At 63.5% G+C, this 55892-nt stretch carries 59 protein-coding genes and 2 pseudogenes (1 of these 61 running past the window's edge); 25 read left to right on the top strand and 36 right to left on the bottom strand.

What is annotated here, in order from left to right:
- Positions 1-1513, top strand: the 3' portion of a protein-coding gene (locus A6745_RS22960; protein WP_041240063.1) for a relaxase/mobilization nuclease domain-containing protein. It extends 473 nt beyond the left edge of the window; the window shows 1513 of its 1986 coding nt (coding positions 474-1986); its start codon lies off the left edge, out of view; it ends in the stop codon at positions 1511-1513.
- A 37-nt stretch (positions 1514-1550) separates the two neighbouring features.
- Here A6745_RS22960 and A6745_RS22955 read toward each other — a convergent pair whose 3' ends face one another.
- The 11 genes and pseudogenes from A6745_RS22955 to A6745_RS22910 all read right to left on the bottom strand — a co-directional run bounded on the left by A6745_RS22955 (position 1551) and on the right by A6745_RS22910 (position 10335).
- Complete coding sequence (locus A6745_RS22955; RefSeq protein ID WP_029310270.1) at positions 1551-2024, bottom strand: cytochrome c; 474 nt, start codon at positions 2022-2024, stop codon at positions 1551-1553.
- 48 nt (positions 2025-2072) lie between these two features.
- The gene (locus A6745_RS22950) at positions 2073-3182 is read right to left on the bottom strand and encodes a lipid A deacylase LpxR family protein (protein WP_231886079.1); all 1110 of its coding nucleotides are present in this window, start codon (positions 3180-3182) and stop codon (positions 2073-2075) included.
- A gap of 199 nt (positions 3183-3381) precedes the next feature.
- The gene (istB, locus tag A6745_RS22945) at positions 3382-4188 is read right to left on the bottom strand and encodes an IS21-like element ISRme20 family helper ATPase IstB (RefSeq protein ID WP_011516034.1); all 807 of its coding nucleotides are present in this window, start codon (positions 4186-4188) and stop codon (positions 3382-3384) included.
- Positions 4188-5219 (bottom strand): IS21-like element ISRme20 family transposase, encoded by a 1032-nt coding sequence (istA, locus tag A6745_RS22940; protein WP_042976508.1) that lies wholly within the window; start codon positions 5217-5219, stop codon positions 4188-4190. Before istA ends, istB begins: the two co-directional genes overlap by 1 nt.
- 146 nt (positions 5220-5365) lie before the next feature.
- A complete protein-coding gene (locus A6745_RS22935) occupies positions 5366-6232 on the bottom strand; it encodes an LOG family protein (RefSeq protein ID WP_011516036.1) in 867 nt (288 codons plus the stop codon).
- Positions 6232-7641: an MBL fold metallo-hydrolase RNA specificity domain-containing protein gene (locus tag A6745_RS22930; RefSeq protein ID WP_011516037.1), complete on the bottom strand. Its 1410-nt coding sequence runs from the start codon at positions 7639-7641 to the stop codon at positions 6232-6234. The genes A6745_RS22935 and A6745_RS22930 overlap by 1 nt, the downstream gene beginning before the upstream one ends.
- A 7-nt stretch (positions 7642-7648) precedes the next feature.
- Positions 7649-7852: a YgaP family membrane protein gene (locus tag A6745_RS22925; protein WP_010792188.1), complete on the bottom strand. Its 204-nt coding sequence runs from the start codon at positions 7850-7852 to the stop codon at positions 7649-7651.
- Positions 7853-7871: 19 nt separating this feature from the next.
- Positions 7872-9410, bottom strand: a complete 1539-nt coding sequence (locus A6745_RS22920) for an efflux transporter outer membrane subunit (protein WP_011516038.1) — start codon at positions 9408-9410, stop codon at positions 7872-7874.
- Positions 9407-9766 (bottom strand): annotated as a pseudogene (locus A6745_RS22915) (ABC transporter permease); the annotation flags it as partial. The pseudogene A6745_RS22915 and the gene A6745_RS22920, both read right to left, overlap by 4 nt.
- 99 nt (positions 9767-9865) lie before the next feature.
- Positions 9866-10033, bottom strand: a complete 168-nt coding sequence (locus A6745_RS28820) for a hypothetical protein (protein ID WP_021161685.1) — start codon at positions 10031-10033, stop codon at positions 9866-9868.
- A 50-nt stretch (positions 10034-10083) separates the two neighbouring features.
- Positions 10084-10335 (bottom strand): ATP-binding cassette domain-containing protein, encoded by a 252-nt coding sequence (locus tag A6745_RS22910; RefSeq protein ID WP_011516046.1) that lies wholly within the window; start codon positions 10333-10335, stop codon positions 10084-10086.
- Between the two features lie 24 nt (positions 10336-10359).
- On the opposite strand from A6745_RS22910, the gene A6745_RS29455 reads away from it, so the two are divergent.
- Positions 10360-11121 carry an IS5 family transposase gene (locus tag A6745_RS29455; RefSeq protein ID WP_066132413.1) on the top strand — a complete coding sequence of 254 codons (762 nt, stop codon included), beginning with the start codon at positions 10360-10362 and terminating at the stop codon, positions 11119-11121.
- Between the two features lie 93 nt (positions 11122-11214).
- Here the strand turns inward: A6745_RS29455 and A6745_RS22900 are convergent, their stop codons facing one another.
- The 18 genes and pseudogenes from A6745_RS22900 to A6745_RS22815 all read right to left on the bottom strand — a co-directional run bounded on the left by A6745_RS22900 (position 11215) and on the right by A6745_RS22815 (position 26760).
- Complete coding sequence (locus A6745_RS22900; RefSeq protein ID WP_011516070.1) at positions 11215-13059, bottom strand: sigma-54-dependent Fis family transcriptional regulator; 1845 nt, start codon at positions 13057-13059, stop codon at positions 11215-11217.
- Positions 13060-13231: 172 nt separating this feature from the next.
- Entirely contained in the window at positions 13232-14062 is an 831-nt protein-coding gene (locus A6745_RS22895; RefSeq protein ID WP_011516071.1) for an alpha/beta fold hydrolase, read from the bottom strand.
- A gap of 271 nt (positions 14063-14333) precedes the next feature.
- Positions 14334-14807, bottom strand: a pseudogene (locus A6745_RS22890) (toluene monooxygenase); the annotation flags it as partial.
- A 59-nt stretch (positions 14808-14866) separates the two neighbouring features.
- The gene (locus tag A6745_RS22885; protein ID WP_011516083.1) at positions 14867-15058 is read right to left on the bottom strand and encodes a 2-hydroxymuconate tautomerase; all 192 of its coding nucleotides are present in this window, start codon (positions 15056-15058) and stop codon (positions 14867-14869) included.
- An 11-nt stretch (positions 15059-15069) separates the two neighbouring features.
- Positions 15070-15858: a 2-oxo-3-hexenedioate decarboxylase gene (gene dmpH / locus A6745_RS22880; protein ID WP_011516084.1), complete on the bottom strand. Its 789-nt coding sequence runs from the start codon at positions 15856-15858 to the stop codon at positions 15070-15072.
- Complete coding sequence (dmpG, locus tag A6745_RS22875; RefSeq protein WP_011516085.1) at positions 15855-16901, bottom strand: 4-hydroxy-2-oxovalerate aldolase; 1047 nt, start codon at positions 16899-16901, stop codon at positions 15855-15857. Before dmpG ends, dmpH begins: the two co-directional genes overlap by 4 nt.
- Before the next feature lie 19 nt (positions 16902-16920).
- Entirely contained in the window at positions 16921-17832 is a 912-nt protein-coding gene (locus tag A6745_RS22870; protein WP_011516086.1) for an acetaldehyde dehydrogenase (acetylating), read from the bottom strand.
- Positions 17833-17910: 78 nt separating this feature from the next.
- Entirely contained in the window at positions 17911-18693 is a 783-nt protein-coding gene (dmpE, locus tag A6745_RS22865) for a 2-oxopent-4-enoate hydratase (protein ID WP_029310117.1), read from the bottom strand.
- Between the two features lie 2 nt (positions 18694-18695).
- Positions 18696-20207, bottom strand: coding sequence for a 2-hydroxymuconic semialdehyde dehydrogenase (locus A6745_RS22860; protein ID WP_066132407.1), 1512 nt, complete (start codon positions 20205-20207; stop codon positions 18696-18698).
- Between the two features lie 66 nt (positions 20208-20273).
- Entirely contained in the window at positions 20274-20723 is a 450-nt protein-coding gene (locus tag A6745_RS22855) for a GlcG/HbpS family heme-binding protein (protein WP_011516089.1), read from the bottom strand.
- A 21-nt stretch (positions 20724-20744) separates the two neighbouring features.
- Positions 20745-21689 carry a catechol 2,3-dioxygenase gene (locus A6745_RS22850; protein ID WP_011516090.1) on the bottom strand — a complete coding sequence of 315 codons (945 nt, stop codon included), beginning with the start codon at positions 21687-21689 and terminating at the stop codon, positions 20745-20747.
- A 17-nt stretch (positions 21690-21706) separates the two neighbouring features.
- Complete coding sequence (locus A6745_RS22845; protein ID WP_011516091.1) at positions 21707-22063, bottom strand: 2Fe-2S iron-sulfur cluster-binding protein; 357 nt, start codon at positions 22061-22063, stop codon at positions 21707-21709.
- Between the two features lie 2 nt (positions 22064-22065).
- Positions 22066-23130 (bottom strand): NADH:ubiquinone reductase (Na(+)-transporting) subunit F, encoded by a 1065-nt coding sequence (locus A6745_RS22840; protein ID WP_011516092.1) that lies wholly within the window; start codon positions 23128-23130, stop codon positions 22066-22068.
- Between the two features lie 78 nt (positions 23131-23208).
- Positions 23209-23565, bottom strand: a complete 357-nt coding sequence (locus tag A6745_RS22835) for a phenol hydroxylase subunit P4 (RefSeq protein WP_011516093.1) — start codon at positions 23563-23565, stop codon at positions 23209-23211.
- Positions 23562-25121: an aromatic/alkene/methane monooxygenase hydroxylase/oxygenase subunit alpha gene (locus tag A6745_RS22830; protein ID WP_011516094.1), complete on the bottom strand. Its 1560-nt coding sequence runs from the start codon at positions 25119-25121 to the stop codon at positions 23562-23564. The genes A6745_RS22835 and A6745_RS22830 overlap by 4 nt, the downstream gene beginning before the upstream one ends.
- A gap of 22 nt (positions 25122-25143) precedes the next feature.
- Positions 25144-25413 carry an MmoB/DmpM family protein gene (locus A6745_RS22825; protein WP_011516095.1) on the bottom strand — a complete coding sequence of 90 codons (270 nt, stop codon included), beginning with the start codon at positions 25411-25413 and terminating at the stop codon, positions 25144-25146.
- Between the two features lie 39 nt (positions 25414-25452).
- Positions 25453-26448, bottom strand: coding sequence for an aromatic/alkene monooxygenase hydroxylase subunit beta (locus A6745_RS22820; RefSeq protein ID WP_011516096.1), 996 nt, complete (start codon positions 26446-26448; stop codon positions 25453-25455).
- Positions 26449-26535: 87 nt separating this feature from the next.
- Positions 26536-26760: a phenol hydroxylase subunit gene (locus A6745_RS22815; RefSeq protein ID WP_011516097.1), complete on the bottom strand. Its 225-nt coding sequence runs from the start codon at positions 26758-26760 to the stop codon at positions 26536-26538.
- A gap of 534 nt (positions 26761-27294) precedes the next feature.
- On the opposite strand from A6745_RS22815, the gene A6745_RS22810 reads away from it, so the two are divergent.
- From A6745_RS22810 to A6745_RS22715, 20 genes are all read left to right on the top strand, one after another.
- A complete protein-coding gene (locus tag A6745_RS22810) occupies positions 27295-27636 on the top strand; it encodes a hypothetical protein (RefSeq protein ID WP_035822233.1) in 342 nt (113 codons plus the stop codon).
- 10 nt (positions 27637-27646) lie between these two features.
- Positions 27647-28393 (top strand): acetoacetyl-CoA reductase, encoded by a 747-nt coding sequence (phbB, locus tag A6745_RS22805; RefSeq protein ID WP_011516098.1) that lies wholly within the window; start codon positions 27647-27649, stop codon positions 28391-28393.
- Between the two features lie 59 nt (positions 28394-28452).
- Positions 28453-28917, top strand: a complete 465-nt coding sequence (locus A6745_RS22800; protein ID WP_011516099.1) for a universal stress protein — start codon at positions 28453-28455, stop codon at positions 28915-28917.
- Between the two features lie 212 nt (positions 28918-29129).
- The gene (locus tag A6745_RS22795) at positions 29130-29882 is read left to right on the top strand and encodes an SDR family NAD(P)-dependent oxidoreductase (protein ID WP_021159342.1); all 753 of its coding nucleotides are present in this window, start codon (positions 29130-29132) and stop codon (positions 29880-29882) included.
- Between the two features lie 14 nt (positions 29883-29896).
- Positions 29897-30841 carry a LysR family transcriptional regulator gene (locus A6745_RS22790; protein ID WP_021159343.1) on the top strand — a complete coding sequence of 315 codons (945 nt, stop codon included), beginning with the start codon at positions 29897-29899 and terminating at the stop codon, positions 30839-30841.
- Positions 30838-31116 (top strand): EexN family lipoprotein, encoded by a 279-nt coding sequence (locus A6745_RS22785; protein ID WP_011516102.1) that lies wholly within the window; start codon positions 30838-30840, stop codon positions 31114-31116. Before A6745_RS22790 ends, A6745_RS22785 begins: the two co-directional genes overlap by 4 nt.
- A 236-nt stretch (positions 31117-31352) precedes the next feature.
- Positions 31353-33356, top strand: coding sequence for a conjugal transfer protein TraG (locus A6745_RS22780; protein WP_021159345.1), 2004 nt, complete (start codon positions 31353-31355; stop codon positions 33354-33356).
- Entirely contained in the window at positions 33353-33817 is a 465-nt protein-coding gene (locus A6745_RS22775; RefSeq protein WP_021159346.1) for a ribbon-helix-helix protein, CopG family, read from the top strand. Before A6745_RS22780 ends, A6745_RS22775 begins: the two co-directional genes overlap by 4 nt.
- Positions 33814-34866, top strand: coding sequence for a P-type conjugative transfer ATPase TrbB (trbB, locus tag A6745_RS22770; protein WP_066132405.1), 1053 nt, complete (start codon positions 33814-33816; stop codon positions 34864-34866). Before A6745_RS22775 ends, trbB begins: the two co-directional genes overlap by 4 nt.
- Positions 34863-35246, top strand: a complete 384-nt coding sequence (locus A6745_RS22765) for a TrbC/VirB2 family protein (RefSeq protein ID WP_011516107.1) — start codon at positions 34863-34865, stop codon at positions 35244-35246. Before trbB ends, A6745_RS22765 begins: the two co-directional genes overlap by 4 nt.
- Positions 35243-35515, top strand: coding sequence for a VirB3 family type IV secretion system protein (locus A6745_RS22760; protein WP_003138984.1), 273 nt, complete (start codon positions 35243-35245; stop codon positions 35513-35515). The genes A6745_RS22765 and A6745_RS22760 overlap by 4 nt, the downstream gene beginning before the upstream one ends.
- A gap of 12 nt (positions 35516-35527) precedes the next feature.
- On the top strand, positions 35528-37987 hold the full coding sequence (trbE, locus tag A6745_RS22755) for a conjugal transfer protein TrbE (RefSeq protein ID WP_011516108.1): 2460 nt from the start codon (positions 35528-35530) through the stop codon (positions 37985-37987).
- Entirely contained in the window at positions 37984-38721 is a 738-nt protein-coding gene (trbJ, locus tag A6745_RS22750) for a P-type conjugative transfer protein TrbJ (protein WP_011516109.1), read from the top strand. Before trbE ends, trbJ begins: the two co-directional genes overlap by 4 nt.
- A gap of 12 nt (positions 38722-38733) precedes the next feature.
- On the top strand, positions 38734-39054 hold the full coding sequence (locus tag A6745_RS22745; protein WP_011516110.1) for a hypothetical protein: 321 nt from the start codon (positions 38734-38736) through the stop codon (positions 39052-39054).
- Positions 39051-40430: a P-type conjugative transfer protein TrbL gene (trbL, locus tag A6745_RS22740; RefSeq protein WP_011516111.1), complete on the top strand. Its 1380-nt coding sequence runs from the start codon at positions 39051-39053 to the stop codon at positions 40428-40430. The genes A6745_RS22745 and trbL overlap by 4 nt, the downstream gene beginning before the upstream one ends.
- A gap of 24 nt (positions 40431-40454) precedes the next feature.
- A complete protein-coding gene (trbF, locus tag A6745_RS22735) occupies positions 40455-41159 on the top strand; it encodes a conjugal transfer protein TrbF (RefSeq protein ID WP_011516112.1) in 705 nt (234 codons plus the stop codon).
- The gene (gene trbG, locus A6745_RS22730; RefSeq protein ID WP_011516113.1) at positions 41156-42148 is read left to right on the top strand and encodes a P-type conjugative transfer protein TrbG; all 993 of its coding nucleotides are present in this window, start codon (positions 41156-41158) and stop codon (positions 42146-42148) included. The genes trbF and trbG overlap by 4 nt, the downstream gene beginning before the upstream one ends.
- 2 nt (positions 42149-42150) lie before the next feature.
- Positions 42151-43422, top strand: a complete 1272-nt coding sequence (locus tag A6745_RS22725; protein ID WP_011516114.1) for a TrbI/VirB10 family protein — start codon at positions 42151-42153, stop codon at positions 43420-43422.
- Complete coding sequence (locus A6745_RS22720) at positions 43419-43664, top strand: DUF2274 domain-containing protein (protein ID WP_011516115.1); 246 nt, start codon at positions 43419-43421, stop codon at positions 43662-43664. Before A6745_RS22725 ends, A6745_RS22720 begins: the two co-directional genes overlap by 4 nt.
- A gap of 437 nt (positions 43665-44101) precedes the next feature.
- Positions 44102-44434, top strand: coding sequence for a DUF2325 domain-containing protein (locus tag A6745_RS22715; RefSeq protein WP_066133169.1), 333 nt, complete (start codon positions 44102-44104; stop codon positions 44432-44434).
- Positions 44435-44616: 182 nt separating this feature from the next.
- Here the strand turns inward: A6745_RS22715 and A6745_RS22710 are convergent, their stop codons facing one another.
- A complete protein-coding gene (locus tag A6745_RS22710; RefSeq protein WP_407922750.1) occupies positions 44617-45249 on the bottom strand; it encodes a C40 family peptidase in 633 nt (210 codons plus the stop codon).
- Positions 45250-45580: 331 nt separating this feature from the next.
- Between A6745_RS22710 and A6745_RS22705 the strand changes: the two genes are divergently transcribed.
- The 3 genes from A6745_RS22705 (at position 45581) to A6745_RS22695 (ending at position 49262) form a co-directional block, all read left to right on the top strand.
- Positions 45581-47488 carry a propionate--CoA ligase gene (locus A6745_RS22705; RefSeq protein WP_407922752.1) on the top strand — a complete coding sequence of 636 codons (1908 nt, stop codon included), beginning with the start codon at positions 45581-45583 and terminating at the stop codon, positions 47486-47488.
- The gene (locus tag A6745_RS22700; protein ID WP_066132396.1) at positions 47485-47892 is read left to right on the top strand and encodes a GlcG/HbpS family heme-binding protein; all 408 of its coding nucleotides are present in this window, start codon (positions 47485-47487) and stop codon (positions 47890-47892) included. The genes A6745_RS22705 and A6745_RS22700 overlap by 4 nt, the downstream gene beginning before the upstream one ends.
- Positions 47893-47993: 101 nt before the next feature.
- The gene (locus tag A6745_RS22695; RefSeq protein ID WP_082853269.1) at positions 47994-49262 is read left to right on the top strand and encodes an MFS transporter; all 1269 of its coding nucleotides are present in this window, start codon (positions 47994-47996) and stop codon (positions 49260-49262) included.
- Positions 49263-49284: 22 nt separating this feature from the next.
- Here the strand turns inward: A6745_RS22695 and A6745_RS22690 are convergent, their stop codons facing one another.
- The 6 genes from A6745_RS22690 to A6745_RS22665 all read right to left on the bottom strand — a co-directional run.
- Positions 49285-50673 carry a M20 family metallopeptidase gene (locus A6745_RS22690; RefSeq protein WP_066132391.1) on the bottom strand — a complete coding sequence of 463 codons (1389 nt, stop codon included), beginning with the start codon at positions 50671-50673 and terminating at the stop codon, positions 49285-49287.
- A complete protein-coding gene (locus A6745_RS22685) occupies positions 50670-51635 on the bottom strand; it encodes an ABC transporter ATP-binding protein (protein WP_066133166.1) in 966 nt (321 codons plus the stop codon). Before A6745_RS22685 ends, A6745_RS22690 begins: the two co-directional genes overlap by 4 nt.
- A 113-nt stretch (positions 51636-51748) precedes the next feature.
- A complete protein-coding gene (locus tag A6745_RS22680; RefSeq protein ID WP_066132389.1) occupies positions 51749-52744 on the bottom strand; it encodes an ABC transporter ATP-binding protein in 996 nt (331 codons plus the stop codon).
- Between the two features lie 2 nt (positions 52745-52746).
- On the bottom strand, positions 52747-53658 hold the full coding sequence (locus A6745_RS22675) for an ABC transporter permease (protein WP_082853243.1): 912 nt from the start codon (positions 53656-53658) through the stop codon (positions 52747-52749).
- A gap of 2 nt (positions 53659-53660) precedes the next feature.
- Positions 53661-54578 (bottom strand): ABC transporter permease, encoded by a 918-nt coding sequence (locus A6745_RS22670; protein WP_066132388.1) that lies wholly within the window; start codon positions 54576-54578, stop codon positions 53661-53663.
- 17 nt (positions 54579-54595) lie between these two features.
- Positions 54596-55892, bottom strand: a 1297-nt coding sequence (locus A6745_RS22665; RefSeq protein ID WP_066132385.1) for an ABC transporter substrate-binding protein, incomplete at its 5' end; no start/stop codon positions are given.

Genomic DNA, 55892 nt, shown 5'->3' with positions numbered 1-55892 from the left:
AGACCTGCGCACCTACACGCGGCATCTCATGGGCCGCATGGAGGCCGACTTGGGCACGGGCCTCGATTGGGTGGCCGTGAACCACTGGAACACCGACAACCCGCACACGCACATCGTCGTGCGCGGGCGCGACGACACCGGCAAAGACCTCATCATCGCGGGCGACTACATCACCGATGGTTTCCGCCATCGCGCCGCCGAACTGGCAACCGAATGGCTGGGGCCGCGCACCGAGCTGGAGATCAAGCAGACCTTGCAGCGCGAGGTGGAACAGGAGCGGTGGACGAGCCTCGACCGCACCCTCCAACGCGAGGCCGGCGAGGACGGCCGGGTGCAGACCGAACGCTTCAACGAACCGATGCTGCAACGCCAGCGCCTGCCGCTGATCGGCCGCCTGCAACGCTTGCAGCGCCTGGGCCTGGCCGACGAGCTGCGGCCGGGCACCTGGGTCGTCCATGCCGACGCGGAGAAGACCCTGCGCGCCCTGGGCGAGCGTGGCGACATCATCCGCACCATGCAGCGAGCCATGCGCGGCCAGCCGCGCGAGCTGGCGGTGTTCGAGCCGGGCGACGACGACCGCACCATTCTCGGCCGCGTGGCCGCGAAGGGGCTGGCCGACGAGCTGCGCGACCGGGGCTACCTGGTCATCGACGGCGTGGACGGCAAGGCCCACTACGTCGCGCTCAACGCCCGCGACGAGCTGGCGAACTATCCGACCGGCGCCGTGGTGGAGGTCAAGGGTTCGGCCGACGTGCGCGCGGCCGACAAGAACATCGCTGCACTGGCGAGCGATGGCCTGTATCGCACCGATCATCACCTGGCGATTGAGCAAGGCCGGGCCACGCATGGGCGCGATCCGCAGGAAATCGTCGCGGCTCACGTTCGCCGCCTTGAAGCCCTGCGCCGGGCCGGCATCGTGGAGCGCGTGGCCGAAGGTTTGTGGAAGGTGCCGGGCGACCTGCCCGAGCAGGGCCGCCGCTACGACGCGCAGCGCCTGGGCGGCGTGGCGGTGGAACTGAAATCGCACCTGCCTATCGAGCGGCAGGCCCGCGTGATGGGGGCCACCTGGCTCGACCACCAACTGATCGGCGGCGGCTCGGGCCTTGGCAACCTGGGCTTTGGCAGCGAGGCCAAACAAGCGATGCAGCAGCGCGCCGACTTCCTGGCCGAACAGGGGCTGGCCGAGCGCCGTGGGCAGCGCGTAATCCTGGCCCGGAACCTGTTGGGCACGCTGCGCAATCGGGAATTGGCGCAGGCCGCCAAGGACATTGCGGCCGAAACCGGCTTGGAGCACCGGCCCGTGTCCGACGGCCAACGCGTGGCTGGCATCTACAGGCGTTCCGTCATGCTCGCTAGCGGGCGCTACGCGATGCTCGATGACGGCATGGGGTTCAGCCTGGTGCCGTGGAAGCCGGTGATCGAGCAGCGGTTGGGACAGCAACTCGCTGCGACCATTCACAAAGGATCGGCTTCCTGGGAACTCGGAATTCGTCGAGGTATATCGATTGGATAGAAGTTAGTCTTCCGTCAACAGGTGTAGCCATCCCTTGCTAGCGGCTTCCATAGAACTTTTCCACGAACGAGCGACGGTAACTCTGGTGGCAGGCTAGGCAGCTTTGCTGGGTTTTGGAGAAAGCCGCGATGACTGCTTGGCCGTCATTCCGCTGTGCAGCCTCGCCCATGGCGGTCGCGGCGTCATGGACCTGTCCATCAAGACCCCGAAACTTTCCAGCGTCTGCCCCAAGCCAGGCAAGGATGCGCATCTTTTCCGACATGGGCGGCTCGGCATGCTTGGCGATTCGTGGTGCTAGCTCGGCGACCAGTGGCCAGTCTTCTTTGGAGATCGCGCCCGTGACGGCTTGCATGTCGCGACCGAGTCTTTCCATTATGGTACGAAGCGCCATTGGCTTTGCCGCCTCTACGGACTGCGCACCGAGTGCCGTGGCGAAGGTTGCCAAGAGCACGGACAGCGAGACGGTGAAGAACGATCTGGGTTTCAGGGGCTGGTTCACGAATTTCTCCATTGATGTTGTGACGAATGCTTTGGGTCTAACGAATGGTTGCAGGTGTCCTCAAAATTCCAGACTCAGCGCGATCGATCCGAATGCGTGATGGCCCGCCTGCTGGTCGAACTCGCGGGTTCTCCAAACGCGCATCACGGCGAGCCGCACGCCACGTCCAGCAACGATCCATTGGCTACTGATGCCGAGAGCTGCTTGCGCGACCCAAGGCCGCCGGCTGACATGATGGCTATGCCGGAACATGTTTCCGTCGAGTGAGAAGTCCCAGGCGACGGCTTTACCCTCCAGGCTCAGGAAGACATGTGCCCCAGGTTTGGGCGCCAGGACCGATTGCGGCGTTGTCGTGCGCAGATCGGCAACACCAGAGGGCGGGCGGTTCTCCGCGCCAGGGCGGATCGGATAGCTGCCGAAGTCGTTCGGTATGTTCCAGCCCGCGCGAAACTCCACGCCGGTACTGGCGGCGGTTTCGATGTTTCCGACCCGCAAGGCATAGCTGCCGATCACGTCGCTGCCCCATCCAGGACGGACGGCACCCTCCGTGTACGGCTTGAACTTGCGCTCCATGGCCATCTGAAATGCCGGCTCGTTGCGCAACTGGTTGTTCCAGCCGCGAAAGCGCTCAATGCCGCGTGCGCGATGCACCAGATCCTGAGATTGCTCGGCCAGCGACCAGGGGCCGATCACGCCCAGGGTCAACTCACGCACGTCAAGCATTTCGTAGCTGGCAGCTTGTGGGTGGATGCGGCGATTCCACGCCAAACCCAGGTAGAGCAAACCAGCGTACGGTCGGTCATCTGGAATCACATCGGTGCGCGTCTTGTTCTCGGGCGTGTACATGGCTTGGCCAAAGCGCACAACGAGGTTTTGCGACGACGAGTGGGCGCCGGCTTCGTGCCAGAAGCCTGGATCAGCCCAGCCGATGAAGCGGGCGTACAAACCAATCGGCTGGGGCAGGCACTCCGGACGGAGCCCGCCTTGCAGATCGCGTGAGACTGCTGTTAGCGCGACACCGTTGGTGTAGTTGCGATCGGAGCCGGTGAACAAATCGTTCTCCAGACGCAGGGTGCCGCCCCGCCAGCGCAGGGATTGCTCTGGCGAGCAGGAGGAAGGATTTGTAGAGAGCGAGACTTCGGAACCGAAAGTAGAGATCGGGCTGAACAATGCACCCGCAATCAACAAGGTGACGCACTGTCAACAGCAACTTAGAAGTGACCCACTTGGGCCGTTGTGCAGCACATTAGATTTGACCCACCTGGGTCACCAAGTTGATGCCCAGCATGTTGCGTGACCCTGGGTCAGCGTCAGTTGCTGGCCATCGGTTTCGCCTGACCCAGGGTCAAACGATGTTGCTGATCATCACTTACGCGTGCATCTCCAGTTGCTGTTCAGCACTTTCGGATGCACGGGATCGGATCACGCCGGCTTTTCGCTTGTCCTTCAGTCGGTAGCTTTCGCCTTTGATCTGTAGAACATGGCTGTGATGCAGGAGGCGGTCGAGCAACGCGGCCGTGAGCGTCTGATCTCCGGCGAACGTCTGGTCCCATTGCCCGAACGGCAAGTTGCTCGTTACGATCACGGAACCCTTTTCATACCGCTTGGCGATCACCTGGAAGAACAGATTGGCATCGTCCCGGCCGAGCGGCAGATAGCCGACCTCATCAATGATCAACAGCCGTGGGTTCATGATGTTGCGCTTCAGGAAGTCGGCCAATCGATCCTGCCGGGAAGCGGCGGCCAAGGCAATGACGAGATCCGCCGCAGAGATGAAGCGCGTCTTGATCCCCATCTGCGTTGCGATGTAACCGAGTGCGATCGCCAGATGCGTTTTGCCAAGGCCGCTCGGCCCGAGCAACACGATGTTCTCGGCGCGCTCGACGAAGGCCATCGACGACAGCTCCAGCACCGATTTCTTGGCAACGCCGTGAGCAAACGTAAAGTCGAACTCCTCCAGCGTCTTCAGCACAGGGAAGCCGGCCGTGCGCAGCAACATGGATTTGGTCCGCGTGTGCTTCGCGTCCATCGCAGATTTCAACAGCGCCTCGAAGAAGTCGGCAAACGTGAGTTGGTTCGCTGCCGCGCGAGCTGCCAACATGCTGTACTGCTCGCCCATCGTGTCGATCCGCAGTTGTCGACAGGCTTCGAGGATACGTTCGTGCTGGATGTCCATCAACGTGCCTCCGTCAGCAGGGCTTGATACACTGACAGCTGATGCTGCAGCGGCGTATCATCGAACCGCGACGGCGGTGGCATCGTCGGCACGGAAGCTGACGGCAGGTTCGCGCGCCACGGCTCCGGCAACTGCTGCAGCTTCGGTTGCTCAAGCAGGAGACGCTCGAGCGGCGACTGTCCAGTCGTGCCGTGGATGCGCACATTGGCGACATCTCTCAGCCAGCGCACGACCTCGGCGTTCGCCGTGGTCGCGTCAAGCGAGAGGCGATCCTGAGCGAGCCGGCTTGCCAGCGGATTGTAGAAGCTGCGGCGCAGGTATCCGTTGAAGCGCTCAACCTTCCCCTTGGTCTTCGCTCGGTAGGGCTTGCACAGGCGCGGCACGAAGCCGTGGTGCTTCGCAAAGTCGAGGAAGGCCGGTTGATAGCGATGCAGTCCGGGACCATAGGCGTCTCGGCCAATCACCACCGTCTTGACGTTGTCGTACAGGACCTCGCGAGGAACCCCACCGAAGAAGTCGAACGCGCGCTCATGGCATCCCAGCAGCGTCGGCAATCGTTCGTCGGTCACGAACTCGACGTAACTCGCCCGACTGTAACCGAGCGTCGCAACGAATGCCGACAGCGGCAGCTTGCCACGTCGCAACACGATCCAGTCGACCTGCATCTGCTGCCCCGGATCGGTTTCGAAACGTACCAGTGGCTCCGGCGCCTTGATCGACTTCAGCGACCGCAGATAGACCCGCAGCCGCGTCAGGCCTCCGTCATAACCCATCGCGCGAATCTCGATCAGCAGCGCGGTCGCCGGCAGCCAGGCCGGATGCGCTGCGCGAACCCGGTCATGCAGATAGGTTTTGAACGGATCGAGCTTCTGCGTGCGCCCCGATCGCGGCGCACGATCCTGCTCAGCACAACTGCGTAAGTATTTGCGCACGGTGTTCCTCGACAGCCCCAGTTCCCGCGAGATCTCCCGGATTCCTAATCCTTGGCGGGCCAACACACGTATTTCCACGATTACCTCCCTTGTAAGCACTGGCCCTCCAAAAAGGGCCCATCCTACCCGGGTGGGTCAAATCCAATGTGCTGCCGCTGGGTCATTTTCAACGTGCTGCTGACAGCACTGCATCGGCTGCTGCACTTTGGTGCCGCGCAGGCTCCAGCGATACCCGTCGATGCCAATCATGTTGCCCCATCGCCTGCTGCCCTGGTGACGTAAAAGCGTTCGAGGGCACTGACGATTTCCTCTGCTTTGTCTACGCAGGTGAACAAGTCGAGATCGGATGGAGAGACATAGCCTTCGTCGAGCAGAAGATCGAAATCAACTACGCGATGCCAGAATGCACGGCCGACCAGCACTACCGGAATACGCTGCATCTTTCCGGTCTGGATCAAGGTGAGCACCTCGAACAGCTCATCGAGCGTTCGATAGCCACCCGGGAATGCCACCAAGCCCTTGGCGTGCAACAAGAAGTGCATCTTGCGCAGCGCGAAATAGTGGAATCGGAACGCCAAATCCGGGCACATGTAGGGGTTGGGTGCCTGTTCGTGGGGCAGCGTGATGTTGAGGCCAATCGAACGTGCGCCAACCTCGAAAGCACCGCGGTTGGCGGCCTCCATGATGCCGGGCCCACCCCCGGTGACGACGACGAAATCACGGCGGTTTTGCTGCTGGAAACGCGCCGAAATAAGGCCCGAGAAACGCCTCGCTTGCTCGTAGTGACGTGCCTGTTCGACCCGGCGATTGGCTCGCGCAAGCTCTTGCCTCAGCCCGACATTCTCCGGAGTGACGAGCGCCTGACGCTCCAGCGCGCCAAGGCGGGCTTCTGCCGTCTCGGCATCGCTCACGCGTGCGCTGCCGAAGACCACTACCGTCGAGTGAATGCCTTGCTCGTGCAGGATGCGCTCAGGTTTGAGCAGTTCGAGTTGTAGTCGCAGCGGCCGCAGTTCGTCCTGGCCAAGCAGCTCGATGTCTTCGTACGCAAGACGGTATGTTGGTGACTCGCGGATGGCGCGCAGGCGTTCAGCGAGATCTTCTGCAGGTTTCATCACTCGTGCGCCAGAAAGTCCGGCCAGCGCAGCGCATGGCCATACTCGGGCACCGTGACCTGCCAGCCGAGTTGCTGCTGCAAGAGTTCAGCGAAGGCTTGCGCGGCCGACGATTCCCCATGCACCACGAAGGTTTGCGCCGGTGCTTGAATGAAAGCACGGGCCCAATCCAGCAGCGCCTTTTGGTCGGCATGCGCCGAGAGGCCGTCCACGCTGTGGATCGCCGCACGTACCGGGATGTCCTCACCGAAGATGCGTACACGTTCGGCCCCCTCGATCAGGCGCCGGCCAAGCGTCCCCTGCGCCTGGAAACCGGGAAACAAGATGCTGCATTCGCGGCGTGGCAAGTTGTGGCGCAGGTGGTGCCGGATACGCCCCGCATCGCACATGCCGCTGGCAGAAATAATGATGGCCCCGGAGCGAATCCGGTTCAGCGCCATGGACTCCTCAGCGCTCGCGGTGAAATCCAGATACGGGAGGTTCTCGCCGCGCGCATGCCATCCGGCCAACCGCTTCGCCTGTTCGTCGAACAATTCGAGATGCTCACGCGTGATGCGTGTGGCCTCGGTGGCCATCGGCGAATCGACAAACACCATTGGACGCTGCAGACGCCCTTCGCAGGTGAGACGATGTAGGTGGTAGAGCACCTCCTGGGTTCGGCCGACCGCAAAGGCCGGAACGATGACATTGCCGCCGCGCTCGAACAGGGTTTTCTCGACGATGCCGATCATGTCCGCTTCGGTCGCCGAAAAATCCTTGTGCCGGCGGTCGCCGTAGGTGGACTCGATGACGAGGATGTCCGCGTCCTCGATGGGTGTCGGGTCGCGCAGGATGGGGCGTCCCGGCTGGCCCAAATCGCCGCTGAACACGATCTTCGTGGGGTAACCGTACTCGGTAATCCACACTTCCACGATGGCCGAGCCGAGGATGTGGCCGGCATCACGAAAGCGGGCGCGCACCCCGACGCGGGGTGCGAACTCCCGGTCGTATTCGATGCCGCGTACCTGCTGCAGGCATTCGTGTGTATCCTGCAGGGTATACAGGGGTGGCGGCACGGTCTTCTCTTTGAACCGCTTGGCAACCCGCTTGGCATCGCTTTCCTGGATGTGAGCGCTATCGGGCAGCATCACCCCGAGCAGATCAACCGTCGCTGGCGTGGCGTAGATGGGCCCCTTGAACCCGGCGCGCGTCAGTTTGGGCAATAGCCCGCTATGGTCGATGTGGGCGTGGGTCAGCAGGACGAAGTCAATGGACGCCGGGTCGAACGCAAACGGCTCGTAGTTGCGTGCTGCTGCTACACGCCCACCTTGAACCATGCCGCAATCGACCAGGAAGCGGACATTAGCCGCTTCGACCAGGAAGCACGATCCGGTGACTTCTCGGGCTGCGCCCAAAAAACTGAGTTTCATAGGGCGTTCACTCGGGTTTTCGCATCGGGCAAGTGCTGAGGCCGAGCAGGCGATAGCCAGGACAGCGGCCTGCCAGGCCGGTGAGGAGCGGCATGATTCCAATGAGTCCCAGCCAACGCCAAGATGAGTCCAGCCACAATGGGAGACTGAGCAAAATCAGTCCGATGACGATGCGCACAATGCGGTCGAGATTTCCAACGTTGATTTGCATGACGGTCTCCTGTGTTGAATCAGCGGCTTGAAAACGCGACGGGGGCGGCAGTGCCCCGCAGCAGATGGGTTGCGCTGGATGCCGCCGTGGATACGTCCCAGCCGCCACCAAGGGCCTTGTACAGCGCCACCAATTGCACGGCGGCGTTGGTATGCGCGCGTGCCGCTGCGGTTTCGGCCTCGTGCAGGCTTCGCTGGGCGGCCAGCAGTTCGACCAGTGCAATGTCGCCCGCCGCGTAGCGCGCCTTGGCGTGGCCGTAGCTTGTGCGCGCGGCATCCAGTGCCATGCCACGGCGTTCCAGTGTGTCCAGCCCGCCGTGGTAGTCGCCCAGCGCGCGTTCGGCGTCGCCCAGCGCCGCCAGCACGGCCTGCTCGTAGGCCAGCGCGGCCTGCCGCTGCCCCGCCTCGCGCGCCCGAATCTCGGCGCGCACGCGGCCGCCGTCGAACAGGCGCCAGGAAATCAGCGGCAGGATGGAAAAACGCGAACTGGATGCATCGAACCAATCGCCCGTACTGAGCGCTTGGAACCCGCCGCCGACACCAATGGAGAGTTTGGGGAACAACTCGGCCGTGGCCACGCCGATGTCGGCAGAACTCGCCGCCAGGCGACGTTCCGCAGCCAGTACGTCAGGGCGCCGGCGCAGCATGTCGGCACGCTCGCCCACCGGCAGCGCCCGCAGCGTGCTCGGCGTCAAGGGGCCATCCAGCAGTGCCAGCTCCCGCTCCGGCGGTGCGCCCAGCAGCACGCCCAGGCTGAGTACCGCGGCGCGCTGGCGCGCCTGGATATCCGGGATGAGCGCGTTGACTGCTGTCCATTGGGCGTACGCCGCCTCCACGTCGGCGGTCGACGCGTCGCCCAGCGCATGCCGAAGGCGCACCAATTCCCAAGTCTGCTGCAGCGTATCCAGCGTGGCCTGTTGTGCGTGCAACTCGTAGCGGGCGCCGACGGCGGTGAACCAGGTGCGCGCGACCTCGGCCACGATGCGCATGCGTATGCCCTGTGCCTCGGCTTCGGTCGCCTGCAGGCGGGCGTTGGCGCCTTCCAGGGCGCGCCGCTTGGCCCCGAACAAGTCGGCCTCCCAGGCCGCGTCGAAGCCCGCGTCGTAGATGGTCTGCGTGGCGTCAAGGCCGGGGATCGAGCCTACGGGCAAGGGGCCGTTCTCGCTTTGACGGCGCCGGTTGACGCTCGCGCCAGCGGCGGCGGTGGGCAATGCCTCGCCGGCCACACGATCGCGCAGGGCGCGTGCCTCATCGATGCGTGCCGCAGCCTGGCGCAGATCCAGGTTCTGTGCCAGCGCCGTGGCCATCAGGCGATCGAGGATGGGATCGTCCAGTGCAGACCACCATTGGCTCAAGTCTGCGGACTGGGATTCGCTTGCCAACGGCAAGCTCCAGCCGCTGCCGACGTCGACCGGCGGCGGCTCGCGGTAGTCGGGGCCCACGCTTGCGCAGGCAGTCAGCAGCACGCAGGACAGGGCCAGCGCGAGCGGACGCGCGCGCCCAGGGGTCAGGCCGGTGACGGTTGCGCGAAGAAAGGGAGTGCGGGGCTTGGATTTCATTGCAGGCGTCCTCGGACGAATACGGTGGCCATCGTCAGCGTGGCCAGGGCGATGACCGCCAGCGGCCACAGGCTGGCGAGAATGTCACCGGGCGGCATGGCCTTGAGAAAGCTGCCTTCGACGATGATGAGGAAGTGGGTCAGCGGAATGGCCTGGGCCAGCCATTGCAGGACGACGGGCATGTTTTCCACAGGCGTCGCAAAGCCGGACATCAGCACCGCCGGCACGCCGATGGCGAACGCCCCCAGGATGGCCTGCTGCTGCGTCATGCTGACCGCGGAAATCATCAGACCGATGCCGACCACCGACAGGATGAACAGCACCAGACTGGCGAGCAGGAGCGCAAACGAGCCCGTAGCTTTCCTTGGTCACCAGTGCCATCAAGCGCCGCAGATCAAAACGGCGCAAGTCGGTCTGCAGGGGGCCACTCCCGTCTTTGTGCATTGTGGCGCCGTTCATATGGTGGCCTCCATCTCGCGGTCCGCCGACTCCACCAGGTGAATGAAGGCGTCCTCCATCGTCGGGTCGGGCCGTTCTGGGCTGATCGCCGAACGCTTGAGCGCGGTACCCTCGGCCTCGATCGCCTCCAAGTGGCCCGCCCACTGCGCTACCGCTTCCGACATCCTCGACTCCGTTTTCAATCATCACCCAGTCAACTGTGCACGACTTCCCTCTAGGCAAATAGGATGCGGTTAATGGAGCTCATACTGAGCGCGTCGGGCGTATCCAGCGCAATCAGTTGCGCACGCGACAGCATGGCCACGCGATCGCAGTATTCGGCCTCGTCCATGAAGTGGGTGGTGACCATGATGGTCACGCCCTTGCGGGCCAGTCCGTTGATGTGGGTCCAGAATTCGCGCCGGGTGATGGGATCTACCCCTGAAGTGGGTTCATCCAGAAACAGAGACCGTGTCCGGTGAATCAAGGGGCTATCTCAAACTTGCTGTTTATGCTGTATCGCATGTACCGGATGGGTTTGCGGGAATTCGCGGGCTTCATGCACGACTATTGGCGCGGGCGTGGCGTCGAGCTGCCCGTACCCAGCTTTGGCCATCTGTCGGACCTGTTTGCTTCGCTGGACATCACGGTGCGCAGGAAGTGCGTGCGCGCGGCTGAGCGCCTCAATGAAGGCGAGCCGGTGACGGTGATAGTGGACAGCACGGGCTTGCGCTTTTCTCATGCCGGCGCATGGTACGAAAAGAAATACGGCAAGAAAGCTGAGCGTACGCCATGGCGCATGATGCATCTGGCCATGGATGCTGAAGGCGACGTACTGGCAGTGGAAATCACCGATACCGGCACTGGAGACAGTAGCGGCCTCGATTTGCTGTTGCCGCAAGTCGGTAAGATCGATCGACTCATTGCCGATACGGCGTATTACCAGATCGAGCGCAATGAACAACTGCTCGCCAGCGGCGTCGTGCCGGTGATTCCTCCCAAGGCCGATGCGGTCGATGACGCGAAGCAAAATCGTTGGCACGATCAACTTGTGCGTTATCTGAAAGAGAAGGGACAGTATGCATTCCAGAACAAATATGGCTATGGCCTGCGCGCTCGCGTTGAGGCGCAATTTTCGCGCATTAAGCGCTGCATCGGCGACACGCTGCTGACGCGTCGCATCGCGTCACAAACTCAGGAAGGCCGCGCTATCGCCAACCTGATCAATCAATGGAATGCATTTGGTCAGGCGAGGTGCGTTAAAAAAGCCTAATTGCGTCTGCACCACCAGCGCCCCTAACCTCCCGAACAAAGCCGAAGCAGATCTTCGATTCGGTTGATCCCAAACGCTGGTGCTTTGCGCTCTCTACTTCTCCGTCGAGATTGGCATTGAATTGTTCAACTTCTTGACACGGTAGTCGAGTTGCGCGCGTGTCAATCCGAGAAGACGTGCGGCTTCTGATATGTTCCCGTTCGCGGCTTTGAGTGCCGCGCGTACGAGCGCATCTTCGACCTCGCAAAGTGTCGCTTTGTTCATCTGTACAGCAAGCGCTGCCCAATCCTCGAGCCCCTCCGGGGCTTCTCCGCTCTTGCGGATCGTCTCGGGGGGAGCGCTCGTCGATATGGAATCGAGGGCAAGCGACCCAAGGTCGCTTAAACCAAAAGCACCCTTACATTCCACGGTGTCACCGCTACTAAACAAGTGGCATACATCGAGCGTACCGCCTTCCTCGGCGAGGATAACGCCACGTTCGAGCACATTTTCCATCTCGCGGATATTCCCGGGCCACGAGTAATCCAGCAATAGATGAAGCGCACGATTGGATAAGCCCTTGAGGGACCGACCATGCCTTTTTGAAAATTTCTTTATGAAAAATTCCAGCAAAACCGGGATATCATCCTTTCTTTCACGCAAAGGTGGAATAACAATTGGAAATACATTCAGCCGGTAGAAAAGATCCTCACGAAAACGCCCGCTTTTTATCGCCTGTTTGAGGTTGTCATTAGTCGCAGTAATTACCCGAACATTTACCTTAACCGTCTTTGAACTCCCGAGGTGCTCCATCTCCCCCGTTTGCAAAACTCTCAATAGCTTCGCTTGAGCGGTTAGACTGAGATTACCAATCTCATCCAAAAAAATGGTCCCTTCGTTTGCGCTTTCGAAACGCCCAACGCGGGCATCGGATGCGCCGGTGAATGCCCCTCGCTCCACACCAAAAAGCTCCGATTCAATCAGCGAATCGGGAAGAGCTGCACAATTTAATTCAACGAATGGTTTCCCTACACGCGAACTTCTGTTGTGCAGTTCCCGAGCAAACAGGCTTTTGCCCACGCCGCTCTCGCCCATCAGTAAAACGGTCGCACTAGTGGGAGCCACTCTGAATATTTTGTGCATCACTGCGTTGAATCCAGCAGACGCCCCTATTGGTCCTTCTTTGACAGGCACTTCGTCAGGCTTGCAAGGCACACACTCATGATCTGTAGAGTCAGTCGGGGCTGGCCCTGAACTTTTCAACGCGACAAAGCGACGTTTCTCCAGAGATTGTGGCAGCATATACCGAAGATCCGCATCGGGGGCGTCCCACTCGTCCACGGGCTTTCCAATGATTCGACATAATGTATTGCCCATCGCGCGGCATTCGACTTCCCGGTATAGAATACGCCGGCCCATGAAAGCGCTCGTGTAGCCGCACGCGTAGCCAATCTGCATCCAGCAGGCTGGTTCGGAGCCGATGCCGTACACGGATATGTGAGCCTCATCCTCGGACGAGTCTTTCCACAGAAATTCCCCGTAATACTGACCGGTGGTGCTGTCGATATCCACTCTGACAGGTTCTACCAGGACGATGCCTTCCAGGGCGTGAAGTTGAGGACCTACCGCGAAGGCATCAAATGCGCTGTCTTGCCCGCGAACCTTTCGTGCGAGCGCGGCATCCCGAGAACCCGATAGATATCCCATGCGGGTCAGCAATCCGCGCGCAGCATCGCTACCTAAAGCTTCGATGAGTTCCTGTCGCAGTGAAGCAAACGCGTCCGTATGGATCAAGACCATTCGACGATCGTCGAGCCAGATGCGACCGTCCGCAGGATTGAAACGAAGCCGTTCCGCCAGATCCCGAATGTCCGGAAAATGCAGATCAGCCACTACATCTGGCACGAAAAGCGGTATTCCTCTGTCTATTTCTCCCGCTTTCCCTTTCTCCTCCTTCATGTTCCCTCCTCAGGAAATCGCCAGTCAGGGCTCTTTCTTAAAAGTTCATCGTCTCGCACGCTCTCACCGGGTGCGTAAACCTGCCTGGAACGAAAACCTAATTGGGGGACCGTTCGTTGCCACATGCCGTTGGCGTCACTTGAACGCCCCCCAAAGGCCTCCGCGCGGAGGCTTAAAGCGCCTCTTCCGAGAAGAAGTCACCGACCAACCGGTTAAATCGCTCTCCATGTTCAATCTGCGTCCAATGGCCACAGCGGCCGAACACGTGCAGCTGCGCCCGTGGAATCAGTCTGAGCAGTGTATAGGAATTGGACAGCGGGATGACCTGGTCTTCGCGCCCATGGATGATGAGTGTCTCGTGCGGAAGCGAGCCGACGTCCTCCTCCCGGCTCGCCATAGCGTCCACCCAACGCTGGCGCGGTGCCGGAAACATACTTGAAAACGCTTCCTGAAAGTTCGGCCGGATGCTTGCCTCATAACGCAGGCGAGCGAGGTCGTCATTTACGAGATTGCGGTCGAACGCAAAAACATCGAGCAACTCTCGCATGTTGTCGATTGACGGAACGTAGCCCCAAACCTTGTCCAACCCCTCCGTTATCGGGAAGGAGATACCCACGCTGCCCATGAGGACCAATCGGCGCACTCTTTCGGGCGCCCGGATGGCCAGCGCCAAGGCCAGAGCCCCTCCGAAAGAGTTGCCCACCACGTGAGCCTTGTCAATGCCAAGCGCATCCAGCAACCCGAGCGCATGCCCGACCCAGGTATCCATGTCATACCGGATACCCACCGGCCGCTCGGTATATCCAAAGCCCACCATGTCCGGTGCGATGACGCGAAACTGCTTCGCGAGTTCAGGGATTGTGAGGCGCCAGTTCGCCCATGCGGTTACTCCAGGGCCCGATCCATGAATCAAAAGAACAGGCACTCCCTGACCACGATCGTGATAATTGGTTTTTATACCATTTGCGGTGACTGTATTCGCAATTTCTAAAGAATCCGACATTTGCAACTCCATATATCCAGTATCCGGCAACGAGCAATAACTTGATTTCCCTTAACAACCTCGTATGATTTTTCTTGGTTGAATCATCATCGATCTTTCTCAATGCTTCGCCGCAAAGCATGCTTGGGCGGCTTCCATTGGCATCAACCCTGCATTGAAGTAGCCATGCAAACGCTTGACGACTTCTTTGTCGGGTACATAGGGCCACCGGATAAAACCTAGTTCGACGGCCGCCTCAAACCAGGCGTTCGTCCACGCCTGCAGGTGCTGCAGCCCAGTCGAACTGACGGTCTTTCGAGACGTGCTCATGAGGAAAGTAGAGCTGGATCTGACCGTGACGAATTTCGTCCATACTTCCCAGGGTCGCCATATTGCGCATGCCCGGTGCCTTGGAGAAGCGCATCATACGTGCTTCGGCGCTCGAGGCGGAATATTCGGCGAGGGCAATGGCACCATAATGCTGCTTCATCACCGTAAGCCAACCCGGATCAGATCTTTCATAGATCTGGCTGCGCTCGAGCGCAGCCTTCACGGAGTACGCGCCAGCGTCCTTCTCGCGTTGGACTTTGACATATTCCGGGTAAGTCTGCTTGTATGGTTCGTCGTAGGTCTCCCACTTTTCCATGGGAATGCCGTGATCTCCACTGAGCTCGGGCGGAAAAAGCTCGCTCTCCGTGACGTACTTCGGCGACCAGTTAGTCGTCCTGGCAAGGTCGTACCAGTCCATCCGATTTAACAAAGCCATTTTCAGTCTCCATAATTTCTAAGGCCAACTGGCCCTCAACACACCAAACACACAACGTCCTAACGCCCTCGTTTCCTGGCGCTTTGACCCGCGATTCCAAAGTGTTCTTTCGGCATTTCGGTAATGAGCACGCGGATGGACTCCACCGGCGCATCAATCGCGCGATGGATCGCCTCGGTGACCTCGGCGATCAGCCGCTCCTTCTTTTCCGCATCGCGGCCTTCGATGATGTACAGCTGCGCAATCGGCATGGCTATCTCCTTTAAACGAAGCGCAAACCGGTGCTGCCCATCCCCTGCACCCGCAGGGCGATGGCATCCCCCGCTCGCACGGCAATGGCCTCCGTGATCCCCCCTGACAGAATCAAACTGCCCGCCGGAATCTCCTCGCCACGCGCGCCCAGATGATTGGCCAGCATCGCAATCGCCGCGGCCGGGTGGCCCAGCACCGCGGCGCCCGCCCCGAACGCAACCGGCTCACCGTTTTTCTCCAGCACGATGCCGACGATGCGCAGATCCACCTCAGACACTGGCAGTGCGCGCCCACCCACAACAAAGCGTGCGGCCGACGTGTTGTCCGCTACCACACTTTTGAGATCGAACTTGAAATCGCGGTAGCGCGAGTCAATGACTTCGATGCCCGGCATCACGAAGTCAGTCGCCGCCAGCACCGCTCCGATATGACAGCCCGGGCCTTTCAACGGCGCTTTAGTAACAAAGGCGATTTCCGGCTCGACTTTGGGATGGATCAGCGCCTCGGTCTTGCACGTGCCGCCATCGGGGATCGCGTAATAGTCGGCCATGAAGCCGAAGACAGGGCTCTCAACCCCCATCTGCTTCATTTTGGCGTGCGAGGTCAGCCCCGCTTTGAGCCCAACGATCTTCCCGCCGCGGGCCAGCTTGCGGCGGCGAATCTCGTCCTGGATCGCGTAAGCGTCATCCCAATCCATCTCGGGATGCTCATCGGTGATCTTGAGCGTGTCTTGCGCGTGGAGCTCGCAGTTCTCGAGGTGCTCTGCAAGGCGCGCAATGGTGGTGCGATCCAGTTTCATGCCGCCACCTTCTGCGCCTTTGACGCACGCGCTTTGGCCAGCGTGATGGCCGTGTCTTCAATCATATCTTCCTGGCCACCGACCATGCCCCGGCGCCCAAGCTCGACCAAGATCTCGCGCGCCGGTACGCCATACTTTCGCTCGGCGCGCTTGGCAAACAGCAGGAACGACCCGTAGACCCCGGCGTAACCCAGGGTGAGCGAGTCGCGGTCGATCCGGATGGGGAAGTCCATGATCGGCACAACCAGGTCTTCGGCCACGTCCTGAATGGCCCACACATCCACTCCGGTCTGAATCCCCATTCGGTCGCATACGGCGACCAGGACCTCCATCGGCGTGTTGCCCGCACCCGCACCGAGACCAGCCGAGGCGGCGTCGATGCGGGTGGCGCCACACTCAACGGCCGCAATGGAGTTGGCGATCCCCATCGCCAGGTTGTGGTGGCCGTGAAAGCCCAGTTCCGTCTCCGGCTTGAGCGCCTCACGCACCGCGCCAAGGCGGGCCCTGACATCATCGGGCAGCATGTAGCCAGCCGAATCGGTAATGTAAACACAGTTGGCGCCGTACGACTCCATCAGCTTTGCCTGCCCGACCAGCCCTTCAGGACTGTTCATATGCGCCATCATCAGGAAGCCCACCGTGTCCATCTCAAGCTTGCGCGCCAGGGCAATGTGCTGCTCCGACACGTCAGCCTCGGTGCAGTGCGTAGCCACCCGGATGGTGTGCACGCCAAGCTCCTTGGCCATCTTCAGATGGTCGACTGTGCCGATGCCCGGCAACAGTAAAGCCGAGACCTTGGCCTGCTTCATGAGCGGGATCACGGCCCCCAGATATTCTTCATCGCTGTGGGCCGGAAAGCCATAGTTGACCGACGAGCCGCCCAGGCCATCGCCGTGCGTGACTTCAATCAGGGGGACCCCGGCTGCGTCCAGGCCGCAGGCGATGCTTTTCATTTGCTCCAGCGTCATCATATGGCGCTTCGGATGCATGCCGTCACGCAACGTCATGTCGTGGACGGTGATTTTTTTTCCTTGCAGGTTCATCTCTGTTCTCCTTGACGGCTCAAGCGACAACCGGTTCGAGCGTGAGATTGCCGGCAATCATCTCTTCGGCAAACATCTCGGCGGTCCGGGCCGCGGCAGCGGTCATGATGTCCAGGTTGCCGGCGTACGTGGGCAGATAGTCCCCCAGGCCCGCCACCTCCATGAAGACCGTCACACGCTTGCCGTCAAACACCGGGCCGTTGACCAGCCGGTAACCGGGCACGTACTTCTGGACCTCTTCGATCATGGCGTGGATGGACTCGGCAATCCTTTGCTGATCCGGCTCGGTTTCGGTCAGGCAATGAATCGTGTCGCGCATCATCAGCGGAGGCTCCGCCGGGTTGATGATGATGATGGCTTTGCCCTTCCTCGCGCCCCCCACCTTTTCCACCGCGCCGGCCGTGGTCCGCGTGAATTCGTCAATGTTTTTGCGCGTGCCGGGCCCCACCGATCGGCTCGATACGGTCGCGACGATTTCTCCGTAAGCGACCGGCTGCACGCGCGAGACCGCAGCGACCATCGGAATGGTGGCCTGCCCGCCACAGGTGACCATGTTTACATTCATCTCGCGTTTGCCCAGGTGCTCTTTCAAATTGACCGGCGGTACGCAGTACGGGCCAATTGCCGCCGGCGTCAGATCGATCATCATCACGCCCAGCGCGTTAAGCTTGCGCGCGTTTTCCGCGTGAACATATGCACTGGTGGCATCAAACGCGATCTGCACACCATCGGCCAGCACATGCGGCAGCAGCCCGTCGACACCTTCCGCCGTGGTTTTGATGCCGAGCTCACGGGCTCGGTTCAGCCCCTCCGATTCCGGGTCGATGCCCACCATCCACACCGGCTCCAGCACCGAGCTGCGCTTGAGCTTGGCCAGCAGATCGGTGCCGATATTGCCTGGTCCGATCAGCGCACATTTGATCTTTTTCATGACCTTGTCCTTCCTATAAAAATGACTTTTACGCACGGCATCCGACAACGGCCGGGCGTGGTGCCTGGCCAGGCGCGTTCAGTGAAACCGGACCGAACAACCGCCCAGACCACCAATACTGACGCGGAAGCTGTCGCCCGCCTTGGCCGGGAACATCGCCGCCAGCGCGCCGGACAAGATCACCTCGCCCGCCTTGAGTGCAATGCCCAGACGCCCCAGCGTGTTGGCAAGCCAGGCCACGGCGTTGACCGGTGAGCCCAGTGCCGCCGCGCCGCAGCCCGTGGCGATAATCTCGCCATTACGCTCCATCACCATGCCGCACAGCGTCAGGTCGAGCTTGCGTGGATCGACCGCGTGATCACCCAGCACGAATACGCCACAGGAGGCGTTGTCCGCCACGGTGTCCTGAATCTTGATCTTCCAGTCGCGGATGCGCGAATCGACAATTTCAAAGCACGGCATCACGCATTCGGTCGCCGCCAGCACGTCCACGTTGGTCACCCCCGGCCCCATCAGGTCTTTCTTGAGGATGAACGCGATCTCGCCTTCGGCCTTGGGCTGAATCAGCGTGCCGATCTCGATCGACTGCCCTTCGTTGTAGATCATGCCGTCGAGCATGTAGCCGAAATCCGGCTGATACACGCCAAGCATGTTCATCACGGCCGCCGACGTGACGCCGATCTTCTTGCCGATGATGGTTTCACCAGCCTGCACACGACGCTCGATCATGCGCTGCTGAATGTGATAGGCGTCCTCGATCGTCATATCGGGGTGGCGCTCGGTCAGCGGATCGAGCACGGTTCGCGTGGTCAGTGCCTGATACAGGGCGTCGCCAAGCTGGGTGATTTGAGTTTTGTCCATGATCACAGTTTGATGCAAACGTTTTTGAGTTCCGTGTAGAACTCCAGCGAGTGGACTCCGCCCTCGCGCCCGATACCCGACTGCTTGGCCCCGCCGAACGGCGTGCGCAAATCGCGCAGGAACCAGGAGTTCACCCACGCAATGCCGACCTCGATGGCCCCCGCCACGCGGTGCGCACGCGACAGATTGGTGGTCCAGATCGCCGTGGCCAGGCCGTAGTCGTTATCGTTGGCACGGCGGATCACCTCTTCTTCGCTGTCGAATGGCATGACCAGCGCGCAAGGGCCGAAGATCTCCTCGCGGGCAATTACCGAGTCGTCGCCCAAGCCCGTCCAGATGGTGGGCTGTACCCACGCGCCGCCTTTGAGCGCGTCCGGCATATCGGGTACACCGCCGCCCGCCACCACCGTCGCGCCCGCTTCAACCGCCTTCTTGTAATACGACAGCACCTTGTCACGATGCTCTTGCGAAATCAACGGGCCCATGCCGGTGGCCGGATCTTCCGGGCGGCCGAGCTGCATGCCTTCAGCGCCTTTTTTGAGCGCGGAGACAAAACGATCAAAGATGGGGCGCTCGACATATACCCGCTCGGTACCCAGGCAGACCTGGCCACAGTTGGCGAAGCACGAGCGCAGCGTGCCTTCAATGGCGGCGTCGAAGTCGCAGTCGGCAAACACGATGGCAGCGTTCTTGCCGCCCATCTCCAGACTCACGGGGCGCGCACCGTCAGCCGCGGCCTTCATGATGGCCGCACCCGTGCGGGTTTCACCGGTGAAGGTGATGGCGTTGATGCCGCGGTGGGTGGTGAGGAATTCGCCGGTGGAGTTGGGGCCGAAGCCGTGCACGACGTTGTAGACCCCTCGCGGCACGCCCGCCGCGTTCATCACCTCGCCCAGCAATGCAGCGGTCTGCGGCGTCTCTTCGGAGGGCTTGACCACAACGGTGTTGCCACAGGCCAGCGCTGGGCCGACTTTCCAGGTCATCAGCAGCAGTGGCAGGTTCCATGGACAGATCACCCCGACCACCCCGACCGGTCGACGCATGGCGTAGTTGATCGCCCCGACACCATCCGGTGTAGGCATTTCAAAAAACTCAGTGGGCACGTTCTTCACCACGTCGGCGAAGATCTTGAAATTGGCCGCCCCACGCGGAATGTCCACATGCCGCGCCAGGCTCATAGGCTTGCCCGTGTCCTCTACCTCAGCGGCCAGGAAGTCGTCAAAACGACGGTTGATGCCGTCGGCCACCGCGTACAGCACTTCCACGCGCTGGGCCAAGCTCATGCGCCCCCACGCTCCCTTGAGCGCGGCCTGCGCCGCAGCCACCGCCGCGTCGACTTCGGCACGGCCGGCTTCGGCCACCTTGGCAATGACCGCGTTGTTCAACGGCGAGCGCTTCTCGAACCAACGCTGACCCGGCACATATTCGCCGTTGATGAAGTTGTGGATTTCTTTAGCACGAGCGCCGGACTGGTTTCCAGTGCTCGCGGTCGCTTGGGGATCGGTAATCAGCATGATGTTTCAGTAAACTTCCTTGTTAGGCAAATGTGGTCGCGGCGGCAGTCGACTTTCCGGAAAGATTCAGGTTTGAGTTAGACCTAGCAGGCTCAATCCGGCTTGCGCACAGTGCTCGTCCTGCTCTTCGGTACCGCCAGACACGCCAATACCCCCGATGCGATGGCCACTTTCAACAATCGGCAAACCACCGCCGAAGGCGATGAAGCGGGGCCTTCGCACGATGCCTTGGCGGACCGCTTCGGAATGACTCAGCAAGGCCTCACTCCACCGACTGGTCGGTAAGCCGAAACTGGCTGCCGTGTATGCCTTGTCGATGGCGATCTCGATGGAGTGCAACGGCGCTCCAGGCATGCGCAGAAACGCGGCAAGATTCCCCGCCACATCGACCACCGCGATGTTCACGCATACGCCGAGGCGCTGCGCGTGCAGCGCAGCTGCCTCGACGACGCGGTTAGCCGCAGGCCAGTTGATCAGCCGCGCCTCGACGCTATGAAGTGAGTCAGCCTGAGTCATGTGCTATCTCCTGCGTGGCAGTCAGGTGTAAACCTCGGTGAATGACTGGACCAACTCACCGGTGTGATAGAAGATGCCGCTGCCGAGATGCTCTTCCGTCCAGGTCGTCACAGGCCGATCAGGTTGAGCGAGGTAGCCCAGGCCGGCAAAGGTCTCGTTGCGATTCCCACTTGGATCGAAGAAATAGATCGTCTCCCCGCGGGTAATCCCATGGCGAGTCGGCGCCACGTCGATCTTGACCTTGTTCTTGGCCATGACGTCAGCCGATTTCAGTACGTCATGCCACGAGTCGAGGAAGAAGGCAATGTGGTGCAAGCCATTGCGAGGCCCACCTACGAAAGCGATGTCGTGCGGCGTGGACGTGCGGAACATCCACGTTGCAGCCTGAATGCTACTATCCGGACCTACCATAACTTGCTCAGCCAGATAAAAGTCCAGGCATTCCTTCATGAACCGGGTATTTTCCGCCACCCGATTCACGCCCGTCTCCGGATTGAGTTCACACATCAATAGGCAGTGATCCAGCCAATGGGCGCCTGCCCCCTTGACGTCATCGGGCCACGGGTCAGGATTGGTCGTTCCGACTCCGGTGCCCACATATTCCTTCGTCGCAAACAGACGCATCTCATGTCCGCTCGGCAGGTTGAACTGCAGCATACGACCGGTCGAAGGAAGGGTACCTTCGGGGAGCATTTGTGTCTTGAAGCCATAGGCTTCGATACGCTTTTGCAGCGCGTCTAGGTCGGCGTCGTGCTCAACCTTGTAGGCGACATGGTTGAGCCCTGCTTGATCGGACGGCGTCAGAATAACGGAGTACTTGTCCCATTCGTCCCAGCACTTGAGGTACACGTTTCCATGTTCGTCCTCCATCGTCCTTTTCATTCCCAGGACGTTTTCGTAGTGCTTGATTGCCAACGCCATGTCCATCACTTTCAGACTGGCATGGCCGATTCGCATCACACCCATGGTCTATCTCCTTCGGCTTATTTCGTTGAATCTTGGGCTACCTGAAAGCTCAACCCTTTGAAAAAGGGCTTTTGCATCTTGCCGACCACCTCCAGTTCTACATCATCAGTGGGCGCCACCCGGCACGCCAGCACCACACCTTGCGCTTCTTCCGCCTCGGAAATGTGCGCACGGCTCATTGCTCCTGTTTTGCGCACGCTGCCTCTGCACACTGCGACCTTACACACCCCGCACCCGCCGCTAAGGCAACCAACTGGTATGCCGCGACGCCCAAGGCGTGCCATGCCGGCAAGCAGAGACTCACCGAGAGCGCAGCTGAAACGCTCGCCGGTCTGCTTGACGGTCACGTAGACCTTCCCGTCCTGAGTAGTCACGATCACACCCTCTTGAAAAGCGGACTGCGTACTTGTTGGGCGTCGGCTGCGGAAATGAACTTCTCAAAATAGATGTCGCGTTCGAACAACCGGCCCTGGATCAGGGTCGTGACGCAGGCGTCGATCATCGCCGGCGGCCCGCACAAATAGGCTTGGTGGCCGGAAAAGTTGTTCTGGAAATGAGCCTTGGCGACCTCGTGAACGAAACCCTGCGCCAAGGGATGCGTCGCACCTTCTGCTTTTTCCGATAGCGCCGGCACGTAGCTGAAGTTCGAATACCGCTGGCTGAGCTCGCGGAACTCGTCGTCGTAATACAGTTCTGCCTCATTGCGCTGGCCATAGACCAGAGTGATAGGCTTGCTCCATCCGCTTTGCAACAAGTCGAGAATCATCGACCGAGGGCTCGACAGGCCTGAACCACCTGCCATGAAAACCATGGGCTGGTCGGCTGACCTGCGCACGAAAAACCGGCCATAGGGACCCGTCACGTGCAGAATGTTCCCCACCGCCAGTTGTTCATGGATGTAACCCGTGCCCTGTCCTCCCGGAACCCGGCGAATATTGAGCTCGATCTCTCCCGTTGCTGCGACGTCCGCAGGTGAATTGGCGATGGAAAACGCCCGTGTCTGGCGCAACTCGGGAATTTCAAGTTGCACGTACTGACCCGCCTGAAAATGAATCGGTTGATCGAGTCTCAGGAAGACGGCTTTGATCGTCGGTGTGAGTTGCTCGATGCGTGTCACCTCGGCATTGAAATCCTCGACCGGGATGACTTCGGCGTCCGGGTCTTCCTCGATGTCGGCCTCGATGGTCGTGTCATCGAGCAAGGTGGCACAGCAGGCCAACGCCTTGCGCTCCTCGCGCTCGAAGTCCATCAGCGCGAAGAGATTCGCATCGCCGAGATCGACTTCTCCGTCACACACCTGCACCTTGCAGGTTCCACATAGCCCGTGACCACACGCGTGCGGAATGTAAATGCCTTGGCGCAAGGCCGCGTCGAGTATAGTTTGCCCTTCCTCCACCTCAATGGTGGCACCCAGGGGCTGAATGTTGAGTTGGTAGGTCATTGTTCAAATCGCCGGAGGCCAATCACACCGCGGCCTGTAACTTCGGCTGCAGTGTGATTGCGCTGCCATGACGCAATCTCAATTGCAGGAACCGCTCAGACCGTTCAAGCCAGGCGTGCGAAAGCGGATCACGTCTTTGTGCGTCAGACCGTTTTCAGCCAGCGACTTCGCTGGGTCGGGATGCCACGGCTGGCCGGACTTAAACCACTGCACCTGGCTCCAGTCGATTTTTGAGAAATCGGGGTGATAGCCATAAGTGCCGGGCAACACCTGGGTGCACAGCGCACCGAACAACGTGTCCGACGGCAGGGGCAAGGCAACAGGTGCCGCAAACAACAGATGGTCTTCCCAGCCGATAAACAGCAACGGCGCCGGAAAGTTTTCGCGCGCGTCTCGTGCCGGGAACTTGTAGGGTTTGAGGGCAACAACGCTCATTTGGCTTCTCCTTGCAAGACCTCTCCACGCCAGGCAGCAAAGTTCTTTTGGTCTTCCGACCCCTCGAAATCGAAGTTGTCCCGGCCTACATTCAGGTTGTAGTAGTCGAGCAAGGCCATCAAGGGATCGAAACCTTCCTTGGTCGGATCGGCATCCGGCTTGAAACAGTTTCCTTGATACACTTGCTGCGGCGGAAGCCATGACTGCACGAACTTCTCGGGTTCGTTGTCAAAAATCTCCTTGCAGTGGTCGCTGCAGAAGTGATACTTGTCGCCGAGGTAGTCCGACTCGCGATAGCAGATCTTGGTTGCGTCGCCAGGCTCGGTGAATATCATCGGAATCTGGCAGGTAGTGCAGAGCATCGGCAGCGTCTTGTTGTAGAAACGGTTGCCCTTGGCGGCCTGCTCGCGCCAGTAGTCCCAACGCGGACGGTAATACTTGTCGAACGTCTCGGGGTACTTCTCCGACAGCCACCCCATTTCTTCTTCTGTGGGAACCCAGGTGTGGATGGGGGCCGCGGCGTTATAGTTATAGAACACGGCGAAGGTCTGATGGCTGATGTGGTCCTTGCCTTCGCAAGCCTGGTCCCAGCCCTTGGGCTTGCGGATGCCGTAACGCGCCAGATCCTTGAACAGCGCGCCGCCGTTCTGCTCGACGTACATCTCCCAGCTCTCGCGCCAGCTCATCACCCGGTTGGGCAGCATGTAGTCCTGCATCATGGCCACGATGCTCAACAGCCGATAGCCGCGCCAGAACCACTTGTCGATCCAGCGCTGCACGATGGGCACGTTGTCCGGATCCTGTTCCAGCATGAACTTGATGCATTCGATGCCGAGTGTCATGTGGCGCGATTCGTCACTTTGCGCCGAAAAACCGAAGGTGACCGTCGACATGTCCCCGTTGTAAGCAGCACCCGACATGAAGGGGACAAACAGCAGGTTGGTCAACACATATTCGAACGAAAAGCTCACCGCGGTAAGAAACTCGAACGGTCCACCGGTGGCCGCGTCTTCAAAAAATGACTTGGGCACCGACAAATACCAGACCCGGTCGTACCAATGGATGGAGTTGTGCAGGCCGTTAAAATACTTGTTGTAGTGCGAGAGAGCATGCATTTCGGTCTGGAAGTGACGCAGCTCGTCGATGGACTGCATCTGGCAAGCAACACGCGCCCCTTCACCCGTAAAATGCCGACCAACGTGGGCAAAACCTCGGTGTGCCATATACTCCAGCGGTGTCACACCCTGGATAAACACCTTGAGTGCGTTGACATAGCGCGCGTCGGAAATGCTCAACTGCCCGTTGTTCTGCGCGAAAGCGTCGATGACGGCGTAAAGCTTTTTTTCCTTCTCGCCCTGATATTTCCAGTAGGCGTCCATGGTCAGGCGGAAGGGGTCTTCCCATTTATCCCAATCGTGGATCTTTATGCTTTCGTACTTGTCGTACGGAAACACTTTTTCCATCGGCTGGTAGCTGGTCTGCCAGCCAAGACCGCGGGTCATCGCTGCGTAGCGATCCTTTAAACCGAGTTTCTTCTTCTGCACAGAAGTGTCCATTTCAATTTCCTCTTTGCCGTGTTCAGTGTTTCCAGCTCAGCGTGAACTGTTCGTCATCCTCGTCGATATATCCGGACAAGGTGATTAGGTTGATGTGGATTTGCTGGAGATCGAACTTCATGCCGATCCTGTCTTCGATGCTTCGACGGTTTATTGTGAGATGCCCGGGCGCATCGATCTTCACCATGCCAGGCGACTCTGTGGCGACCGCATTAGGGTTATCAGCGAGAATCGCCTCCACCACCGATCGAGACTCCTCGTTAGCCTGAAACGCGATAAATACGTTAGACATGAACATTCCTCTATGACGGTCAGGAATATAAATTAGCGGTTACAGAACAATCCCGGCCTTCGCAACGCGGGCACGAAGTCGCTGCCTTACTTCTTCCAAGGCGTCGTGGCCGTTTTCCGCCAAAGCCATTTCAGCGACAGGCAACAACGCTGACGCCGCCTGATCTTCCCAGGTACGCAACCAGTGAATGAGCAGCGCTTTGTTATCCTCCGATTCCGTCGCCATGGTCTTCACTACCGCATCGACCCAGCGACTGGATTCGTCATGCCACGCGGGCATGAAAGTGGTTAGCATTGCCACTGCGCTACCACCGTTGAGTGCGATGTAATCGTCGACGAAAGCGCCGTAGATCATGGGATAAAGAAGACCGTCGAGCGCCAGATTTTGGGCGACGAACAGTTCCACCGGGTCTTGCAGCACCAGAGTGTTTTCCACATAACGACGCAACGGTTGCCAATCGGGACTCGTCATCCAGGCTTGCTTGGCTTCGTCAAGAAGATCGGGCCCGGACATTACCAGCGCCAGTCGTGTGAGATACTGCGCTACACCCAGATTGTCCATTGCGTGGAACATAGCCGGCGCAGTGAAGGTCGTGCCATAACCCAAGGCACAGATCTGGGAGTTGTTCATGTTCGCGCCCCAGGCCGCGTGGCGCAAAGGCACGAGAACGGAAAGCGCCTGTTGTCGAACCTCATCGGAAACGAGATCGATCATGCCGCGCGACTCGACAAACTCGAAGTTGGATTCCATCGCGTCTTGCTGCCGCGCTCGGGTCATCGTCCACGACGCGTAGTAGAACTGACGCGGGTCTTTCAGCGCATACCAGTCCTTCATTTGGATCGCGGTGCGCGACGTGTCGAACAGTTCATGCTCGGGATCCCACGTGGGCCGGTAATGAAAATTCGCTGCCGGTTGAGCACCTACAGTGCCTTCCTGATAGCGCGAAGCGGCTTTATCGGCTCCGATGTATTGAGCCACGTGCGTGTAGGTGTGACGCAGTGGTTTGATTTCCCGCGTCTTCAAATCGATGGTCATTAACTGCTCCTGTGGTTGTGAACCGGGATGGGATGCGATCAGACTAGGCGCGCTTCATCAGGCTGCTCGGCGCTGCTCACAAGAAAATCAATGCCGCACAATCTCGCCGAAGGCATCCAATCGCGTCACCTTCTGCGCGAGGCAAAATTCTTCGAACGCAGCAATAGGCAGCATGAGCTCGACACAGAGCTCGGGGGTGCCGACTGAAAATTCGAACTGGACGAATCCCTGTGTGTTGATGGCGGTAACGCTGACAAACCTGAGGTTCGGATCGAACCTGGGTTCCGCCTCAAGGGCTGCTTGCTTGTGCATCGCCTGTGTCTCCGATTCTGTGTTTTGATATCTCAAAGCAAGTCGCGTGCCATCGGCAGAAATGAGCCTTTATTGCTGCTTTGCAGCAATGCATTTACAGGTGAGCTGCTGCGGGATCGTCATCTGTCGCAATTCGGCCCAAGCATCCTGCGTTAAACGGCCAGATGCTTCCTGCGTTTGGGCGCCGCCTTCTGCCAGGCACAAACCGAAGGACGCAGGTCAGCACAACCGTCACACAGAATCGATACAACACAGGGTATCTACGGAGGTGCCAGCGAACGAGGTCAAGCTCATTGTGCAATCGCACATCGAAAAATCTCTGGGGTGCTGTCATAAAATTCGCGAACTAGGAAAGGGGCGCAGGTCGCTTAGATCAGAAATTTCTGAAATGCACACCCCAGCAAGGCTCTGTCAATTTGATGGCGAGGCAGCGGTAGAATGAAGTGGTGAAGAAAACGAAATCGCTTTATCACGGTCACCGTTTCCCTGCCGTCGTCATCAAATTGACAGAGCCCCTGTCGGTTCTGTTAAGCCATGCAACAGCTCAGCGCTGGCGGCGTGCTGGAGACCACCTCGCGCATCCAGGGCCTCCAACAGGCAGCCGACTGGCAGGCGCTCGCGACCTTGCCGTCCGAGGTGTTCTGGCGCCTGTGCCAAGGCCGCATGGGCGATGCCCAAGCGGTCGGGCAAGTAGCAGCCCAAAGCCAGGCGGCCTTTGCCAATGGTCTGCGCCAAGCGCTCACGACTTGGCAGGAATCTGTCTCCGAGGCATTCGGCGCCAGTGGCGACGCAGCCTCTTTCACGCAGCTTTGCCAGCGCTTGGCGCAGCCCTGGACCGCCCCAAGCGCCGTACCCCAGGGCAAGACCAAGAAATGAGGGGACGGCAATGAATACGACGCAACGGACGGCGCTCGTGACGGGAGGCAACCGGGGGTTGGGCGCTGCGATCGCCCGTGCCCTGCACGATGCCGGCCACCGCGTGATCGTCACGCATACCCCCGGCAACACCACGATTGGCCAGTGGCAGCAAGCGCAAGCGACACAGGGCTACTCATTTGCCGCCTACGGGGTGGATGTATCGGACTACGAATCAACGCAGGAACTGGCGCGGCGCATCCACGCCGACGGTCATCGGATCGACATCCTGGTGAACAACGCCGGCATCACCCGCGATGCAACGCTGCGCAAGCTCGACAAGGCCGGTTGGGATGCCGTACTGCGCACCAACCTGGACTCCATGTTCAACGTCACCAAGCCGTTCATCGACCCGATGGCCGAGCGCGGCTGGGGCCGCATCGTCAACATCTCTTCGATCAACGGCAGCAAGGGCCAGTTCGGGCAGACCAATTATTCGGCGGCCAAGGCCGGGGTACATGGATTCACCAAGGCGCTCGCACAGGAGGTGGCGCGCAAGGGCGTGACGGTCAACACCGTCTCGCCGGGCTATCTGGCCACCGAGATGGTGATGGCGGTGCGAGAGGACATGCGCCAGAAGATCATCGATGCGATTCCGGTTGGCCGTCTCGGCCAGCCGGCCGAGATTGCAGCTCTTGTCGCCTTCATCGCCAGCGAAGCCGCCGCCTTCATGACCGGCAGCAACGTGGCGATGAACGGCGGTCAGCACATGTCTTGAGCCCACTGCGCGAGCGGCTGACTTCCGACGCGGCAATCCGCAGCTCTTGGAGGAGTTCCATGTATTCACGATTTCTGGTGCCGCTTGATGGCAGTCCCACATCCCTTCTGGCCCTCGATCATGCGGCGGACATGGCACGCCTGAACGGCGCCACCGTGGTCCTGCTGCATGTCATCGAGCCGACCCGGCACAGCACGGGTTTCGAGCGCCCCAAGGTCTACATCGAGGACGTCCGCCCTCACTTCCTGGCAGCCGGGCATGCCTTGTTGGACGAGGCCGCAAACCGGCTGCGTCAGGACGGAATTGCAACAGAGACAGTACTGCTTGAAAGCACTGCAGAGCGGGTATCAGAGCAAATTGCCCGGCAGGCCAAGGAGAACGATTGCGACCTGGTCATCCTGGGCACCCATGGACGCCGTGGGGTGGACCGGCTGCTGCTGGGAAGCGATGCGGAACAGGTGGCGCGTATCGCACCTGTTCCCGTGATGCTGGTGCGCCAGTCGCGCAGAAAAGAGATCACATGAATCAACAGCCCGTGGAGGCGCTCGCGCAGGTGCTCAAAGCGGTGTCGAGCGCCTCGTCGCCCATTTCAAAACCATGGCGCCGGTACGCACTGCGGCGGCGCATCTTTGCGACGCGCTCTGGCGTGCTGTGCCATCGCACTCGTGCTAGTTGAGCGCGGAGAGTCACCGTCCGAACTATGAATCAATCAAATCCCGAAGGAGGACGATTCACTATGAAATACATCTTCAAAGGTGACAGCGCGCTGGTCAGTGGCGCCGGCTCGGGTATCGGCGAGGCAACGGCACACCTGCTCGCCATAAATGGTGTGCAGGTGGTTGCCTCCGACATCGACTTCGAGGCCGCCCGACGTGTGACACAGGCCATCATCGCCGCCGGCGGCCGCGCCGTGGCACACGAGGGCAATGCGGCCAAACCCGAGGACGCCGGTGCGGCGGTGCAGTGCGCACTCAAGCATTTCGGTTCTCTGCACCTGGCTTTCAACAACGCTGGCATTGCCGGAGAACTCAAGCCTGCAGGCGAACTGGCGGCCGAGGAATGGCAACGTGTCATCGATACCAACCTCTCGGGTGTGCAGCATGCCATGCGCGCGCAGATCCCGGCCATCCTGGCCGCCGGCGGCGGCGCCATCGTCAACATGTCGTCGGTCCTGGGATTAGTCGGCAGCGCGGACGCACCGGCCTACGTCGCGGCCAAGCACGGGGTGACAGGTCTCACGCGCTCGGCGGCGTTGGCCTATTCGGCACAGGGCGTCCGCATCAACTCGCTCCATCCGGGCTATATCGAAACTCCGCTGCTCAAGGCGCTCGACGAGGCCACACTGGCAGCGCTGAAGGGGCTGCACGCCATCGGGCGCCTGGGCCGGCCCGAGGAGATCGCCCACGCAGCTTGCTTCCTGCTGTCCGAAGGTGCCAGCTTCATGTGCGGCAGCGCCATGGTGGTAGATGGCGGTTATACGGCGGCTTGAATAGGAAGGGCACAGTGGAGTTGCGCCACCTTCGATGCTTCATCGCTGTCGCGGAAGAACTCCACTTCGCGCGCGCCGCCGAGCGGCTACATATCGAGCAGTCGCCATTGTCGCGGGCCATCAAGGAATTGGAGGAGGACTTGGGTGTGCAATTATTCGAACGCACCACCCGCAGTACCCGCCTCACCCGCGCGGGCCAGCTCTTCCTGGAACACGTGCCACGCATCTTTACTGCCTTGCAGCAGGCGCGTGACAGCGTGAAAGCGGTCGCCAATGGTTTCCACGGGCAATTGCGTGTGGCCTTGTCGGATGGCATCACGCCTTCGCGCTTACCGGCCTTGCTGGCGCTATGCCGACAAGAGGAGCCCGAGGTCGAAATTCGCTTCTTCGAGGTGCCGCTGTCGCAGCAGATCAAAGGGCTGCATGATGACCTGTACGACGTGGGATTTGCCCAATCCGATGAAGTGGGCGACGGCATCGTCGCTTTGCCCGCCTGGAGCGATGCGTTGATGGTGGCGGTGCCCGCCCGGCATCCGCTGCTGATCCACAAGCGCATCCCCTTGGATGAGTTACTGCGCTACCCATTGGTACTGTGCGATCCGCAAGTCTGTGAAGGCCTCGCGAAGCATGTTGAGCGGGTGCTTCGCCGAGTGGACATGGAGCCGCTGGTCGCGGAGCGAGTTGCCACAAGCGATTTGATGATGGCGTTGGTGTCAGCGGGCTTCGCACTTGGGTTGGCGGGTGCAGCTCACATTGCCGCCAGTCGTGAATCAGGTGTGGTGGCACGACCTTTGGCGTCACGCGTGCCACCGCTGACGACCTATTTGCTTCGTCTTGACAGTGATCCGTCCGATGAACTGGCGCGGTTCATTGAGCGCGTAAAGGCCATCGATCTGCCAGAAACTCCCAGACCCGCACGAGGCCGCAATCCCGATCACCCGGAGGAACTGATGCCATGAAGAAGATCATTCCGTTCTTGCTGGTGGCTGCCTTGACCGCCTGCGGTCAGTCCGAGACACCTCTGAACGCCACCAATTCAAAGGCAAGGATTCCGACAGTAGAAGAACTGGCGGCTAACCCAGAGCACCTCAAAGAACTGCGTCTGCAATGCAAGACCGACCGCCCCAAGTTGGGCGATACGATATGCGATCGGGTCGCCGAAGCCACGCGCAAACGGTTCTATGGCGACCGTGATACTCCGTACACGCCACCGAAACAATCGCCCAAGTTCTGATCGTCGGTGACGCGCCGCATCGGCTTCATATTCTTGTCCGACACGCCGCGATGCGCCTTCGCTTGCGGCGCTTTTCTTCGGCTCGCCGTCACACTAATTCTTTCTTTTTGCTCGACCATTCTGCTGAAAACGGTCTTTGACCGGCACTGACCCGGCACCGATCCTGACGCATGCGGCACGTTCCTGTGCCGCGATTTCCATGAGGAATCAGCGCAGGAGAAATCGGAGGCCAGGTCATGCAAGGGACGAACGTGCTGTTCGGTCAGATCGCCGTGGTGTTCGGCATCGTGATCGCCGGCGTGTGGGGCGCCACACAATGGACAGCAGCGGCCCTTGGCTATCAAGTACGCCTTGGCTCTCCCTGGTTCGATCTTCTTGGCACGCCGATCTACCACCCGTGGAAGCTGTTTGAGTGGTGGTTCTTCTTCGGCGCCTATGCGCCGGAAGTATTCGACACCGGCGGCGCCATCGCCGGCGCCAGTGGCATGGTCGCCGTGGGCGTTGCCATCGCCATGTCGGTCTGGCGCTCGCGCCAAGCTCGCCTCGTCACCACCTACGGCTCGGCGCGTTGGGCTAACGCGCAGGACATTCGCATGGCGGGCCTCACGCATCCAGCCGGCGTCTTCCTCGGCCAGCACGACCGCCAGTACCTGCGGCATGAAGGCCCGGAACACGTCCTGACCTTCGCGCCTACGCGCTCGGGCAAGGGCGTCGGCCTCGTGGTGCCGACGCTGCTGTCCTGGCCTGCATCCGCCGTCATCCACGACATCAAAGGCGAGAACTGGCAGATCACTGCGGGCTGGCGCTCGCGCTTCTCGCATTGCCTGCTGTTCAACCCGACCGATGCGAAGTCGGCGGCCTACAACCCGCTGCTGGAGGTGCGGCGCGGCGCGCATGAGGTGCGCGATGTGCAGAACATCGCGGACATTCTGGTTGATCCCGAAGGTGCGCTGGAGAAGCGCAACCATTGGGAGAAGACCAGCCACGCGCTGCTGGTCGGGGCCATCTTGCATGTCCTCTACGCGGGCGAAGACAAGACGCTGCGCGGCGTCGCCAACTTCCTCTCCGATCCGGCCAGCCCGTTCGAGCTGACCTTGCATCGGATGATGACCACGCCGCACCTCGGCGATGGGCCGCATCCGGTCGTCGCATCGGCGGCGCGCGAAGTGCTCAACAAGTCGGACAACGAGCGTTCCGGCGTGTTGAGCACTGCCATGTCGTTCCTCGGCCTGTACCGCGATCCCACGGTGGCCGAAGTCACCTCGCGTTGCGACTGGCGCATCGCCGATCTGATCGCGGCCGAGCATCCGGTATCGCTATATCTGGTGGTGCCGCCTTCGGACATTTCGCGGACAAAGCCGCTCATCCGCCTGATCCTCAACCAGATCGGCCGGCGCCTCACCGAGTCGCTCGATGGCTCCGACGGCATCGCACGCCGCCACAAGCTGCTGCTGATGCTCGATGAGTTCCCAGCGCTGGGGCGTCTGGACTTCTTCGAGACGGCCCTAGCCTTCATGGCGGGCTATGGCATCCGCAGCTTCCTCATCGCGCAGTCGCTCAACCAGATCGACAAAGCCTACGGCCAGAACCATTCGATTCTGGACAACTGCCATGTGCGCGTGACGTTTGCGACGAATGACGAGCGCACCGCCAAGCGCATTTCCGAGACGTTGGGCACTGCGACCGAACTGCGCGCCCAGCGCAATTACGCAGGCCACCGGCTGGCTCCGTGGCTGGGCCACCTCATGGTGTCGCGTCAGGAAACCGCGCGCCCGCTGCTGACGCCCGGCGAAGTCATGCAGCTTCCGCCTGACGTGGCGGTGGTGATGGTGTCGAGCGTGGCGCCGATCAAGGCGAAGAAGCTGCGCTACTACGCGGACGCCAATTTCAAGCGGCGCGTGCTGCCGCCTCCTGTGCTGGCGGACGGCCGATACGCCGACGCGCCGCCGGTGCGCCCGGACGACTGGAGCGGCCTGGCGATTCCTGCTGTACCCGCCGCGCCTGCGGCCGATGCCGCCGAAGGCTTCGGCGCTTCGACCGACGACGGTGGCCCACGCCGTCAACCCGAACTCTCCGAAACCGTCGCCTACGCCCCCGAGCTGGCCGCGAGCACCGCCGACCTCGACCTGCTCGATGACGACGACGACCTGCCGCTTCCCCTTCCTCGCCAGCTTAATCCGGCCATGCAGCGCACGGCCCGGCTGGCTTCCCTCGACCCCAACGACGGAATCGAGCTATGAGCCACTACCGCCTGAATCTCTTTATCCAGCCGGAGCACGCCAAGCGCCTGGACGAGCTGGCCGCCAAGAAAGGCGTGTCCAAGTCGTCCATCGTCGCGGCGGCGCTCGCATCGTGGCTGTCGCCCGATGCCGCCGACCAGCGCGAGGCGGCCATCGCCAAGCGGCTTGATCGCCTGTCGCGTCAGGCCGAGCGCATGGAGCGCGACCAGAACATCGCCATCGAGACGCTGGCACTGTTCATCCGCTACTACCTGACCGTCAGCACGCCGGTGCCGGAGGCCCATCAGGAGGCGGCGCGCGCCCAGGGCAAGGCGCGCTTCGAGCAGTTCACCGAGCAGCTTGGCCGCAACCTGCTGCGGGGCCGCAGCCTGGTGCGCGACGTGGTGGAGGAACTGCATGCCGACCCGATGCAGATGGAGGACGCGGCGGCAGCCGCGCAAGCGCAGGAGCGTGCGTCATGAGCGCCGTTCCGCAGTCCATGAGTGCCACGTCGCTCGACCGCCGCATCCAGATGCTGCGCACGGCAATGGGGCCGCTGATCGCCGCTGCGCTCGAAGACCCCGACGTGGTGGAAATCATGCTCAACCCGGATCGCACCCTTTGGGTGGATCGCCTGTCGTCGGGCCGCGCGCCGATGGGCGTTGAGATGCCCGAGGCTGATGGCGAGCGAATCATCCGCCTGGTCGCGGCCCATGTCGGCGCGGAAGTCCATCGCGGCCAGCCGCTCTTGTCGGCGGAGCTGCCCGAGACGGGCGAACGCTTCGAGGGCATCTTGCCGCCTGCTGCACCGGGGCCGGCCTTCGCGCTGCGCAAGCGCGCCATCGGCGTGATTCCGCTGGAGCGGTACGTCATCGACGGGATGATGACCAGCGCCCAAGCGGGCTTTCTCGTTCGCGCCGTGCGCGAGCGTCAGAACGTGCTGATCGCCGGCGCTACCAGCAGCGGCAAGACGACCTTGGCCAATGCACTGCTGGCCGAGATCGCCGCCACCGGCGACCGCGTACTGGTGCTCGAAGACACGGTGGAACTGCAATGCGCGGCGCGCGACCACGTTCCACTGCGCACGCGCGCAGGCGTGGTGTCCATGACGGAACTGGTGCGCTCGTCCATGCGCCTGCGGCCGGATCGCGTCGTCGTCGGCGAGGTGCGCGGCGCCGAGGCGCTGGATCTCATCAAGGTGTGGGGCACGGGCCACCCCGGCGGCATCGCCACGATCCATGCCGGCTCCGCGCTGGGCGCGCTGCTGCGCCTGGAACAACTGATTCTCGAAGTGGCCGTGAATCCGCCCCGTGCGCTGATCGCCGAGGCGGTCAACGTGGTGATCCACATCGTCGGGCGCGGGCGCAAGCGCCGCATCGAGAGCATCGCCCGCGTCGTCGGCTTCGACGGCGTGGGCTACCAACTGGCGGACGCGCTGGAAACGTCGTTTCCCGAGCTACTGCCGATCCCCGATGCCGCATCCGCTGCGGCGACTTCCCCGTCCCCTGACCAACCTGGAGAACTGCCATGACGCAGATGACCATTTCTGCTTTCCGTGTTTCCGTAAATCCGGCTTTGCGCCTTGCACGGCTGCGTAGCCTGGCCCGCCCTGCTGGGCAAGGGCTGCTGCTGGCCGCGCTGCTGCTGTTCCTGGCCGGCACCGCGCAGGCCGCCGGTTCCTCGATGCCGTGGGAAGGCCCGCTGCAATCCATCCTCGAATCCATCCAGGGGCCGGTGGCGCGCATCGTCGCGGTCATCATCATCATCGCAACCGGCCTCGCGCTGGCCTTCGGCGACACGTCGGGTGGTTTCCGCAAGCTGATCCAGATCGTGTTCGGCCTGTCCATCGCGTTCGCGGCTTCGAGCTTCTTCCTGTCGTTCTTCAGCTTCTCCGGCGGGGCCGTCGTATGAGCGGCCCGGATACCTTCGCGGCTGGGTTCGAGGTGCCGCTGCATCGCTCGCTGACCGAGCCGATCCTGCTGGGCGGTGCGCCGCGCACCGTGGCAATCGCCAACGGCACGCTGGCCGCCGCCGTCGGGCTAGGCCTGCAACTGTGGATTCCTGGCGTCGTGCTCTGGATCGTCGGCCATTCGCTGGCGGTATGGGGCGCGCGCGTCGATCCGCAGTTCATGGCCGTGTTCGCCCGGCACATCAAGCACCGCCCGCTGCTGGACGTGTGAGGGGACGCCGCCATGCTGAACCTTGCCGAATACCGCCAGCGACCCGCATTGCTCGCCGACTGGCTGCCGTGGGCTGGATTGGTTGCGCCGGGCGTCGTCTTGAACAAGGACGGCAGTTTCCAGCGCACGGCCCGGTTTCGCGGGCCTGACCTCGACAGCGCGACGCAAGGCGAGTTGATCGCCACGTCGGCACGCCTGAACAACGCCCTGCGCCGCATGGGTTCGGGCTGGGCGCTGTTCATTGAAGCAGAGCGCCGACCCGCCGCCGACTATCCGCACTCGGAGTTTCCCGAGCCACTGTCGTGGCTGGTGGACGAGGAACGCCGCGCCACCTTCGAGGACTCGGGCAACCACTTCGAGAGCGGCTATCACCTGACGCTGGTGTACCTGCCGCCCGAGGAATCGCGCGCCCGTGCCGCCAAGATGCTCTACGAGAACACGCCGACGAATGGCGTGGACTGGCGCGAGCGCCTGCAAGCCTTCGTCGCGGAGACGGATCGCGTCTTTGACCTGCTCGATGGCGTGATGCCGGAAATCACCTGGCTCGATGACAGCCAGACGCTGACCTACCTACACGCCACCATCTCGACGCGGCGCTATCGCGTCGGCGTGCCCGAAGTGCCGTTCCACATCGACGCGCTGCTGACCGATTCCGCGCTGGTCGGTGGCCTGGCACCGATGCTGGGCGACCAGCACCTGCGCGTGGTGTCGGTGCGGGGCTTCCCGACCTCGACCTGGCCGGGGATTCTGGACGACCTCAACCGCCTCGGCTTTGCCTACCGCTGGAGCACGCGCTTCCTGTGCCTCGACAAAGCCGAGGCGGAACGGGAGTTGGGGCGCCTGCGCCGCCAGTGGTTCGCCAAGCGCAAGAACGTCATCGCGCTGCTGCGCGAAACGATCTTCCAGCAAGAAAGCCCGCTGGTGGATACCGACGCCAGCAACAAGGCGGCGGATGCAGACGCGGCCTTGCAGGAGCTGGGCAGCGATCAAGTCGCCTTCGGCTACCTCACCGCGACGGTGACGGTGCTCGATGCCGACCCGGCCGTGGCCGACGAGAAGCTGCGCATGGTTGAGCGCGTCATTCAGGGACGCGGCTTCATCACCATCCCGGAAACGCTCAACGCCGTGGATGCGTGGCTGTCGTCCATTCCGGGCAACGCCTACGCCAACGTGCGGCAGCCCATCGTCTCGACGCTGAACCTGGCTCACATGATGCCGGTGTCGGCGGTATGGGCCGGGCCGGAAAAGGACGAGCACCTGGACGGCCCGCCGCTGATCGTCACGCGCACCGATGGCGCCACGCCTTTTCGCTTGGTCACTCACATCGGCGACGTGGGCCACACGCTGGTCGCGGGGCCGACCGGCATGGGCAAGTCGGTTTTGCTCGCCACGCTGGCAATGCAGTTCCGCCGCTATCGCGGCTCGCGCATCTTCGCGTTCGACATGGGCCGCTCGATGCGCGCCACGGTTCTCGGGCTGGGCGGCGAGCACTACGACCTCGGGACGGACGGCGAAATCGCCTTCCAGCCCTTGGCACACATCGACCGCGAGGGCTACCGCACCTGGGCGGCCGAATGGATCGAAGGCCGCTTGCTGCATGAAGGCGTGGCGGTCGGTCCCGACGAGAAAGCGGCTATCTGGTCGGCGCTGGGAAGCCTCGCCGGTGCGCCGTTGGAGCAGCGCACGATGACGGGGCTTTCCGTGCTGCTGCAATCGAACACGCTGCGTCAGGCGCTGTCGCCCTATGTGCTCGGCGGTGCCCACGGCAAGCTGCTGGACGCCGACCATGACCGGCTAGGCATGGCCGACGTGCAGTGCTTCGAGATGGAGGAACTGATGCACAACAAGGCCGCCGTCATGGCCGTGCTGCATTACCTCTTTGCGCGCTTCGATGAACGCTTCGACGGTGCGCCCACGCTGCTGATCCTCGATGAAGCGTGGCTGTTCCTCGATGACCCGGTGTTTGCCGCGCGTATCCGGCAATGGCTCAAGACGCTCAGGAAAAAGAACGTCAGTGTCATCTTCGCCACGCAATCGCTGGCGGACATCAAGGATTCGAGCATCGCACCCGCGATCATCGAGAGCTGCGCAAGCCGCATCTTCCTGCCGAACCCGCAGGCGACCGAGCCGCAGATTCGTACGATCTACGAGGGCTTCGGCCTGAACTCACGGCAGATCGAAATCGTCGCCACCGCGCAGCCCAAGCGCGACTACTACTACCAATCCCGCTTCGGCAACCGCCTATTCGACCTCGACCTGGGGCCGGCGACGCTGGCCTTTGCGGGCGCTTCCACGCCGCAAGACCAGCGCGACATGGACCGCGTGCTGCTGGACGCCGGCACGCCCGGCTTCGCAGGCGGCTGGCTGCGCCATTGCGGCCTCGATTGGGCGGCCGATCTGCTGCCCTCGTTCCCCGGCCTCGCGCCGGGTTCCCTCCGTACCGCTGACCACCTATTGGAGAACCAGCTATGAAGATCCGTGCGCTTTCCATTTCTCTCGCCGCCGCGCTGTCGGTATCGCTGCTGGCCGTACAACCGGCATCTGCCATCACGGTGTTCGATCCGTCCAACTTCGTGCAGAACACGCTGACCGCGATTCGCACGCTGGAGCAGATCAACAACCAGATCCAGCAGCTTCAGAACGAAGCGCAGATGCTGATGAACCAGGCGCGCAACCTCGCCAGCCTGCCGTCCAGCGTGGTGAACCAGTTGCGCGCCAATCTGGCGACGACCGAGCGGCTGATCGCTCAGGCTCGCGGCTTGGCCTACGACGTGACGAACCTCGATCGGGAGTTCGCGCGCCTGTATCCCGAGCAGTACGCCGCCACCGTCAGCGGCGACCAGATGTACCGCGACGCGCAGGAGCGTTGGCGGAACACGCTCAACGGCTTGCAGACCACCATGCAGATGCAGGCGCAGGTGTCGCAGAACCTGGGCGAAGACGAAAGCGTGCTGGCCGACCTTGTGAGCAAGAGCCAGTCGGCCCACGGTGCATTGCAGGCCATGCAGGCCATGAATCAGTTGCTCGCCTTGCAGGCCAAGCAATCGATACAGGCGCAACGGCTCCAGATCACACAAGACCGGGCCGCCTCGCTGGAGCTGGCGCGACAGGCGGCGGCCACGGAACGTGCCCGCGAAGTGCGGCGGCGCTTCCTGGGCGAAGGCACGCCGTACACGCCGCAGACCGTGAACTTCTACCGCGACTGACGGGAGGCCGCCATGCGATGTGTCCTCGTCCTGTGTGCTGTGCTGCTGGCCGCTTGCAGCGAGCAGCCGGCCGACAATCTTGCCGATGCCTTGGCCGCCGATCCCGTGCGGCTCAAGGCATTGCGCGCGCAATGCGCGGCCGACCGACAGGCTACGGGCGAGGACGCCTGCCGCGCCGCTACCGAAGCCTTCCGGCGGCGCTTCTTTTCTGGCCAGGCCGGGCCTGATGAATACCTGACGCTGCCCGACCTGCCGCCGATCCCGCCGAGCTTCGAGGAATCGGCCGATGGCATGGCGCCGGCCGTTCCCGTCGAACCGGAGGACACGCCATGAATGACGTGACCATCATCGACCAGTTCCTCAACACCTTCGCCACCTACATCGACTCGGGTTTCGGACTGCTGCGGGGCGAAGTGGCGTTCCTCACGGCCACGCTGATCGTCATCGACATGACGATCGCCGGCCTGTATTGGGCCATGAGCCATGCCACCGGCCAGGGCGAGGACGTGATCGCCAAGCTGCTGCGCAAGGTGCTCTACGTCGGTGCCTTCGCCTATATCCTCAACAACTTCAACTGGCTGGCCAGCATCGTGTTCCGCTCGTTCGCCGGGTTGGGCATCACCGCCACCGGCTCGGCCATCACGATGGAGAACTTCCTCCAGCCGGGCCGGCTGGCCAAGACCGGCATCGACGCCGGGGCGCCAATTCTGGAACAGATCGGCGAGATGGCCGGGTTTCCCGAGGTGTTCGTGAACCTCGATCCCATCGTGGTGATGTTCCTCGCTTGGTTGGTCGTGGTCCTGTGCTTCTTCGTGCTGGCGATCCAGCTTTTCATCACGCTGATCGAGTTCAAGCTGACCACACTCGCGGGCTTCGTGTTGGTGCCGTTCGCGCTGTGGAACAAGACCAGCTTCCTCGCCGAGAAGGTGCTGGGCAACGTGGTGTCGTCCGGCGTCAAGGTACTGGTGCTGGCCGTGATCGTGGGCATCGGCTCGGGCCTGTTCGCGCAGTTTCAAGTCCATCCCGCCGAACCGTCCATCGACCACGCGCTGGTCATCATGCTGGCCTCGCTCACCTTGCTGGCGCTGGGGATCTTCGGCCCCGGCGTCGCCACGGGCCTCGTGTCCGGTGCGCCGCAGCTCGGCGCTGGCGCAATGGCCGGTGCTGCTGTCGGCGCTGCCGGCACGGCTGTCGCCATCGGCGCCGCCGCGACGGGCGTGGGTGGCGCCGTGGCTGCTGGCGCGCGCATGGCCCCGGCTGCCGCCAAGCTGGCCGGAAGCGGTGCGCGCGCCGCCACGACGGCGGCCGGCAGTGCGAAGTCGGCGTTCCAGGCCGGTTCCGCCGCCGCTGGCGGCGGCGCAAAGGGCGCGATGGCGGGCCTGGGCAACGTCGCCAAGACCGGCGCGCAGGCCGCCGGATACGCGGCTGCATCCCGTGCTTCCGCTGCCGGGCAGCGGATGGCCGCTCCGTTCCGTGCTGGCTGGAATGGCTCGATGGCCGACGCTGGCGCGTCAGCCGGCCAAGCCTCCGCAGGAGAAGCCCCCGCAGGCGACGCCGCTGCACAGAAGCCGGAACAACCCGCCTGGGCCAAGCGGCTGCATCGCCGCCAGCAACTCACCCACGCCGCGACCACCGCCGCGCACACGCTGCGCGGCGGTGACGGTGGCGGCTCGGGGCAAGGCCCGAGCCTGCGCGGCTCCGACGAGTAAAGCGATTCACAAGGAGAACTGACCATGCGATTCAGAAAACCGCAGGTGCGCTATGCCGACACGCCGCAGCCTGCCACGCCGTACCAAGCTGCCGGCCAGGTGTGGGACGACCGTATCGGCTCGCCGCGCGTGCAGGCGAAGAACTGGCGCCTGATGGCCTTCGGCTGTCTGACGCTCGCGCTGTTGATGGCCGGCGGCCTGGTGTGGCGCTCGGCGCAGTCCTTCGTGACGCCCTACGTCGTGGAGGTGGACAACGCGGGCCAGGTGCGCGCCGTGGGCGAAGCCGCCACGCCGTACCGGCCCAACGATGCACAGACGGCGCACCACATCGCGCGCTTCGTGACGCTGGTGCGCTCGCTGTCCATCGACCCCATCGTCGTCCGCCAGAACTGGCTGGACGCCTACGATTACACGACCGACAAGGGCGCGGCCGTGCTCAACGACTACGCGCGAGTCAACGACCCGTTCGCGCGCATCGGCAAGGAGTCGGTGACGGTGCAGATCACCAGCGTCGTGCGCGCCAGCGACACGTCTTTCAACGTGCGCTGGACGGAACGCCGCTACGTCAACGGCGCCGCGGCGGGCCTGGAGCGGTGGACGGCCGTGGTGTCCATCGTGCTCCAGCCGCCGCGCACCGAAGAACGCCTGCGCAAGAACCCCCTGGGCATCTACGTCAACGGCCTGTCGTGGAGCCGCGAACTGGATTCTTCCGAAGGAGCCAAGCCATGAATGATCTTTTCCGTAAATCCGCTTTGCCGGTGATCCTGCTTGCCCTCGTGGGCTGCGCCTCGCAGGGCAAGCCACCGCCGACCATCTCGCTCGATGAGCCGGTGCAGGCCCAGCCGCTGCCGGAGCCGCCCGCGCCGGTGGAGGTGGTGGCCGTGCCCGAGGTTCTACCGATGCCGGCGCAGTTGAAGCCGTTGCCCGAAGCTGAGGACGCCAAACCTGCGCCGGAGCCGGCTGACGAGAAGGTGCGCGTCTCGCGCGCCAATGCCGAGGCCCGCGTAGCCCCCACGCGCGAGGGCTACGTCAATGCGATTCAGGTTTGGCCCTTCACGGACGGGGCGCTCTATCAGGTCTATGCGGCCGTGGGCCGCGTGACCGTGGTTTCGCTCCAGCCGGGCGAGGAACTGGTGACGGTGGCCGCTGGCGATACCGTGCGCTGGATCGTGGGCGACACGTCCAGCGGCAGCGGTGCCGATCTGCGCGTGAACGTGCTGGTCAAGCCGATTCGCTCAGGCCTCAAGACCAATCTCGTCATCACCACCAGCCGCAGGACGTACCTGCTGGAGCTGGCTTCGACGGAAAAGACGTGGATGGCGTCGGTGTCCTGGGAGTACCCGCGCGACCGGATGCTGGCGCTACAGCGCCAAGCGCAGGCGGCCAATGCCGCCGCGCCGGTCGATGCCGGGCTGGCGCTAGAGAACCTGCGCTTCCGCTACGCAATCAGCGGCAGCAATCCGCCGTGGAAGCCGTTGCGCGCCTTCGACGACGGGCAGAAGGTCTATATCCAGTTCCCCGCTGGCATCGCGCAAGGCGAGCTGCCGCCGCTGTTCGTGATAGGGCCGGAAGGCGACGGGCAACTGGTGAACTACCGCTTCCGCTCGCCGTACTACATCGTGGATCGCCTCTTTGGCGCGGCAGAGCTGCGCCTGGGCGGCGACAAGGGCGCCATGGTGCGGATCGAGCGCACGGATGGCGTGGCACGGAGGAACTGACCATGATCCAGGACGACACCCCCGACCTCGCCAGGCCGCAAGCGGGCAAGGTCGCGCCCGAGGCGTTGGCGCTGCGCGCCCAGCCGCGCCCGGTCACGCGCCTGAACCGGCGCACGCTGGCCATCCTCGTCGGCGGCCTGTCGGTCGCCGTGCTCGGAGCCACGATCTGGTCGTTGCAACCGCAGCGGCGCAGCGCGGGCGAGCAGCCCGAGCTTTACAACGTCGATCGCGTCTCGAAGTCCGAAGGGCTGGACGGCCTGCCGGCCGACTACTCGAAGCTGCAGCCGAAGGTGCCCGAGTTGGGGCCGCCGCTGCCGGGCGATCTTGGCCCGGCCATCGTGAACTCGCAGCAGCCGGCCGTGGCCGCTTACGCGGCCCCCGGCCACCATCCCAACGATGCCTTGCGCAAGGAGGAAGAAGCCGCTGCGGCTTCGTCGGTGTTCTTCCGTTCGGGCGGCCAAGGCCCCACCGCCGCGGTGGCGCAGGCGACGCCGGGTGCGCCTGGTGGTGCAAGCGCGCTCGCGGCCTTCGACCCGCTCGCAGCCGGGTCGGCCTCGACGGCGGCGCAGCCTGGCGACCCGACCGCCGTGCAGAACCGGCAAGACCAGAAGGAGGCGTTCCTGAAAGCCGGTTCTACGGAAACCCGCAATTCCGGCAATCTGGCGCTGCCGGCGTCGCCCTATCAGGTGATGGCTGGAACCGTGATCGCGGGCGCGCTGGTGACGGGCATCAAGTCGGACTTGCCGGGCGACGTGATCGCCACGGTGACGGAGCCGGTCTATGACACGGCTACAGGCAAGTACCTGCTGATCCCGCAGGGGTCGCGCATCCTCGGGCGCTACAACAGCCAGGTCAGCTACGGGCAGAGCCGCGTGCAGGTGGTGTGGAACCGGATCATCCTGCCCGACACGTCCTCGCTGACGCTCGACAACCTTGTCGGCACCGATCCAGCCGGCTATTCCGGTCTAGAGGATGACGTGGATTGGCATTGGAATCGCATCGTCGCGGGCGCGGTGCTGACGACGCTGCTGGGCGTCGGAGCCGAGCTGGCCGCGCCGGAGAACCGCCAGGACGGCAACCGCATCGTCATCGCCGGGCGCGACAGCGCCCAGGACGGCATCAATCAGGTCGGCCAGGAGATCACCCGGCGCAACATGAACATCCAGCCGACGCTGACCGAGCGGCCGGGCCTGCCGGTGCGGATCATCGTCAACCGGGATCTAGTGCTGCGGCCCTACCAGCCGCTGTTCTTCAATCGGGGAGCTTCGCAATGAGCGCGACCAAGAAGCTGCGGCTCGGGCCGCTGCCCAAGACCGAGAACGTCAAGCTGACCTTTGCCTGCCCGGCCAGCCTGAAAGCCGACCTCGACCGCTACGCCGCGCTGCACGCGCAGGCATATGGCGAAGCAGTCGATGCAGAGAAGTTGATCCCGCACATGCTGGAGGCGTTCATGGCGGGGGATCGGGGATTCAGGAAGGGCACGACGACCCGGAGCGCGCCATCAAAGCCTACATGATGGCATCGCATTCCAACGGCATCCATCGAACGCGCAGCCCTCAGCTGCGCGTTCTTCATTCTGGAGGCCGCCAAGCCTCTTGGGCTATGATGACGCGACAGGCCCGCCGTTCCTCGGCAATCCAGCACGACACAGTGCGATGCGGCTTTCTCTCCCGACGCTCTTATGTGGCTCCTAGCCGACGAAGCCGCGGTTCTGCAAAGCGGCCCCGAAAAGAGCTAACCTACTGCCCCATATACGGTTTCAAGCCCTGCGTGATTTGCGCGAAAGACTTGACACCGGCACTTTTTTGGATGGCGCAAGGGGCTCGGCTATCGGATCGACGGGGGCATTAAAAAATTAAATAAGAACCGATCTCATTTAATTTGACTAAACAATAGGAATCATTATCATTAACACCTGTCTCAAACACATTGAGGGAATCCATCATGGTGGCAGTGGCGGCAGGGCTGAGTGCAGTGATAGTGGGCGCCGACAGGCTCGGCAACATTCCCGACCTTCTGAAGGGTCACAACATCTCGATCACGCATCACATCAGCGGCCGTGATCCCTCGCATCAAAAGAAGACGCTGCAGTTGCCGTCGGGCACGCAACTGGTGATCCTGCTGACGGATTTCCTGGGCCACAACGTCATGAAGACCTTCCGGCACGCCGCCCAGCGCGCGGGCATCCGCGTGGTGGCTTGTCGGCGTTCGGTGTGCAGCATGCAGCAGGCCCTGCAGCAATGCGGCCTGTGCGCCAATGCGGCGCAGTGTCCCAACGCACGCTGAACACCGTCCGATAAGAGCACCGCGGGTTGCGCCGCGGTCGTGATGCGAGACAACGAAGCGGCCGGAACGCGATGCGTCCGGCCGCTTCGCGCATTCCGCCAGCGGAGGCGTCACGCGGAGCGCCCAATGGCATCGGGCCCGCGCAAGCGGGCCCGATCGGCATGCCGTGCCACGAAGCGGGCTCAGTCGGCCCGGGCCGACGCCACGCTGGTGTTGGAGATGCGGCGCGCGCCGTTGTAGCGCTTGTTCCAGTAAGCCATCTTCATGTCTTCGATGCGGACCCGGCCGCCCGCGCTGGGCGAGTGCACGAAGCGGTCTTCGCCCATGTAGATGCCGACGTGCGAAAAACGGCGGCCCATGGTGTTGAAGAACACCAGGTCGCCGGGGCGCAGTTCGTTGCGCGCGATCGAGGTGCCCCAACCGGCGATCTCGGCGGCGTTGCGGGGCAGCTTCAGGCCCAGCGAGCGCTCGGCCGAGTATTGGACCAGGCCGCTGCAATCGAAGCCGGTGTCGGGCGAACTGCCGCCGAAGCGGTAGCGCACGCCCAATTGGGTGAGGGCTGCGCCGACCAGGGGATTGTCTTCGGTGAGGGACAGCGAACGGCGGGGTTCGGACTTGCGGCCCAGCTTTTGGGAGACCAGTTCGCCGATGGGGTCGTTGGACGCGGTCCAGTCGCCATCGTAGCGGTCGAAGCCGCCCTCGCCGCTGTCTTCGTAGGAGAGGCGGTCTGCACGGGGGCCGTTGCCGGGACTGCTTGCGCAACCTGCCATCACCGCCACGCATCCCATCGCACCGAGCATCCGGACCCACTGCATGACGCGGCGGGAGTGGAAGGCTGAGAGCGAGGAATGGGGCCTGGTTTGAGGCATTGTTCTCGGGAAGAAAGCTGCGCGTCGGGGCCGGAAGGGCCACCGAAGGGTAACAAACAATTCAGCGATTCTACCAAACCGATTGTGACAGTCTGTGTGTCTCAAGCAGACATCTTGCAGGGTTCTACGGGAAATGCGGGTTGATCTTGGCGCGATCCTCGGGGAGACTGAGGGCGCCACGGCAAGCTTCATGAAAGCTGGGCATGCCACGATAAGACCAAAAAGAGCAACTGGACGCCGGGCGCCGGGTAAAGCCGTGCTGCAAAAGGCTACCGAAATATATCAGGAGACATACATGGAAAGAACTCGGGATTTCCACTATCGGTCCATTCATGACCGGGACGGATTCTGGCGCGAGGAGGCCCAGCGCATCCATTGGGAGACGCCGTTCTCCCAAGTGCTGGATGACAGCCGCCTGCCCTTCGCGCGCTGGTATGTGGGGGGGCGCACCAACCTCTGCTACAACGCCGTCGACCGCTGGCTGCCGCAGTATGCCGGCCATACCGCGCTGGCCTGGGTCTCCACCGAGGTCGGCCAGCAGCGGATCTATACGCGCGCCCAGTTGCATGCCGAGGTGAACGCGGTGGCCGCCATGTTGCGCGAGCAGGGCGTGGGCCGCGGCGATCGCGTGCTGATCTACATGCCGATGGTGCCCGAGGCCGTGTTCGCCATGCTGGCGTGCGCCCGCATCGGCGCCGTGCATTCGGTGGTGTTCGGCGGCTTCGCGTCGGTGAACCTGGCGCAGCGCATCGACGACGCGGCGCCCAAGGTGCTGGTGTGCGCCGACGGCGGGTCGCGCGCGGGCAAGGTCGTGCCGTACAAGCCGCTGGTCGACAAGGCCCTGGGCCTGTGCCGGACGCCGCCGCCGGCCGTCATCGTGCTGGACCGGGGGCTGGTGCCCTTCGAGCCGCTGGCGGGCCGCGACCTGGACTACGCCGAACTGCGCCGCCGCCACGAAGGCGCGCAGGTGCCGGTGCAATGGGTGGAGTCGTCCGAGCCCAGCTACGTGCTGTACACATCGGGCACCACCGGCCGCCCCAAGGGCGTGCAGCGCGATACGGGCGGTTATGCCGTGGCGCTGGCCGCCTCCATGGAATACCTGTTCGACGGCAGGCCCGGCGACACTTTCTTCTGCACCAGCGACATCGGCTGGGTGGTGGGACACTCCTATATCGTCTACGGCCCACTGATCGGCGGGCAGGCCACGGTGCTGTACGAAGGCACGCCCGTGCGTCCCGACGGCGCCATCCTCTGGAAGCTGGTCGAGCAGTTCGGCGTGAACACGCTGTTCTCGGCCCCCACGGCGGTGCGCGTGCTCAAGCGCCAGGATCCGGCGCTGCTGCGCCGCCACGACCTGTCCTCGCTGCGCGCCGTGTACCTGGCCGGCGAGCCGCTGGACGAGCCGACGGCCCGCTGGGTGTCCGAGGGCCTGGGCAAGCCCATCATCGACAACTACTGGCAGACCGAGTCGGGCTGGCCCATCCTGTCGGCCCAGCCGGGCGTGGAACGGGTGCCCACGCGCTTCGGCAGCCCCTCGTTTCCCACCTATGGCTTCGACGTGCGCATCGTCGACGAAGCCACGGGCGAAGACCTGGAGCCGGGCGAGAAGGGCGTGGTGGCCATCGAGCCGCCGCTGCCGCCCGGCGCCATGACCACCATCTGGGGCGACGACGAGCGTTTCGTGCAGACGTATTTCACGTCCGTCCCGGGCCGCCAGGTGTATTCCACCTTCGACTGGGGGCGGGTGGACGACGACGGCTACTGGTACATCCTGGGCCGTACCGACGACGTGATCAACGTGGCCGGCCACCGCCTGGGCACGCGCGAGATCGAAGAATCCATCAACAGCCATGCCGGCGTGGCCGAATGCGCGGTGGTCGGGGTGGCCGACGAACTGAAGGGACAGGCGGCCATGGCCTTCGTGGTGCTCAAGCGTCCCGACGATATCGAGGGCGCCGACGCGGTGCGCGCGCTGGAAGGCGATATCATGCGGGTCGTGGAAGAGCAGCTAGGCGCGGTGGCGCGGCCTGCGCGCATCCGCTTTGTCGGCGCGCTGCCCAAGACGCGTTCGGGCAAGGTGCTGCGCCGGGCCATCGTCGCCGTGTGCGAGAACCGCGACCCGGGCGATCTCACCACCATCGAAGATCCCTCAGCCCTGCAACAGATCAAGGAAGCCTTGCAATGAAGAGCAAACCCGTGCTGACCGCGGAAGACGTGAAGAAAATCCTGGCGGCGGCCGAAGCCCATGCGTTGGCCAACAAGTGGGCGGTGACCATCGCCGTGGCCGACGACGGCGGCCATCAGCTGGGCATGCTGCGCCTGGACGGCGTGGCGCCGGTCTCGTCGTACATCGCTCCCGCCAAGGCGCGCACCGCCGCGCTGGGCCGCCGCGATTCCGCCGGCTACGAGGACATCATCAACAAGGGCCGCACCGCGTTCCTGTCCGCGCCGCAGCTCGAAGGCATGCTGGAAGGCGGCGTGGTCATCGTGGCGCAAGACCAGGTGATCGGCGCCGTGGGCGTGTCGGGCGTGAAATCGACCGAAGACGCCGAGATCGCTCGCGCGGGCATCGCGGCACTGGGCCTGTGACACAGGGCCAGCCCCCGGAAGCCTCGGCCGGCGCCTCCGGGGCGCCGGGCCAGGGGGCCCTGAATCCCGGCGTCACGCGCCGGGAACTCTGGGCCTGGGCGATGTACGACTTCGCCAATTCCGGGTACACCACCGTCATTCTCACGACGGTGTTCAGCACGTATTTCGTCAGCGTGGTGGCTGGCCGGGCGCACTGGGCCACCCTGGCCTGGACGGCGGCCCTGTCGCTGTCCTACCTGGCCATCATGCTGACCATGCCGACGCTGGGCGCGCGCGCGGATGCGCGCGCCAGCAAGCGCCGGCTGCTCCATACCAGCACCGTGGGCTGCGTGGCGGCCACGCTGGTGCTGACACAGGCTGGCCCCGGCGCCGTCTGGCTGGCGCTGGCCGCGATCGCGGTCTCCAATTACTGCTATTGCATCGGCGAATCCATCATCGCCGCGTTCCTGCCGGAACTGGCGCGCCCGCATGCGCTGGGCCGGGTGTCCGGCTGGGGCTGGAGCTTCGGCTATTGTGGCGGCATGCTCACGCTGGGCCTGTCGCTGGCCGTGGTCACCTGGGGCGAGTCGCAAGGCATGGGCGCGGCGCAATTCGTGCCGTGGGTGGTCGTGGTCACGGCCGTGATGTTCGCCCTGGCGGCGCTGCCCTCGTTCTTCCTGCTGCGCGAGCGTTCGCGGCCGCATGCGCCCGCGCTGGGGCAGGCCGGCGTGCTGGACATGCTGGCGCGCCTGGGCCGCGCGTGGCGTGACACCGGTCGGCACTATCCCGAGTTCCGCCGGCTGCTGATGTGCGGCGCCAGCTACCAGGCGGGCATCGCCGTGGTCGTCACGCTGGCCGCCGTGTATGCCGAGCAGGTCATGGGTTTCGGCATGGCGCAGACCATGATGCTGGTGTTCACCGTCAACATCGCCGCGGCGGCCGGCGCGTTCGGCTTCGGCTACGTGCAGGACCGCATCGGCCACAAGCGCGCGCTGGCCATTACGCTGGCGGGCTGGATCGTGATGGTGCTGACGGCCTATGCCGCCGTCACCGCGCCCGTTTTCTGGGCCTCGGCGATGCTGGCCGGCCTGTGCATGGGCACCAGCCAGAGCGCGGGCCGCGCCATGATTGGCGCGCTGGCGCCGCCGTCCCGGCTGGCCGAGTTCTTCGGACTCTGGACCTTCGCCATCCAGCTTGCGGCCGTGATCGGGCCGCTGACCTACGGCCTGGTGACGTGGCTGACGCAGGGCAACCATCGCCTGGCCATCCTGATCACCGGGGTGTTCTTCGTGGCCGGCCTGCTGCTGCTGGCGCGCGTGGACCTGGCGCGCGGCATCGCGCGGCGCAATGCGGCCGCCGTTCCCGCGCCCGCGGTCGCGGACCCGTCTTAGCGCCTGTCCACCCTGACAGGCCCTACCTGGTGGGCGCGCCGCCGGCGCCCATGTCCCAATACAGCCCGGTCATCAGCCGCAGGGCCTCGCGCAGCAGTTCGGGCGGCAGGTGCTCGTTGGGCGCGTGCTGCGAACAGCCGGGATACGAGTGCGGCACCCACACGGTAGGCAGGCCCAGCACGTCCGTGAAGATGTCGTTGGGCAGCGAGCCGCCCAGGTTGGGCAGGATGGCGATCTTCTTGCCGCAGGTCTGCTGCAATGACGCCACCGTCCAGTCCACCCACGGGTTGTCGGGATCGAGCCGGGTGGCGCGGAACATGGTCTCGCGCGTGGTCTGGATCTGCACCATGGGATAGCCTTCCCGGTCCAGGTGGCGCCGCAGCGCGGGCAGCAGGTCGTCCGGATCGACGCCCACCACGAAGCGCAACTGGCAGCGCGCCCAGGCGCGCGGCGGAATGGCGTTCACGGGGGTCTCGGGGTTGCCGGTCTTGTAGGCCAGGACCTCGAACGAGCACCACCCGAATACGCGTTCGGCCGGCGACAGGCCCGGCTCGCCCCAGTCTGGCTCGATGGTGGGGCCGTCCGCGCCGCCATCGACCTCGCAATCCGCCAGCACGCGGCGCACCGAGGCCGGCAGAGCCTTGGGCCGCCATTCCGGCACCCGGATCTGGCCGGTGGGCGACACCAGCGTGGAGATCGCATGCGCCAGCTGGATGCCGGGATTGGAGATCAATCCGCCCCAGTTGCCCGAATGATGGCCGCCGGCGCGCGCCTCGATGCTCAGGTCGACGTTCAGGCTGCCGCGCGCGCCCAGGAACACCGTGGGGCGTTGCGCGCTCAGTCGCGGTCCATCCGAGGCAATCAGCACGTCGGCCTTGAACAGGTCTCGGTTGGCCTCGCACAGTTCGCGCAGCCCGGGCGAACCGGTCTCTTCTCCCATCTCGATCAGGTACTTGGCGTTGAAGCCCAACCGGCCGCGCGTCTGCAGCACGATGCGCAGGGCCTCCAGGTTGACGGCGTGCTGGCCTTTGTTGTCGGCGATGCCGCGGCCGTACCAGCGGCCTTGCGACTCGGTCAGCGTCCAGGGCGACAGGCCGGGCAGCCACTCGGGCTCCAGGCCGCGGATCACGTCGCCGTGGCCGTAGCCCAGCACGGTGGGCAGCGCGGCGTCCTCGATGCGCTCGGCGTAGAGAAAGGGCGCCCGCGCCTTGGGATGGGTCAGGATGCGGCAGGTGAATCCCATGGCCTCGAAGGCGGGCCGCATCTCGGCCTCCAGGTACTGCGGCAGGACCTCGGCGCGGTCCGGATTCTGGCTTTCGGTGGGAATCGCGATCCGGCGCGCCAGCACTTGGCGGAATGCGCCCGAATCGAAGCATTGCTCGGCCTGTTCGACGGCTTGGGTGCGGTTCATGCGGAATCCTGTGAGGTCGGGAAGACGAGATGGCAGGCGACCGAGCCGCGCGCATCGGCGCGCAACGCGGGCCGGGTGTCCTTGCATGAGGCCAGGGCATGGCGGCAGCGTGGATGGAACGGGCAGCCGGACGGCGGATGCAGCGGATCGGGAAACGACACGCCCAGGCCGGTATCGGGCAGCCCCAGGCCGGGCTCGGGCGTCAGCACCGAGGCCAGCAGGGCCTGGGTGTAGGGATGGCGGGGCCGCGCGAACAGCTCCGCGGTGGGCGCCGACTCGACCACGCGGCCCAGGTACATCACCGCGACGTGCGTGGCGATGTGCTCCACCACCGCCAGGTTGTGGCTGATGAAGACATAGGTCAGGTTGAATTCGCGCCGCAGGTCCATCAGCAGGTTCATGATCTGCGCCTGCACGGAAACGTCCAGCGCCGACGTGGGTTCGTCGCAGATCACCAGGCCCGGCTGCATCACCAGCGCACGGGCGATGGCCACGCGCTGGCGCTGGCCGCCGGACAACTGGCCCGGCGTGTTGCCGGCCAGCCGCGCGGGCAGGCCGACGCGCTCGAGCATTTCGATGGCCTTGTGCTGGCGAGGATTGGCGATGCCATGCACTTCGAGCGGCAGCGATACGATCGAGGCGATGGTGCGGCGTGGATTGAGCGACGAGTACGGGTCCTGGAAGACCGGCTGCACCTGCCGGGCGATGTCGCGGCGCGACAGGGTGGCGATGTCCTGGCCGCCCAGCCGGATGGCGCCGCTGCTGGGCCGCAGCAGTCCGAGCAGCATGCGCGCCAGGGTGGATTTGCCGCAGCCGGATTCGCCGACGATGCCCAGCACGCCGCCGCGGGGCAATGCCAGGTCGACGCCATTGACGGCGTGCAGTTCGCGGCTCGGGCCGAACAGGCCGGTCTTGACCGAGAAGCGGCGGCTGACGGCCTCGGCCTGCAACAACGGCGCCAGCCCGGCGTCGGCGTATGCCGCTTCGCGCCGGGACGGCGGCGCGTCAAGCGTATCCACGGAAGGGCGTTCATGCCGCGCACTGTGGAGCTCGTCCTTGGAATGGTTCAAGGGGCTCATGGCCTGGTCTCCAGTGGGTCTAGCACGCAGCGCCACTGCCGTCCGTCCTCCGAGCCGCGCAGCGGCACCGGGGCATGGCACTCGGGCCGGACATGCGCGCAGCGGTCGGCGAAGGCGCAGCCCGGCGGTGCGCCGATCAGCGAGGGCACCACGCCGGGAATCGTGCCGAGCCGGGAGCCCGGCGGCGTGCGGCCCGGAATGGGGATACAGTCCAGCAGGCCCTGAGTATAGGGATGGCGCGGATGGGCGTACAACTGGCGCACCGGCCCTTCCTCCACCACCTGGCCGGCATACATCACCGCCACCCGGTGCGCGATGCGCGCCACCACGCCCAGGTCGTGGGTGATCAGGACCATGGCGATGCCCAGTTCGGCCTGCAGGTCGGCCAGCAGGCGCAGGATCTGCGCCTGGATGGTGACGTCCAGCGCCGTGCTGGGCTCGTCGGCGATCAGCAGTTCGGGGCCGCACATCAGCGCCATCGCGATCATCACGCGCTGCCGCAGTCCGCCGGACAACTGGTGCGGATACTGCCCCAGGCGCTGCGCGGCCGAGGCGATGCCGACCTTCTCCAGCAACTCGACCGCGCGGTCGGTCGCCTGGCGCTGGCTGGCGCCGCCGTGGTGCCGGTAGTGTTCGGTCAACTGGGTGCCGATGGTGTAGGCCGGGTTCAGCGCGGTCATGGGCTCCTGGAAGATCATGGCCATGCGGCTGCCGCGCAGCGCGTTGACACGGCGCCGTCCCGCGCGCGACAGGTCTTCGCCCAGCACCGCCAGGCGCCGCGTGCTGCGGCGCGCGGCCTTGGGCAGCAGGCCCATCACCGCCAGCGAGGTCATCGACTTGCCGCAGCCGGACTCGCCGACCAGGCACAGGGTCTCGCCGCGCCGGACCTGGAACGACACGTCGCGCACCGCGTGCAGCGGGCCGCGAGGCGTATCGATATCCACGTGCAGGCCCTGTACGTCCAGGGCGATGTCGGAGGTCGTGGTGTCCATGGTCAGCCCCTTTCCTCGGGGGCCAGCAACTGGTGCAGGCCGTCGCCCGCCAGATTGATGGCGAAGATCAGCAGCGCCAGCGCGCTGCCGGGTATGGCGATCAGCCAGAACGAGAAGAACATGTAGGCCTTGGCTTCGGAGATCATCAGGCCCCACGACGGCAGCGGCGGCTGCACGCCCAGGCCCAGGAACGACAGCGCGGCCTCCAGCAGGATGGCGCTGGCGGCCTCCAGCGTGGCGATCACGATCAGGTGCGGCAGCACGTTGGGCAGCACTTCGCCGCGGACGATGCGCCACGTCGAGGCGCCCGCCGCCTGCGCGGCCGCCACGTACTCCAGCGACCGCACCTGCTGCGTGGCGCTGCGCATGACCACCGCGTAGCGGTCCCACTTGAGCAGGCCCAGCACCAGGATGACCACCCACAGCGAGCCGCCGACGATGGCCACGGTGGCCAGCGCCACCAGGATCACCGGCATGGACAGCCGGGTGGTGATCAGGAAGGACACCGCCATGTCGATCTTCCCGCCGAAGTAGCCGGCGGACATGCCCAGGACGGTGCCGATCACGCCCGAGATCAGCGCCACGCTGAGGCCGATCAGCAGCGAGATGCGCGCGCCGTGGATCAGGCGCGACAGGTAGTCGCGGCCCAACTGGTCGGTGCCCAGCGGATGCAGCCAGGTGCCTTTTGCATACCAGACGGGCGGCGTGGTGCGGTGGGCCAGGTCCTGGAAATACGGATCGTGCGGCGCCAGCCAGGGCGCGAACAGCGCGGCCGCGGCGATCAGCAGCAGCAGGCCGCCGCCCACCAGCAGGGCCTTGTCGCGCCGGGCGCGGCGCCACAGGCTGTGGCGGGAGGAGGGCGCGGGCGCCGCGGCGGGCGCCTGCGCGAGCGTGGAAAGCAGGGGACCGGCCATGATCAGGACACCCGGATGCGTGGGTCGAGCCAGGCGTTGGCCACGTCGGAGGCCAGCGTCAGCAGGACGTAGATCACCGACAGCAGCAGCACGATGAGCTGCATGACGGGGTAATCCTTGAACGTGATGCTTTGATAGGCCAGGTAGCCCAGGCCGTCGAGCGCGAAGATGGTCTCGACCACCACCGAGCCGCCCAGCAGGTAGCCCAGCTGCACGGCCGCCAGCGCCACCACCGGCACGATGGCGTTGCGCAGCGCGTGCTTGAACACCACCGTGCCGGCCGGCAATCCCTTGGCGCGCGCGGTGCGGATGTAGTCCGCGCCCAGCACCTCGATCATGCCGGCGCGGATCAGGCGCATGAAGGCCGGCGCCACGTAATAGCCCAGCGCGATGGCCGGCATCACGAAATGCTGCCAGGTGCCGCTGCCCGAGACCGGCAGCACGCGCAGCGTGATCGAGAACAGCATGATCAGCAGCAGCGCGAAGAAGAAGTTGGGCAGCGCCTGGCCCAGCACCGCCACGGCCAGGCAGGCCCGGTCGGCCAGGCTGCCCTTGTACAGCGCCGCCAGCACGCCCAGCGGCACCGAGATCAGCAGCGCCACGCCCAGCGAGGCCAGGCCCAGCAGCAGCGTGGTCTGCAGCTTGGACAGGATCAGCGGCCCGGCCGCCGTCTTGAAGTAGACCGAGGTGCCGAAGTCGCCGCGCACGATGTGCCACAGCCAGTCGGCGTACTGCACGGCGATCGGACGATCCAGGCCGTAGGCCTTGCGGATCATGTCGATATCGGCCTGGCGCGCGCCTTCGCCGGCCAGCGCCACCGCGGGGTCGCCCGACAGGTGCAGCAGCAGGAACGCCAGGACCGAGACGGTCAGCGCGACCAGTACCGCCAGTCCCAGGCGCTTGATCGTGTATGCAAGCATGGCAGGTTCTCCGCGCCTTACTTCCAGCGCATGTCCCAGAAGCGCACCAGTTCGTCCGGATAGGCCTTGAAGTCCAGGTCCTTGGTGGCGACGTAGTACGCGGGCAGCAGCCACAGCGGCGCGCCGTAGGCCTGCGCGGACAGGCGCGCCAGTGCCTTCTGGTAGGCGGCCTTGCGCGCGGCGGGGTCGATGGTGTGGTCGCCTTCCTTCAGCAGCGCGATGACCTCGGGATCGCGCGTGACGTCGTCGCTGCCGCCGCCGAAGTACACCGGCGTCGATGCCGAGACGTCGTTGACCAGGTTCGAGCCCCAGGTCTGGTGCGTCAGCGCGGTCTTGTTCGAGCGGGACATGTCGCGCATCGCGGCGTACTGCAGGAAATTCAGCTTGGCGCGGATGCCCACCGCGCGCAGGTAGTTGATGATGGCCTCGGTCTGGTTGCGCTCGCGGTAGGCGGCGATGTCGATGTCGAAGCCATCGGGATAGCCCGCCTCGGCCAGCAGCTTCCTGGACAGCGCCGGGTCGTACGGGTACATCGTGGCGCCTTCCTGCGTGCAGCCGACCTGCGAGGGCGTGCACAGGGTGTTGAGCAGTTCGCCGCCTTCGCCCACGATGTTCTTGACGATGGCCTGGCGGTCGATGGCGTGCAGGATGGCCTGGCGCACCCGGATGTCCTTCAGTTGCGGCGCCGGCGTGCCTTCGCGGATGTTCATCTGCATGAAGACGATGCGCATGGTCTTGCCGCTGACGACCTGAAGCGTCGGCACGGCCTTCATCTGCTCGGCCTGGTCCTGCGGCACGCTCATGATGAAATCCTGGCCGCCCGACAGCACTTCCGCCATCTGCGTCTGCCGGTCCGGAATGAAGCGGATGACGATCTTGCCGATGGTGGGCTGGCCCTTGGGCGAGTCCTTGAAATAGTCGGTGTTGCGCTGCAGGGTGATCGACTTGCCGGGCTGGTAGTCGGTCACCTTGTACGGACCCGATCCGACGGGCTTGGCATTCATGCCCTGCGGACCGACTTCCTGGTAATACTTGGCCGGATGGATGGCCACGGTGGTGGACAGGTATTCCTTGGCGCCGGGAAAGGGCTCCTTGGTGGTCAGCCGCACCTTGTACTTGTCCAGCTTCTCGACCTTGTCGATCCAGTTGACGTTCTGCTGCGTGACGGCCTTGTTCTTCGGGTCGGCCACGAAGTTCAGCGTGTACACCACGGAGTCGGCGTCGAATTCCTCGCCGTTGTGGAATTTCACGCCCTGGCGCAGTTCGAAGTCGATGGTCTTGTCATCGACCTGGGTCCAGCTCTTGGCCAGGTTG

Origin of the sequence: Bordetella ansorpii, from assembly GCF_900078705.1 — a bacterium.
Lineage (GTDB): Bacteria > Pseudomonadota > Gammaproteobacteria > Burkholderiales > Burkholderiaceae_B > Bordetella > Bordetella ansorpii_A.
Note: the sequence above shows the minus strand (reverse complement) of the source record. Positions and strands in the feature narration are given on the sequence as shown.

Coding starts and splice junctions, on each gene's coding strand:
- A6745_RS22955 (WP_029310270.1), bottom strand. CDS start 2,024: ATGGAGAAATTCGTGAACCAGCCCCTGAAACCCAGATCGTTCTTCACC.
- istB (WP_011516034.1), bottom strand. CDS start 4,188: ATGGACATCCAGCACGAACGTATCCTCGAAGCCTGTCGACAACTGCGG.
- A6745_RS22935 (WP_011516036.1), bottom strand. CDS start 6,232: ATGAAACCTGCAGAAGATCTCGCTGAACGCCTGCGCGCCATCCGCGAG.
- A6745_RS22930 (WP_011516037.1), bottom strand. CDS start 7,641: ATGAAACTCAGTTTTTTGGGCGCAGCCCGAGAAGTCACCGGATCGTGC.
- A6745_RS22925 (WP_010792188.1), bottom strand. CDS start 7,852: ATGCAAATCAACGTTGGAAATCTCGACCGCATTGTGCGCATCGTCATC.
- A6745_RS22920 (WP_011516038.1), bottom strand. CDS start 9,410: ATGAAATCCAAGCCCCGCACTCCCTTTCTTCGCGCAACCGTCACCGGC.
- A6745_RS28820 (WP_021161685.1), bottom strand. CDS start 10,033: ATGTCGGAAGCGGTAGCGCAGTGGGCGGGCCACTTGGAGGCGATCGAG.
- A6745_RS29455 (WP_066132413.1), top strand. CDS start 10,360: ATGCTGTATCGCATGTACCGGATGGGTTTGCGGGAATTCGCGGGCTTC.
- A6745_RS22900 (WP_011516070.1), bottom strand. CDS start 13,059: ATGAAGGAGGAGAAAGGGAAAGCGGGAGAAATAGACAGAGGAATACCG.
- A6745_RS22895 (WP_011516071.1), bottom strand. CDS start 14,062: ATGTCGGATTCTTTAGAAATTGCGAATACAGTCACCGCAAATGGTATA.
- A6745_RS22885 (WP_011516083.1), bottom strand. CDS start 15,058: ATGCCGATTGCGCAGCTGTACATCATCGAAGGCCGCGATGCGGAAAAG.
- dmpH (WP_011516084.1), bottom strand. CDS start 15,858: ATGAAACTGGATCGCACCACCATTGCGCGCCTTGCAGAGCACCTCGAG.
- dmpG (WP_011516085.1), bottom strand. CDS start 16,901: ATGAACCTGCAAGGAAAAAAAATCACCGTCCACGACATGACGTTGCGT.
- A6745_RS22870 (WP_011516086.1), bottom strand. CDS start 17,832: ATGAAAAAGATCAAATGTGCGCTGATCGGACCAGGCAATATCGGCACC.
- dmpE (WP_029310117.1), bottom strand. CDS start 18,693: ATGGACAAAACTCAAATCACCCAGCTTGGCGACGCCCTGTATCAGGCA.
- A6745_RS22860 (WP_066132407.1), bottom strand. CDS start 20,207: ATGCTGATTACCGATCCCCAAGCGACCGCGAGCACTGGAAACCAGTCC.
- A6745_RS22855 (WP_011516089.1), bottom strand. CDS start 20,723: ATGACTCAGGCTGACTCACTTCATAGCGTCGAGGCGCGGCTGATCAAC.
- A6745_RS22850 (WP_011516090.1), bottom strand. CDS start 21,689: ATGGGTGTGATGCGAATCGGCCATGCCAGTCTGAAAGTGATGGACATG.
- A6745_RS22840 (WP_011516092.1), bottom strand. CDS start 23,130: ATGACCTACCAACTCAACATTCAGCCCCTGGGTGCCACCATTGAGGTG.
- A6745_RS22835 (WP_011516093.1), bottom strand. CDS start 23,565: ATGAGCGTTGTTGCCCTCAAACCCTACAAGTTCCCGGCACGAGACGCG.
- A6745_RS22830 (WP_011516094.1), bottom strand. CDS start 25,121: ATGGACACTTCTGTGCAGAAGAAGAAACTCGGTTTAAAGGATCGCTAC.
- A6745_RS22825 (WP_011516095.1), bottom strand. CDS start 25,413: ATGTCTAACGTATTTATCGCGTTTCAGGCTAACGAGGAGTCTCGATCG.
- A6745_RS22820 (WP_011516096.1), bottom strand. CDS start 26,448: ATGACCATCGATTTGAAGACGCGGGAAATCAAACCACTGCGTCACACC.
- A6745_RS22815 (WP_011516097.1), bottom strand. CDS start 26,760: ATGCACAAGCAAGCAGCCCTTGAGGCGGAACCCAGGTTCGATCCGAAC.
- A6745_RS22810 (WP_035822233.1), top strand. CDS start 27,295: ATGCAACAGCTCAGCGCTGGCGGCGTGCTGGAGACCACCTCGCGCATC.
- phbB (WP_011516098.1), top strand. CDS start 27,647: ATGAATACGACGCAACGGACGGCGCTCGTGACGGGAGGCAACCGGGGG.
- A6745_RS22800 (WP_011516099.1), top strand. CDS start 28,453: ATGTATTCACGATTTCTGGTGCCGCTTGATGGCAGTCCCACATCCCTT.
- A6745_RS22795 (WP_021159342.1), top strand. CDS start 29,130: ATGAAATACATCTTCAAAGGTGACAGCGCGCTGGTCAGTGGCGCCGGC.
- A6745_RS22785 (WP_011516102.1), top strand. CDS start 30,838: ATGAAGAAGATCATTCCGTTCTTGCTGGTGGCTGCCTTGACCGCCTGC.
- A6745_RS22780 (WP_021159345.1), top strand. CDS start 31,353: ATGCAAGGGACGAACGTGCTGTTCGGTCAGATCGCCGTGGTGTTCGGC.
- A6745_RS22775 (WP_021159346.1), top strand. CDS start 33,353: ATGAGCCACTACCGCCTGAATCTCTTTATCCAGCCGGAGCACGCCAAG.
- trbB (WP_066132405.1), top strand. CDS start 33,814: ATGAGCGCCGTTCCGCAGTCCATGAGTGCCACGTCGCTCGACCGCCGC.
- A6745_RS22765 (WP_011516107.1), top strand. CDS start 34,863: ATGACGCAGATGACCATTTCTGCTTTCCGTGTTTCCGTAAATCCGGCT.
- A6745_RS22760 (WP_003138984.1), top strand. CDS start 35,243: ATGAGCGGCCCGGATACCTTCGCGGCTGGGTTCGAGGTGCCGCTGCAT.
- trbE (WP_011516108.1), top strand. CDS start 35,528: ATGCTGAACCTTGCCGAATACCGCCAGCGACCCGCATTGCTCGCCGAC.
- trbJ (WP_011516109.1), top strand. CDS start 37,984: ATGAAGATCCGTGCGCTTTCCATTTCTCTCGCCGCCGCGCTGTCGGTA.
- A6745_RS22745 (WP_011516110.1), top strand. CDS start 38,734: ATGCGATGTGTCCTCGTCCTGTGTGCTGTGCTGCTGGCCGCTTGCAGC.
- trbL (WP_011516111.1), top strand. CDS start 39,051: ATGAATGACGTGACCATCATCGACCAGTTCCTCAACACCTTCGCCACC.
- trbF (WP_011516112.1), top strand. CDS start 40,455: ATGCGATTCAGAAAACCGCAGGTGCGCTATGCCGACACGCCGCAGCCT.
- trbG (WP_011516113.1), top strand. CDS start 41,156: ATGAATGATCTTTTCCGTAAATCCGCTTTGCCGGTGATCCTGCTTGCC.
- A6745_RS22725 (WP_011516114.1), top strand. CDS start 42,151: ATGATCCAGGACGACACCCCCGACCTCGCCAGGCCGCAAGCGGGCAAG.
- A6745_RS22720 (WP_011516115.1), top strand. CDS start 43,419: ATGAGCGCGACCAAGAAGCTGCGGCTCGGGCCGCTGCCCAAGACCGAG.
- A6745_RS22710 (WP_407922750.1), bottom strand. CDS start 45,249: ATGCAGTGGGTCCGGATGCTCGGTGCGATGGGATGCGTGGCGGTGATG.
- A6745_RS22700 (WP_066132396.1), top strand. CDS start 47,485: ATGAAGAGCAAACCCGTGCTGACCGCGGAAGACGTGAAGAAAATCCTG.
- A6745_RS22695 (WP_082853269.1), top strand. CDS start 47,994: ATGTACGACTTCGCCAATTCCGGGTACACCACCGTCATTCTCACGACG.
- A6745_RS22690 (WP_066132391.1), bottom strand. CDS start 50,673: ATGAACCGCACCCAAGCCGTCGAACAGGCCGAGCAATGCTTCGATTCG.
- A6745_RS22680 (WP_066132389.1), bottom strand. CDS start 52,744: ATGGACACCACGACCTCCGACATCGCCCTGGACGTACAGGGCCTGCAC.
- A6745_RS22675 (WP_082853243.1), bottom strand. CDS start 53,658: ATGGCCGGTCCCCTGCTTTCCACGCTCGCGCAGGCGCCCGCCGCGGCG.
- A6745_RS22670 (WP_066132388.1), bottom strand. CDS start 54,578: ATGCTTGCATACACGATCAAGCGCCTGGGACTGGCGGTACTGGTCGCG.